The 57,671-nt window shown below is 47.5% G+C and carries 51 protein-coding genes and 1 pseudogene (1 of these 52 running past the window's edge); 29 read left to right on the top strand and 23 right to left on the bottom strand.

The window, feature by feature from the left end:
• Positions 1-1,776 carry the 3' end of a TonB-dependent receptor gene (locus KME12_15870; GenBank protein MBW4489267.1) on the top strand. Its footprint begins 2,172 nt before the window's first position, so 1,776 of the gene's 3,948 nt are visible here — the last part of the coding sequence; the start codon falls outside the window, past its left edge; it ends in the stop codon at positions 1,774-1,776.
• A 7-nt stretch (positions 1,777-1,783) separates the two neighbouring features.
• Positions 1,784-4,537: a DUF11 domain-containing protein gene (locus tag KME12_15865; protein ID MBW4489266.1), complete on the top strand. Its 2,754-nt coding sequence runs from the start codon at positions 1,784-1,786 to the stop codon at positions 4,535-4,537.
• Between the two features lie 53 nt (positions 4,538-4,590).
• Here the strand turns inward: KME12_15865 and KME12_15860 are convergent, their stop codons facing one another.
• Complete coding sequence (locus KME12_15860) at positions 4,591-6,252, bottom strand: PAS domain-containing protein (protein MBW4489265.1); 1,662 nt, start codon at positions 6,250-6,252, stop codon at positions 4,591-4,593.
• A gap of 297 nt (positions 6,253-6,549) precedes the next feature.
• On the opposite strand from KME12_15860, the gene KME12_15855 reads away from it, so the two are divergent.
• Positions 6,550-7,368 carry an SDR family oxidoreductase gene (locus KME12_15855; GenBank protein ID MBW4489264.1) on the top strand — a complete coding sequence of 273 codons (819 nt, stop codon included), beginning with the start codon at positions 6,550-6,552 and terminating at the stop codon, positions 7,366-7,368.
• A gap of 147 nt (positions 7,369-7,515) precedes the next feature.
• On the opposite strand, the gene KME12_15850 is transcribed toward KME12_15855, so the two are convergent.
• On the bottom strand, positions 7,516-7,746 hold the full coding sequence (locus KME12_15850) for a Nif11-like leader peptide family natural product precursor (GenBank protein ID MBW4489263.1): 231 nt from the start codon (positions 7,744-7,746) through the stop codon (positions 7,516-7,518).
• A gap of 483 nt (positions 7,747-8,229) precedes the next feature.
• On the opposite strand from KME12_15850, the gene KME12_15845 reads away from it, so the two are divergent.
• The 3 genes from KME12_15845 to KME12_15835 all read left to right on the top strand — a co-directional run bounded on the left by KME12_15845 (position 8,230) and on the right by KME12_15835 (position 11,215).
• On the top strand, positions 8,230-9,186 hold the full coding sequence (locus KME12_15845; protein ID MBW4489262.1) for a LysR family transcriptional regulator: 957 nt from the start codon (positions 8,230-8,232) through the stop codon (positions 9,184-9,186).
• Positions 9,187-9,296: 110 nt separating this feature from the next.
• Complete coding sequence (locus KME12_15840) at positions 9,297-10,487, top strand: transposase (protein MBW4489261.1); 1,191 nt, start codon at positions 9,297-9,299, stop codon at positions 10,485-10,487.
• Between the two features lie 296 nt (positions 10,488-10,783).
• Positions 10,784-11,215, top strand: a complete 432-nt coding sequence (locus KME12_15835; protein ID MBW4489260.1) for a DUF2809 domain-containing protein — start codon at positions 10,784-10,786, stop codon at positions 11,213-11,215.
• On the opposite strand, the gene KME12_15830 is transcribed toward KME12_15835, so the two are convergent.
• Both KME12_15830 and KME12_15825 read right to left on the bottom strand, forming a co-directional pair.
• Positions 11,176-11,811 (bottom strand): conjugal transfer protein TraX, encoded by a 636-nt coding sequence (locus KME12_15830; protein MBW4489259.1) that lies wholly within the window; start codon positions 11,809-11,811, stop codon positions 11,176-11,178. The two genes, KME12_15835 and KME12_15830, sit on opposite strands and share 40 nt — an antisense overlap.
• A gap of 45 nt (positions 11,812-11,856) precedes the next feature.
• Positions 11,857-13,242, bottom strand: a complete 1,386-nt coding sequence (locus KME12_15825) for a hypothetical protein (protein ID MBW4489258.1) — start codon at positions 13,240-13,242, stop codon at positions 11,857-11,859.
• 176 nt (positions 13,243-13,418) lie between these two features.
• Here KME12_15825 and KME12_15820 point away from each other — a divergent pair, with 176 nt between their 5' ends.
• On the top strand, positions 13,419-14,567 hold the full coding sequence (locus KME12_15820; GenBank protein MBW4489257.1) for an alanine--glyoxylate aminotransferase family protein: 1,149 nt from the start codon (positions 13,419-13,421) through the stop codon (positions 14,565-14,567).
• An 87-nt stretch (positions 14,568-14,654) separates the two neighbouring features.
• Here the strand turns inward: KME12_15820 and KME12_15815 are convergent, their stop codons facing one another.
• Positions 14,655-15,296: a Uma2 family endonuclease gene (locus KME12_15815; GenBank protein MBW4489256.1), complete on the bottom strand. Its 642-nt coding sequence runs from the start codon at positions 15,294-15,296 to the stop codon at positions 14,655-14,657.
• A gap of 57 nt (positions 15,297-15,353) precedes the next feature.
• Entirely contained in the window at positions 15,354-17,507 is a 2,154-nt protein-coding gene (locus KME12_15810) for an argonaute PAZ domain-containing protein (protein MBW4489255.1), read from the bottom strand.
• Between the two features lie 519 nt (positions 17,508-18,026).
• Between KME12_15810 and ubiG the strand changes: the two genes are divergently transcribed.
• Positions 18,027-18,785, top strand: coding sequence for a bifunctional 2-polyprenyl-6-hydroxyphenol methylase/3-demethylubiquinol 3-O-methyltransferase UbiG (gene ubiG / locus KME12_15805; protein MBW4489254.1), 759 nt, complete (start codon positions 18,027-18,029; stop codon positions 18,783-18,785).
• Between the two features lie 139 nt (positions 18,786-18,924).
• Positions 18,925-19,902: a D-glycerate dehydrogenase gene (locus KME12_15800; GenBank protein MBW4489253.1), complete on the top strand. Its 978-nt coding sequence runs from the start codon at positions 18,925-18,927 to the stop codon at positions 19,900-19,902.
• A 6-nt stretch (positions 19,903-19,908) separates the two neighbouring features.
• On the opposite strand, the gene KME12_15795 is transcribed toward KME12_15800, so the two are convergent.
• Entirely contained in the window at positions 19,909-20,406 is a 498-nt protein-coding gene (locus tag KME12_15795) for a pentapeptide repeat-containing protein (protein MBW4489252.1), read from the bottom strand.
• A gap of 128 nt (positions 20,407-20,534) precedes the next feature.
• On the opposite strand from KME12_15795, the gene KME12_15790 reads away from it, so the two are divergent.
• Positions 20,535-20,918 carry a Spx/MgsR family RNA polymerase-binding regulatory protein gene (locus KME12_15790; GenBank protein ID MBW4489251.1) on the top strand — a complete coding sequence of 128 codons (384 nt, stop codon included), beginning with the start codon at positions 20,535-20,537 and terminating at the stop codon, positions 20,916-20,918.
• An 84-nt stretch (positions 20,919-21,002) separates the two neighbouring features.
• On the opposite strand, the gene KME12_15785 is transcribed toward KME12_15790, so the two are convergent.
• A complete protein-coding gene (locus KME12_15785; GenBank protein ID MBW4489250.1) occupies positions 21,003-21,572 on the bottom strand; it encodes a DUF308 domain-containing protein in 570 nt (189 codons plus the stop codon).
• Positions 21,573-21,691: 119 nt separating this feature from the next.
• Positions 21,692-23,218, bottom strand: a complete 1,527-nt coding sequence (locus tag KME12_15780; protein MBW4489249.1) for a GAF domain-containing protein — start codon at positions 23,216-23,218, stop codon at positions 21,692-21,694.
• Positions 23,219-23,628: 410 nt separating this feature from the next.
• Between KME12_15780 and KME12_15775 the strand changes: the two genes are divergently transcribed.
• From KME12_15775 to KME12_15750, 6 genes are all read left to right on the top strand, one after another.
• On the top strand, positions 23,629-29,697 hold the full coding sequence (locus KME12_15775; protein ID MBW4489248.1) for an AAA family ATPase: 6,069 nt from the start codon (positions 23,629-23,631) through the stop codon (positions 29,695-29,697).
• A gap of 50 nt (positions 29,698-29,747) precedes the next feature.
• Positions 29,748-30,113 carry a DUF2237 domain-containing protein gene (locus tag KME12_15770; protein MBW4489247.1) on the top strand — a complete coding sequence of 122 codons (366 nt, stop codon included), beginning with the start codon at positions 29,748-29,750 and terminating at the stop codon, positions 30,111-30,113.
• An 86-nt stretch (positions 30,114-30,199) separates the two neighbouring features.
• Positions 30,200-30,379 (top strand): hypothetical protein, encoded by a 180-nt coding sequence (locus KME12_15765; protein MBW4489246.1) that lies wholly within the window; start codon positions 30,200-30,202, stop codon positions 30,377-30,379.
• A gap of 36 nt (positions 30,380-30,415) precedes the next feature.
• Complete coding sequence (locus tag KME12_15760) at positions 30,416-31,411, top strand: glycosyltransferase (GenBank protein ID MBW4489245.1); 996 nt, start codon at positions 30,416-30,418, stop codon at positions 31,409-31,411.
• A gap of 133 nt (positions 31,412-31,544) precedes the next feature.
• Positions 31,545-32,612, top strand: coding sequence for a glutathione S-transferase family protein (locus KME12_15755; GenBank protein MBW4489244.1), 1,068 nt, complete (start codon positions 31,545-31,547; stop codon positions 32,610-32,612).
• A 350-nt stretch (positions 32,613-32,962) separates the two neighbouring features.
• Complete coding sequence (locus KME12_15750) at positions 32,963-33,673, top strand: transaldolase (protein MBW4489243.1); 711 nt, start codon at positions 32,963-32,965, stop codon at positions 33,671-33,673.
• A 5-nt stretch (positions 33,674-33,678) separates the two neighbouring features.
• Here KME12_15750 and KME12_15745 read toward each other — a convergent pair whose 3' ends face one another.
• The 4 genes and pseudogenes from KME12_15745 to KME12_15730 all read right to left on the bottom strand — a co-directional run bounded on the left by KME12_15745 (position 33,679) and on the right by KME12_15730 (position 39,402).
• On the bottom strand, positions 33,679-34,590 hold the full coding sequence (locus tag KME12_15745; GenBank protein ID MBW4489242.1) for a U32 family peptidase: 912 nt from the start codon (positions 34,588-34,590) through the stop codon (positions 33,679-33,681).
• A pseudogene (locus tag KME12_15740) lies at positions 34,582-36,447 on the bottom strand (U32 family peptidase). The gene KME12_15745 and the pseudogene KME12_15740 overlap by 9 nt, the downstream one beginning before the upstream one ends.
• Before the next feature lie 177 nt (positions 36,448-36,624).
• Positions 36,625-38,133, bottom strand: coding sequence for a hypothetical protein (locus tag KME12_15735; GenBank protein MBW4489241.1), 1,509 nt, complete (start codon positions 38,131-38,133; stop codon positions 36,625-36,627).
• 183 nt (positions 38,134-38,316) lie between these two features.
• Positions 38,317-39,402, bottom strand: a complete 1,086-nt coding sequence (locus KME12_15730) for a hypothetical protein (protein MBW4489240.1) — start codon at positions 39,400-39,402, stop codon at positions 38,317-38,319.
• 416 nt (positions 39,403-39,818) lie between these two features.
• Between KME12_15730 and KME12_15725 the strand changes: the two genes are divergently transcribed.
• The gene (locus tag KME12_15725; protein MBW4489239.1) at positions 39,819-40,100 is read left to right on the top strand and encodes a hypothetical protein; all 282 of its coding nucleotides are present in this window, start codon (positions 39,819-39,821) and stop codon (positions 40,098-40,100) included.
• Positions 40,101-40,137: 37 nt separating this feature from the next.
• Here KME12_15725 and KME12_15720 read toward each other — a convergent pair whose 3' ends face one another.
• The 4 genes from KME12_15720 to trpD all read right to left on the bottom strand — a co-directional run bounded on the left by KME12_15720 (position 40,138) and on the right by trpD (position 43,184).
• Positions 40,138-40,818, bottom strand: coding sequence for a class I SAM-dependent methyltransferase (locus KME12_15720; protein ID MBW4489238.1), 681 nt, complete (start codon positions 40,816-40,818; stop codon positions 40,138-40,140).
• Positions 40,819-40,952: 134 nt separating this feature from the next.
• On the bottom strand, positions 40,953-41,324 hold the full coding sequence (locus tag KME12_15715; GenBank protein ID MBW4489237.1) for an antibiotic biosynthesis monooxygenase: 372 nt from the start codon (positions 41,322-41,324) through the stop codon (positions 40,953-40,955).
• Positions 41,325-41,444: 120 nt separating this feature from the next.
• Positions 41,445-41,963 (bottom strand): pentapeptide repeat-containing protein, encoded by a 519-nt coding sequence (locus KME12_15710; protein MBW4489236.1) that lies wholly within the window; start codon positions 41,961-41,963, stop codon positions 41,445-41,447.
• Between the two features lie 126 nt (positions 41,964-42,089).
• Positions 42,090-43,184 carry an anthranilate phosphoribosyltransferase gene (gene trpD / locus KME12_15705; GenBank protein ID MBW4489235.1) on the bottom strand — a complete coding sequence of 365 codons (1,095 nt, stop codon included), beginning with the start codon at positions 43,182-43,184 and terminating at the stop codon, positions 42,090-42,092.
• A 293-nt stretch (positions 43,185-43,477) separates the two neighbouring features.
• Between trpD and KME12_15700 the strand changes: the two genes are divergently transcribed.
• A complete protein-coding gene (locus tag KME12_15700; protein ID MBW4489234.1) occupies positions 43,478-43,846 on the top strand; it encodes a hypothetical protein in 369 nt (122 codons plus the stop codon).
• A gap of 48 nt (positions 43,847-43,894) precedes the next feature.
• On the opposite strand, the gene KME12_15695 is transcribed toward KME12_15700, so the two are convergent.
• A complete protein-coding gene (locus KME12_15695; protein ID MBW4489233.1) occupies positions 43,895-44,515 on the bottom strand; it encodes an SH3 domain-containing protein in 621 nt (206 codons plus the stop codon).
• A gap of 334 nt (positions 44,516-44,849) precedes the next feature.
• Here KME12_15695 and KME12_15690 point away from each other — a divergent pair, with 334 nt between their 5' ends.
• The 9 genes from KME12_15690 (at position 44,850) to KME12_15650 (ending at position 51,561) form a co-directional block, all read left to right on the top strand.
• Complete coding sequence (locus KME12_15690; GenBank protein MBW4489232.1) at positions 44,850-45,257, top strand: hypothetical protein; 408 nt, start codon at positions 44,850-44,852, stop codon at positions 45,255-45,257.
• 66 nt (positions 45,258-45,323) lie between these two features.
• Entirely contained in the window at positions 45,324-45,725 is a 402-nt protein-coding gene (locus tag KME12_15685) for a hypothetical protein (protein ID MBW4489231.1), read from the top strand.
• Between the two features lie 17 nt (positions 45,726-45,742).
• On the top strand, positions 45,743-46,126 hold the full coding sequence (locus tag KME12_15680; GenBank protein ID MBW4489230.1) for an HNH endonuclease: 384 nt from the start codon (positions 45,743-45,745) through the stop codon (positions 46,124-46,126).
• A gap of 260 nt (positions 46,127-46,386) precedes the next feature.
• A complete protein-coding gene (locus tag KME12_15675) occupies positions 46,387-47,910 on the top strand; it encodes an FAD-dependent oxidoreductase (GenBank protein ID MBW4489229.1) in 1,524 nt (507 codons plus the stop codon).
• A gap of 168 nt (positions 47,911-48,078) precedes the next feature.
• Positions 48,079-49,059: a pentapeptide repeat-containing protein gene (locus KME12_15670; GenBank protein MBW4489228.1), complete on the top strand. Its 981-nt coding sequence runs from the start codon at positions 48,079-48,081 to the stop codon at positions 49,057-49,059.
• A gap of 45 nt (positions 49,060-49,104) precedes the next feature.
• Entirely contained in the window at positions 49,105-49,245 is a 141-nt protein-coding gene (locus tag KME12_15665) for a hypothetical protein (GenBank protein ID MBW4489227.1), read from the top strand.
• 231 nt (positions 49,246-49,476) lie between these two features.
• Entirely contained in the window at positions 49,477-50,448 is a 972-nt protein-coding gene (locus KME12_15660; protein ID MBW4489226.1) for a sodium-dependent bicarbonate transport family permease, read from the top strand.
• Positions 50,449-50,452: 4 nt separating this feature from the next.
• A complete protein-coding gene (locus KME12_15655; protein ID MBW4489225.1) occupies positions 50,453-50,767 on the top strand; it encodes a P-II family nitrogen regulator in 315 nt (104 codons plus the stop codon).
• Positions 50,768-50,820: 53 nt separating this feature from the next.
• A complete protein-coding gene (locus tag KME12_15650; protein MBW4489224.1) occupies positions 50,821-51,561 on the top strand; it encodes a carbonic anhydrase in 741 nt (246 codons plus the stop codon).
• 165 nt (positions 51,562-51,726) lie between these two features.
• On the opposite strand, the gene KME12_15645 is transcribed toward KME12_15650, so the two are convergent.
• Both KME12_15645 and KME12_15640 read right to left on the bottom strand, forming a co-directional pair.
• On the bottom strand, positions 51,727-52,149 hold the full coding sequence (locus tag KME12_15645) for a hypothetical protein (GenBank protein ID MBW4489223.1): 423 nt from the start codon (positions 52,147-52,149) through the stop codon (positions 51,727-51,729).
• A 132-nt stretch (positions 52,150-52,281) separates the two neighbouring features.
• Positions 52,282-52,473 (bottom strand): hypothetical protein, encoded by a 192-nt coding sequence (locus KME12_15640; GenBank protein MBW4489222.1) that lies wholly within the window; start codon positions 52,471-52,473, stop codon positions 52,282-52,284.
• Between the two features lie 226 nt (positions 52,474-52,699).
• Between KME12_15640 and KME12_15635 the strand changes: the two genes are divergently transcribed.
• Positions 52,700-54,196, top strand: coding sequence for a glycosyl hydrolase family 57 (locus KME12_15635; GenBank protein ID MBW4489221.1), 1,497 nt, complete (start codon positions 52,700-52,702; stop codon positions 54,194-54,196).
• A 27-nt stretch (positions 54,197-54,223) separates the two neighbouring features.
• Here KME12_15635 and KME12_15630 read toward each other — a convergent pair whose 3' ends face one another.
• Positions 54,224-54,490, bottom strand: coding sequence for a hypothetical protein (locus KME12_15630; GenBank protein MBW4489220.1), 267 nt, complete (start codon positions 54,488-54,490; stop codon positions 54,224-54,226).
• A 726-nt stretch (positions 54,491-55,216) separates the two neighbouring features.
• Here KME12_15630 and KME12_15625 point away from each other — a divergent pair.
• Positions 55,217-55,969, top strand: a complete 753-nt coding sequence (locus KME12_15625; protein ID MBW4489219.1) for a Mut7-C ubiquitin/RNAse domain-containing protein — start codon at positions 55,217-55,219, stop codon at positions 55,967-55,969.
• A 389-nt stretch (positions 55,970-56,358) separates the two neighbouring features.
• Here KME12_15625 and KME12_15620 read toward each other — a convergent pair whose 3' ends face one another.
• Together KME12_15620 and KME12_15615 are read right to left on the bottom strand one after the other, a co-directional pair.
• On the bottom strand, positions 56,359-56,718 hold the full coding sequence (locus KME12_15620; GenBank protein ID MBW4489218.1) for a hypothetical protein: 360 nt from the start codon (positions 56,716-56,718) through the stop codon (positions 56,359-56,361).
• A 123-nt stretch (positions 56,719-56,841) separates the two neighbouring features.
• Positions 56,842-57,351: a DUF3122 domain-containing protein gene (locus KME12_15615; GenBank protein ID MBW4489217.1), complete on the bottom strand. Its 510-nt coding sequence runs from the start codon at positions 57,349-57,351 to the stop codon at positions 56,842-56,844.
• Positions 57,352-57,671: the final 320 nt, after the last annotated feature.

The raw sequence follows: 57,671 nt of genomic DNA, 5'->3' as shown, positions 1-57,671 counted from the left end.
AAGGTAAGCGGCTCTGCCTACCGTTTGGAAGCTCAGGGAGAAATCGCTAAAGGGATTCAAGGCCGAGCTTATTACCGTGTGGCTGACCCAGGATTTGCCAATGATGCCACGATTAGCTTTGTCCCTGGTCAAACTCGCTACGGCGCTCAAGTCACAGGTAAACTTTCCGATACTACCAACCTCCGAGCGCAGTACGACCATGAAGATAACTATGGTGTTGCGCCCCGTCCCCTTGACACCTTAGAAGATTTGTTCGCACCGCGCTCTACTGCAATCCCGGGTAGCCAAGTAGATAACTCTCTCACTACTATCTCAGCTGGAATCCAACAAAAAATTGGTAAAGCTGACCTGACCGTAGATTGGATTCATCGCGATCGCGAAGATCGTCTTTATTCTGACCTGAGCGGCACTTCTGATCAATTACGTTCTCGCGTCACGGTTCCTCTCGCTAGTAACCTCACCTTTCTAGCTCAAAATGAGATGACGCTTTCTAGCAAGGTAGATAGCATTTATAACGATCGCACCCTTGTCGGCCTAGATTGGAAGCCAATGCCTGGTATAGATGTGCGTCTGGCCCAGCAGTTTTTTACCCGTGGTCAATATGCTGGCAATTCCATCACCAGCTTGGATGTCAACGGCTCCTACAAGCTGGGTTCTGACACTACATTAACCGGACGGTATTCTCTGTTGGGTGGTGCTGACGGCATGCAGATGCAAGGTGCATTGGGCCTGAATCAGCGCTGGAATATTGCTCCGGGTCTCCGCATGGATTTAGCTTACGAGCATGTGTTTGGCAACTACTCTCGCCGCACAGCTGCGGGTTCTCAGTTTCTCCAACCCTTTGCAACAGGCCAAAGTGCTTCCTCCTTAGCCTTGGCTTCTGGAGATAGCTACAGTGTTGGCTTAGAATACACCGATAATCCTAAGTTTCAAGCGAGTGCCCGTTACGAGCACCGCTCCTCCTCAGAGGGCAGCAATACTGTGATCTCCGCTGCTGCTACAGGTAAGATTACTCCTTCTCTCACGGCTTTAGTCCGCTACCACCAAGCCAGTGCTGCCAATCAAAAACTGTCAGACTTAGGAGACACCAAAGATCTGAAAGTAGGATTGGCCTACCGTGACATTCATAGCGACAAGTTCAATGCTCTACTGCGTTATGAGTATCGGAAAAATCCTTCTACGATTCCTGATTCTCTTCTGTTAGGTAATGGCACTGGTTCTGAAGAGCATCTATTTGCGGCAGAAGCGATTTATGCTCCTAACTGGCGCTGGGAATTCTATGGTAAATACGCCTTCCGTCACAGTTCTACCTACCTAGCCAAAGATTTAGTCGGTACTAGCAGCGTCTCCCTTGCCCAACTCCGAGCTACCTATCGATTGGGCTACAGCTGGGATGTCGTCGGAGAAGCCCGCTGGATTAATCAACCCAATACAGGGTATAGCGAAACTGGGTTTAACATTGAGGCGGGCTACTATATGACTCCCAACCTCCGCCTAGCAGCTGGCTACGGATTTGGACATGCTAGCGATCGCGACTTTAGTGGTTCTCGCTCGATTGATGGTCCTTATCTTGGTTTAACAGTCAAGCTGAATGAATTGTTCGATGGCTTTGGTTTACAGAAAGCACCTCGACCTCAGCAAGAGCCCAAAACTAAGCCAGTTGCCTCACATTCTTCCAGTCATTTAGCGCATGCAACTGCAACCACGGAAGCAACATCTACAACATCCGAATTAGTTCCAACTGCATCTGCAACTGTTAGTGGTCGTGGGGAATGATAAAGCTATGAAACTTCAACGCTTTCCTAATCTCAAGCTCTTGGCTCCTGCTGCACTCACTCTCGCTGGTGCTACTTTAGGGATTACTACCCCAGCGATCGCCGCTCCCCAGCTTACTATCACTCCTATCACTTGGAACGTAATTGGTTTAGATAGTGTTGCCTCTCAAATGCTCGGTGGAGCAGGTCCTGATCAGTTTCTAGAAGGGGCTCGGGTTTGTAACGTGGGTGATACTACTGCAACTAACGTCACAGCTTCCTTTGTTAAAACTGGAGGCAGTAGCTATATCGGCTTATTCGGAGCTAGCACTCTTTCTATCCCTTCGCTGCCCGCAGGTACTACATCTCTACCTCCAGGGAATACAGGACCTACCCCCAGTAACTGCTCTGATTTCTACTTCAACGTGAAAATTGCTCGTGATAGATTAGCCTATTCTACCCTTGCTACCGCTAGCACTAGGCAGCAGTTTTATATTTCGGCCACTGCCACAGGGTTAGGGACTATCACAACACCTCAAAATCGAGAATTGTATGTTGAAAAATTGGTATCTCAATCGAGAAACGCAGTTGATAGCATTTCTGGACCCAGCACCGTCTTTGTAGGAGACATTGTTCAATATACAGTTAAGGGACACACTGCCCCTGGTGGATACGAACAGCTGTCATTCTTACCTGTTTTACCTGGTTTTTTCCAGCTCCTTTCTGTTTCTACAACCTATTCATCTCCGTCTGGCTCCACTAATAACGTTGTTTATGCTGATGCCTGCGGTTGGGAAAACAATCCCAGCAGTACCTACTATCACAACAACCTGACTTGTGATAACCCCTCCATTCCCAGCGGTTATGTTGGTGAAAAGGTTGGTGATAATGTCACAACCGTTTACACAATTAAAATTTTGTCAGCAGGTAGCGGCGCATTAACTAACATTATTTATGACTTCTCTGGAAGTAGCTACCACTACAACGCTGACGTTGGTACGGGAGCAAACTTATTTGCCGTAACTGCCTTTGCCCCTTCAGCTGGCATTGACCTCATGCTTCAGAAGACCCGAGTTAGCACTTTTGCTAATGGTATTAATGGGCAATATACACTGAATGTCTCAAACGCAGGGACGCTCTCCACTACTGGAACCATCACAGTTACAGATGTACTGCCTACATCCCTAGAATATGTTTCTGCTAGTGGCAGTGGTTGGACTTGTGGTTACAACGGAACCAATCGGACGGTAACTTGTACCAGCCCTGGTCCTTTAGCCTCTAAAGCGAATAGCAATATCACTTTAACAGTCAAGCCGAATACAACAGGCACAATTTCTAATACTGCTGAAGTAATAACTGCTAACGATATTGTTAGTGCTAACAATAAGTCCACTGACACAACAACCGTTAATGCTCCTGTTAACTTAGCTGTCACCAAAACAGTTGGATTAACGGGTAGTTCTGCTACCCCCATTACCAGTGCCAGTCCTAATAGCAATATTACCTACACCCTTAAAGTTGCAAACAACAGTGGTTTCGATATTACAGGAGCAAAACTAAGCGACATTGTTGACCCTGCCATTACTGTTTCGACTACTCCCACACCTACTTGCAACCCAAGTGGAGGTAGCACTTGTACACTGACTGTAGCGGGTAATGATATTAGCGCGCTTCTCAACTTAAAAAGCGGTGGTACTGCCATTATTACTATCACTGGAACTGTTGCACCCTCAGCAACTGGCACTATTCCTAATACAGCTCAAGTTGCTCCACCTACAGGATATGTGGATCAAAACCTTGCAGATAACACGGCATCCGCAGATGTTAATGTCAGTGCTCCAGATTTAACGATTACCAAAACTCATACTGACAAGTTCCTACTCGACCAAAATAGTAACTTTATATTGACTGTAAAAAATATTGGTTTTGCAGCTACATCAGGCACTATTACAGTTACTGATCAGCTCCCTACAGGTTTAACTTATCAATCAGCTACGGGCACAGGTTGGACTTGTTCCTTCAATGCGACTAACACGACAGTGACTTGCACGACTAGTAACGCCATTGCTGCTAGCAGTTCTGGCAACCCCATTACCATTACAGTTCGGCGAGATTCATCGGCAGCTGTTGTCAACACAGCTATGGTTGCTGGCGGTGGAGATAAAAACACCACCAATGATCTAGGTAGTGATGCGATCGCAGGTATTTCTCAAGTACGTTTGGTCAAGCGAATTACCGCCATCAATACCACGAGTAGAACAGGTTTTATAGATGGCCCAGGCAACGATGATATAGCTACCAACTGGCCTTCCCCCACGAGTACCTCTCTACAAGGCGTCGTCAATGGTGGTGCCGTACGATCTGGGGATGAAGTCGAATACACTATCTATTTCTTATCTGACGGGGGAGCAGATGCCCAAAGTGTCGTGTTGTGTGATCTCGTGCCCCTCAATCAAACCTTGGTGACGAATGCTTATAGCACTGTAACAGCAGGTTCAGGCGGAACAGCGGGAGCAACTCGTAGTATCGCGACTTCTGTTAATGGTGCTCAAGTGTCTTACACCGATTTGGTTGATAGAGATGCAGGTGGGTTCTATGCAGTTGGCGCATCAGTTCCCCTCCCAACGGGCGGCACTAGCCCTCAGCCCTGTCCTGCGACGAATACCAGCACCAATGGCAATGGGGCAGTTATGGTTAATCTGGGTACCCTCCCAAGAGCGACTGCTCCTGGAACGCCCGCAGGTTCTTACGGCTTCGTACGTTTCAGAGCCAAAGTGAATTAAGCCTAACTTGTTGCAGTGTCTTGGCTCAATGACAGAAAAGAGAATAAATCAAGTTAGGTTTGAGCTTGCTTATCAAGCATGAGATAGGTTTTCATCAACCCCTTGCCTTTGACCTCGATTAGACCTCGCTCTTCAAACAAGTACAAATTCTGCAATCGCTGATAGGTGGTTTCAGTTACCTGAATTCTACCGGGTAAGCCATGAGATTCCATGCGACTGGACAGGTTGACGGTATCTCCCCACAGATCATAGGAGAACTTTTTGGTGCCGATTACCCCTGCTACCACAGGCCCAGTGTTGATGCCAACACATAAGTTTAGCTTCGTTCCATGTTTGGTGTTGAATTGGACGATCGCCTTCAACATATCTAGTCCCATCTCCGCGATCGCTTCTACATGATGCTCGGAAGGGATAGGTAATCCTCCTGCCACCATATAAGCATCCCCGATGGTTTTGATTTTTTCTAACCCATGTTTCTCGGTGAGTTGATCAAAAACAGAGAAAATCTCATTTAAATAGCTAACTAGCGCAGTAGGGGTAATTTCACTGGCCCATTGAGTGAAATTGGTGAGATCGGCAAAGAGAATCGTGACTTCCTCAAAACTATCCGCGATCGTATCTTCTTGTAGCTTGAGGCGTTTGGCGATCGGGGCGGGCAATGTGTTTGAGAGGAGACGGTCTGCCTGCTCTTGCTGATAGCGCAAAGCTTCTTCCATCACCCGTCGCACTGTAATGTCATGGATAAAAGCAGATAGACCTTCATAGGAAGGAAACGCTCGCACTTCAATCCAACGGCCTAGGGGAGCGTAAAACTCCTCAAAATTAACGCTGATTTGTTGACTTACAGCTTTATGAAATTCCTGATCAAACTTTGAACCTGCTAAGTCACTCAAAACCTCCCAAATCGCTTTACCTAGCAATTCTTCTGGGGGTTTCTGTAAAATTTGGCCTGCTTTTTGGTTGACGAAGGTGAAACGCCACTGAGGATCTAAGGCCCAAAACCCATCGGTCATGCCCTCTAATAGGTCTACGACTTGCTGGTCGGAGGCTCGCAACTTGGTTTCTGCTTGTTGATAGCGAAAAATTTGGCGTTCTAGCTTCTCAATTTGCAAGCGCAGTTCCATTTGAGTAATCACCTGTCGCCCCAGCACTTGCAATGCCTCTCTTTGCTCAGGGGTGAGATTGCGAGGCATGCGATCGAGCACACAAAGCGTGCCTAAGGGAAAACCATCGGGTGTAACGAGAGGGGCTCCTGCATAAAAACGAATGCTGGGATCGCTGGTGACGAGGGGATTCTCAGCAAAGCGATCGTCTTCCAGCATATTTGGAACTACAAACAACTCATCTGGCTGAGCGATCGCATGGGCACAGAAGGCTTGCTCTCTTGGAACTTCTACGGCATCTATACCAAATTTAGATTTAAACCACTGGCGATGGGAATCCGTCAAGCTAACCAAGGAAATGGGGCTACCACAAATCTGAGCTGCTAGCTTCGTCAGCTCATCGAATGCTTCCTCTGGCATCGTATCCAGAATGTTGTATTCCTTTAAGGCTCCCAAACGCTCTGCTTCATTACTAGGGATGGGAGGGGCTACCACTGTAGGCTTAACAGATGTAGGCTTAACAGATGTAGGCTTAGCAGAGATAGGTTGAGGCGATCGCAGCCGACGTGGTTTGACTCGAACGCGGTTGGTTATGCGGATGAGCCATTTCACTAACCTAGTTAGTATCTGATTCACGGAACTCAGGTAATGCATTGGATGTCAATAGCTCCCAACCTTTGGTAAGCCCAAAACTCCAGGCTCAGCAGCGAAACTCAATAACTCAACCATCAACATCCATTAATCCCAAAATTGGCCGTAATAACGCTATTTCTGACCTGAAAGCTAGCAATAGTAGGGTCTGAATCAATCTATACCCGGTTTACAATGAACATCCAGCGAAAGTGAGAGGGTTTTTAACCTATTGTTACACAAGCTAGTAGGAGTAAAGCAATGTTTACTCGTTTAGGTATGGCTCCTACAGCATTAATTACAGGTGGTTCTGAAGGAATTGGTAAAGCAACCGCTCTACTTCTGGCCCACAAAGGTTACAACTTAGTTTTAGCCGCTCGGCATACTGATCGACTAGAAACAGCAGCCCAAGAGGTGCGATCGCTGGGACGAGATGTATTACCTGTGGTAACGGATATGAGAGACCCGGTGCAGGTAAATACATTAGTGGAAAAAGCCCTAGGGCATTACGGCCACTTGGACGTCTTAGTGAATAATGCTGGGATATATCTCTCTGGCCCTGTCGAAGCCTTTTCTTTAGATGACTGGCACCAAGCTATCGACCTTAACTTATGGGGATATATCCATGCTATTCATGCCTTGCTCCCTCACTTCCTCCAGCGTGGCACTGGCACCATCGTCAATGTGAGTTCCATTGGTGGTAAAGTTCCCGTTCCTTATTTGACTCCTTACTGCACAACCAAATTTGCTGTGACTGGCCTGACGGAGTCCTTGCACTCGGAGCTATCTCCCAAAGGGATTCATGTCGCAGGCATCTATCCCAACGTGGTCAAAAGTAACTTTATGCAGCGGGCGATCTTCCGGGGTAAAGATACTCAAGATCAGCAAGCTCGTCAATCACAACTGGAACAAGTCCTCCAGGTTCCTGTGGTAGAAAAACCAGAAGATGTGGCACAGGCCATTTGGAGTGCGATCGCCCAGAAAAAAGCCGAGGTCGTTGTCGGTTCTGCAAATATGTCAATTGCAGCGAATCGCGCTTTCCCCAGCCTAATGCAGTGGGTTTTCAGGAAAACATTCCAGTTAAAAGACCAAACGTAGGCGATCGCCAAGGAGAGCAAACACCAAGGAGAGCAAACACCAAGGAGAGCAAACGCGAGAGCTTAGGGATAGGGCGATCGCTTGAGCTGTCACACATGTTACTCAGGCTATTGAGTGAAGCTATTAACTAAAGCTAACTCCCAGGATTCACCTGGGTAATATGTGCTGACGCGGACCAATCCCAGGATTAATCATCGCCGCAATTTCAGCTTCCGAAAGTTGCTCAATGGCTGTACTAAGATCCTCCAAAGTAAATTCATAGCCACTTTGAGCCGCAATCTCAATGAAAGTTTGCGGATTGGAAGTCGCTTTTAGCTTGTTCTTTAAGGCTTCGTCCTGGGTGGCCGCTTTAAAGAATTGGGCTGCACCTTGTGTCATGATGTCATATCCTCTTACAACACAGATCAGCGCGATCGCTAAGAGAGCTAGCGCTGGGCAGCATCATGGTCAGCAGTTAGATAGCCAGTAGTCAAACAGAAAAAGTATCTGACGGTACCTGGTGAGAAAGGGTCTGAAGCAGTAGAAAAGTCGTTTGTGACTAGAAGTTCACCCAGGAGCGTCTTTACACAGGGGCTTCGAACAACGTGATAGTAACTGCTTACTCCGATACTGTCTTAGGAAACTTACCAATGGCAGCTTCTTACCTCTTAGCTTAAAAGAAGTAGCAAAAATAGGATCAATTTGACAGCAAAGTTTACTTCATCCCAGACGGTTTTCTATAACAGAGCTGTAGCGTTTGGCAAGAGATTGCAGAGGCTCTTGACTAAGATGATATGCTGATAAATGTATAAGTAAAAATTGACTTTGAAAATAATTATCATAGAATTCTATCTATGAATCATTCATTTCGGAGTAGCACCTGTGAGACAAATTACACTCCACCAGCTCCAAGTCTTTGAAGCGGCAGCTCGCCATTGCAGTTTCACTCGTGCTGCTGAAGAACTTTTTTTGACTCAGCCCACCATTTCCATGCAGGTGAAGCAACTCTCTCAAGCGATCGGCTTGCCTTTGTTCGAGCAAGTGGGTAAGCGGCTTTTCTTGACAGATGCTGGGCAAGAACTCCTTGTGACTTGCCGTGAGATTTTTGAGCGCCTCTCTTTGCTAGAAATGGCTGTGGCGAATATGAAGGGTCTTAAGCAGGGGCAACTACGTCTCGCAGTCATTACAACTGCAAAATATGTTGTACCTCGATTGCTGGGGCCGTTTTGCCAGCGCTATCCCGGTATTGATGTGTCGCTGAAAGTGACCAATCACGAACGGGTGCTAGAGCGGATGACAGGGAACATGGACGATCTCTATATTGTGAGCCAGCCACCAGAGCATCTGGATCTTCAATCCTATGCCTTTGTCGAAAATCCCTTAGTAGTCTTGGCTCCTCCCAATCATCCTTTAGCGCATGCCAAACATATCTCTCTCAAGCAATTAGCAGAAGAACCGTTTATTATGCGGGAGCCTGGTTCTGGAACCCGCAAAGTGGTACAGGAATTGTTCGATCGCTATGGGATTCCAATCAAGGTCAAGCTCGAAATTGGCAGCAATGAAGCGATTAAGCAAGCGATCGCCGGGGGTTTAGGCATCTCTGTGCTTTCGCTGCATAGCTTAAATTTGGAGGGGAACCACGGACAATTCAGTATTTTGAATGTTGAACATTTTCCCATCCTGCGACATTGGTATGTAGTCTATCCTACAGGCAAGCAGCTTTCTGTTGTCGCTCAAACTTTCTTCGACTATTTGCAAGAGGAAGGAAAGCAAATTGCAGATTTGAGAAATACTGTAGGATGGTCATCTGAATTGAAGAATTTGGTTAATTTGGTCTAAGGTACACCATTTTATAGAAATCGCCTTATATCCCACCGCTAAAGTATGTGGGATATAAGGCGGTGAGTCGTAGATGAATAATTTTATGTAGACTGTGATAATATAAGGGGATGATTGTACTTGAGTTTAAGGCTTACGGAAAATCAACGCAGTTCAGCGCCATTAATGAGGCTCTGAGAACCGTTCAATTCATTCGTAACAAGGCTTTGCGCTTTTGGATGGATGGGTTGGGTAAGACTCAATACGACCTCAATAAATACTGCGCTGTCCTCGCCAAAGAGTTTTCCTTTGCCAATGAACTCAACTCAATGGCGCGTCAAGCTGCGGCTGAACGCGCTTGGTCTGCAATCAGTCGCTTTTACGACAACTGCAAGAAGCAACTCCCTGGCAAGAAAGGATTTCCCCAGTTTCAGAAGGACAATCGCTCGGTTGAATACAAATCATCCGGGTGGAAGCTGGCTGAAAACCGGAAATCTATCACTTTCACCGACAAAAAGGGAATCGGCACCCTGAAGCTAAAAGGCACCCGCGATCTCCACTTCTACCAGAGCGACCAAATCAAGCGAGTGCGACTGGTAAAGCGGGCTGATGGGTACTACGTTCAGTTCTGTGTGTCGGTCGATCGTTCTGAGTCGGTTGAAGCATCAGGCAGTGCCATCGGACTCGATGTAGGACTCAAAGAGTTTTACACCGACTCCAATGGCGTGATGGTTGAGAATCCGCGTTTTCTCCGTAAGAGTGAACGCAGATTAAAACAGGCTCAAAGGCGCGTGTCAAAGCGGGTCAAAGGGTCAAACAACAGACGCAAAGCAAGGCAGATTTTAGGTAAGCGCCATCTCAAAATAAGTCGGCAACGTAAAGACCACGCTGTGAAGTTAGCGCGGTGCGTCGTTCAGTCTAACGACTTGATCGCCTATGAAGATTTGAGCATCAAAAACATGGTGCGGAATCATTGTCTTGCCAAGTCGATTAACGACGCATCTTGGTATCAGTTCCGGGTGTGGCTGGAATATTTTGGCAAGGTGTTCAAGAAGATCACCATTGCTGTACCGCCGCATGGGACGAGCCAAGAATGCTCTAGCTGTGGAGTGGTGGTCAAGAAGTCACTCAGCACGAGAACCCATGCTTGCCAGTGTGGGACTGTGCTAGACCGTGACCACAATGCGGCTAGAAACATCCTGAGTCGAGGATTGAGTACGGTAGGGCATACCGGAACTTTTGCACGAGATGCAAGCAACGCTTGGGGAGAAGACACCGCTACTCTGGCTGGAGCAATCCTGTCTGAGCAAGTGACTTCGTAGAGCCAAGAATCCCACGTGCTTTAGCCCTGGGAGTGTCAATCTTCAGAATAGATAAGCCTCAAGAACTAATGGTATCCACTCCACTTCTAGACTGTCTACTCAACCTCGCGTCGTGCAAGCACTGACTGATGAGCTATTTTTAGACTGGCAAAAACTATTGCAACCGCTTGGCGTTGAGTCATTCACGATTCAATCAACTTTTGCTGAGCTTGTTGCCTCCTTACATGCAGGCCAAATTAGAACTTTTAGCCCGTGACAACCTTAGCCGAGAGCAGACTCTCTCAGCACCCTAGCGCATGGCTACTCCATCTCACCGTGACTGGCTGAAATATCGAATTGCCTTATTTCTGAGTATTTTGGCGATCGCACCTCTCGGTTATGGGGTTCGCTTCTCTAAGTTTGGCCCTGCTTGGTTCAATGATGGGGCGGGCAGTGTCGCCTACGAAATCTTTTGGATCTTTTTAGTGGCGCTATTCTGGCCAAATACATCTCCTTTTAGGATTGCAGCAGGTGTCTGCCTTGCTACCTGTGGTTTAGAATTTTTGCAACTTTGGCAACCTCCGTGGCTACAAGCTTTGCGCGCAACCTTACCAGGCCGACTCATACTAGGAAATACATTTACTTGGTCAGATTTTTCTAGCTATTTTATTGGCAGCTTTATCGGTTGGCTGGGGCTGCGATCGCTCCGTCACTGGCTACGAACCACAGCCCAAATCAACAGTAGATGAGCCGGGTAAAAGGTATAAAACCAGCGCATCGTCGGCCCCTTCTGCTGGTTTGTTATTAGCAACAATAATGGAGCCAATGCAGCAGGGAGTTGAAATAAGCCAAATTCACTGGAAGCGATCGCTAAAAAGAGATGTAATCCTAGCCAGATCCCCCACCAGTAATAGGTGGAGCGAAACTGAGATAACAGCCCAATGATTGCAATCCCATAAGCGCCATATTCAAACTTCAGCAGTTCTGCCGCAATCATACTCGCCGCCAAAATTCCATAGCGTAGTTCTGGCCAGTGGCGGCTCAACCGCAACATCGTCACTCCTAACGTCAGCGTAAATAGAATATTGAGGAATTCGCCCTGCAAGGCCAGCACATACAGTGGCTGACTGACAATGCCTAACACCAGCAGCCTGAGTAGATAGCGCTCTACGTTACGAGTATGTTGTTCTCCCTGCGCCAGCAGCCACGCAAATAAAGGAAAGCTGAGACGACCTACCATACGGAATGCTAGGACATTGGGAAAGAAAACTACCCCCACATGGTCAATCACCATAAGGATTGCAGCCAAAAGCTTGATGTGGAAGTTATTCAGCTGCAACGGCATGGGTGGGGGCTTGAATAGAACACTATTTGCAGTCTAACTGTTTAGTTACTTGGCAGAACGGGGTTGCCAGCCGTACCAGTGACGGAGGGTGAGCCAAACGACCGAGAGTAGCCCTGCCAAACTCAGCGTCAGCCCTGTAAACGGCACCAGCAAGCCAAACACAGGTAGGATTGCACCACTGATAGTCGCGATCGCCGCAGCAATTGAGGCGCGTTGATTTCTTCCCAAACCCCAAGCCAGAAACAATATCACGGGAGCCAGGATAGCCCAAGCAAAAGGAGCAGGGATAATGCGGCTGAGGTAGGTGAGAGTCAAGAGACTGGCGAAGAAAATTCCAGAGGCGATCGCCACATCTCGCAGCCGCAAAGGCACCGAAAGATACAGAACCAACAGCCACCAGAGCAGCAGCGCCGGAGCCAAAAGCAGCAACCGAGGCAACACCCCTGTATTGCGGACTGGAGCCGTAGCTGTAAAAACACCAAAGGGATTCAACACCGAAACATTATCGGCAAACTCCCAAGTGAAGCGAGTCCCCCGCCCTTCCGGTTGCATTTTTGTGGGCACAATACCACTGGCAAATTGTGCACCGGGAAAACTGGCGAGTGCCGTTAAGCGAAATTTTGAAAGCAACTGCGACCCTGCACTGTAAACCCAGCGCGGACCACCTACAGCTTGGTAGGTAATCCGGAACTGAGCCGACTCACCTGCACCCAAACGGAGAGGAAAGCTATAGTTACTTTGCTGAGAAGGCTGTAGACGCTGGCCATTCCGTTCTACCCGATAGTCTTGCAATAAGGTATAGCCCACGGGTGGCGGAGTTTCAAAGAAAAAATCATCAGTGGTATCTAAAGTATTAACCACTTCATAATTGCTATCAAAGCCAACCTGATAGAGCAAGCGGTTGGTGGCGGGGTCTGTGGTTTGTCGTAGCGTCACATCTACCTGGGTACGGTTGGGGGTAAGAAAGCGGCTGACCTCCTGAGTGCGTTTCTCCTCCACAACTTGCCCATTCACAACCGTGGTAGTTGTATAGGGTTCCTCCACCGTGTATCGCAGTTGTGGAGCGGTATGTTCTAGGCGTTCTCCCGCGACATTGCTAGCGATCGCGGCAATCCGGGATTGCTCCCAATGGTGATAACGGTTGGCCAGCGTGGAGCAGAGAAAAAAGCCACTGACCACAATCAACAGGATTAAGGTGGTATGTTGTACGGTTCGCAGTAGCAGGCTGTACTGCGGCATCCAAGTTTCTGTCCAGAGAACTTTGGTGCGGCGACCCAAGGAGAGATTGAGGAGCGCGATCGCACCTCCCAGGAGACCTGTCAGCACGACAAATAGCAGAAACAACTTCATCCCCTGCTCCCCAAATTGGATCAACTCCTGGGGATGGGTGAGGTCAGGGAGAGAGGGGATTCCCTGAGGTGGTGTATTCATAGTGATTAAAACTGAAGAGAGAGCTAGCCCCCTAGACTACAAACTGCTGAATTTAGATTCCGCGATCGCCAAGCTCTTCAAATAATGAAATCTAACGCAGTTTGGTTCGAGTCCAACCAGCCTTTAGACTTGAGAGTATGCCTTGCTTGATGCGCTGAACAACTTTAGAACCGACCATGACATTAACACTTTCCATCAACGACGCTCAGCGATTGCAACTCGCACCTCTAGCCGCGCCTACCCGCTTGCTCTTGGGGCCTGGTCCCTCCAATGCTCACCCGGATGTGCTAGCCGCCATGAGCCAAACGCCAGTGGGCCACCTTGATCCAGCTTTTCTGCAATTAATGGACGAGATTCAAGCCCAGTTGCGCTACGTCTGGCAAACCGAAAACCCCCTGACGATCGCGGTTAGCGGCACGGGCACAGCAGCTATGGAAGCGACCCTCGCCAATACCGTCGAGCCAGGGGATGTGGTGCTGGTGGGTGTCGCAGGTTACTTTGGCAATCGCTTGGTGGACATGGCAGGACGCTACGGCGCAAATATGCAGACTATTACCAAGCCTTGGGGCCAAGTTTTCTCGCTAGAAGAACTCCGCACCGCTTTAGAAACTCACCGTCCGGCGATTTTGGCTCTGGTCCATGCCGAAACTTCCACCGGAGCCCGCCAACCGATAGAAGGCGTGGGTGATCTGTGTCGTGAGTTTGACTGTTTGTTGCTGCTCGATACCGTTACTAGTCTGGGTGGTGTGCCCATCTTCCTAGATGAGTGGAAAGTGGACTTGGCCTACAGTTGCAGCCAAAAAGGTCTAGGTTGTTCTCCTGGCGCTTCTCCCTTCACGATGGGACCACGGGCGATCGCCAAAATGCAGCAACGCCAAACTAAGGTGGCGAACTGGTATCTGGATATGAACCTGCTGGGCAAATATTGGGGGAATGAGCGGGTTTATCACCACACGGCTCCCATCAACCTCTACTATGGCCTGCGAGAAGCCCTGCGTCTGATTGGTGAAGAAGGATTAGCGAACTGCTGGCAGCGCCACCAAAAGAACGTGGAATACCTCTGGCAAAGTCTGGAAGAGATTGGCCTGACTCCCCACGTCGATCGTGAGTTCCGCCTTCCCACCCTAACTACGGTGCGAATTCCAGAAGGTGTGGATGGCAAAGCGATCGCCCGTCAACTCCTGAACGAGCACAATATTGAAGTCGGTGGAGGTTTAGGCGAACTAGCAGGCAAAGTTTGGCGCGTGGGCTTGATGGGCTACAACAGCCGCCCCGAAAGTGTCGATCGCCTGATCGCAGCGCTGAAGCAAGTGCTACCGCAGTAATCGATTCAGGTTGAAATTGTTTTTGTAATAGTAAGTTCTTGGGGCATCTCTGGCAGGTGCCCTATTTATTGAGGGAGCGATCGCCAACTAAGCTTGAAACTGTTGTAGTAACCAAGCTCCTACCTGAGATTGGTCTGTCTCACGGCTGCGTTGGAGGGCTGATTCTAGAGTGGCGATCGCTAACCCTGAAAACACTTGGGATTCCTGAATCCGTCTGCTGCCTTGGTCGGCAATGGCGTAAGCCAGAATTTGAGTGTTCTGCACATCTACCACCCAATATTCGCGCACGCCCAACTCTTCATACAGTGCACGTTTGGTGCCCAAGTCATCAAGCAGTGAGCTTCTGGCTATCTCAATTACTAAATCAGGTGCAGGATATTGGTTGAGATTGACAATTCCGGTGCCATTGGGGATTGCTTGAGCCTGAGGGCCGACATAATAAGCAACATCGGGTTGGCATTCTTGCAATCCAGTTTTACGAAAGGTGGTGGTGTCTAAACCTGTCGCTGAAATTCCTCTGAGGGCCACAAAAAGATTGACCGCAAAGATGATCACGACATGATCTTTGCCATGATCAAAGCTGACTGGCGACATCTCAATCCTCATGTGGCCTTTGTAATAATATCCCTTCGCCTGCTGAGTCACGGAAGCATCAAGCACCTGGAAATATTCATCCCAAGATGCCGCTAGCCAAGTATCAGTGGGTATTTGGGTCTGTAGATCACTCACGGCTAGCTCCCCACCAATCAGGAACGTCTCTGTACCTTAATAGCAATTCTCCATCTTTTATGCAGCAAAGATTTTCTTTCGATCCACTCCATGAAGAATTCCAAGTTGTCCTAATCGCTGCACTTCTTTAATCATTTTATCTGCATAATGAAGAGGCATAGGTAAACGGCTAGCAAACAAACCGCTTGCTGGATGAAATTGGCTAAGGCGGAAAACTTGCTCTGCTAGAAGAGCTAAAGAAGTATCACCATGAACTTTAACAACTTCTAATGGACGGGCACTACCCCCAGCCTTTGCCTGAGAGGTAATTAACCGAAAGATTTTGCCTTGTTGGATAGAGACACCCACACCTAGAGGAGCATCTACATAGCCTGACTCGTTACTTAGGTCTGCAATTCTCCCGGCTCCAGATTTATGAACTTCCAGTAGATCGACAGCGATTCCTTCCGATTCTAGCTCTCTAATCGTCAAATCAAACTCATTATCTCGAACTAAACCATCTCGGAGCAGCAAAATTCTACGTGGGTGCCTCTGAGCTTCGTCTCTAAATCGCTCAATGATGTTGAGAGTTGCTTGCCAAATTGCTTCTCCAGAAAAACGCTCTCCAACTTGAGCCTCTGGTATTTCCCAACCTAAACTTTGACCATCACCAAGCACAGCAAATGCACTTGTGCCATAAAATAACTTTCGATTTGTACCAGCATCAAAACCAATAGCAATATCAGCAACTTGGTCGCGGTCTGGCATCTTTACTCCTACAGGTTGCCAGCCTGCCTTTACCAACAATCCAAGAGTAATATTAGTCGCTCTATACTTTTCATTACTCTTTTCAGGACGAGGCATAGGAAGCATAAATTGGAGAGCGATTCCTGCCTGCAAAGCTTCTCGCCGGAGACGAATTTTTACCCCATCAGTTAGCCAAGGACTTACTACTAGAACAGTTAGAATTCCTCTAGCAGCAAAATCTGACCAAAACCGTCTTCGCGCTAAATCCGTGTCTGGATATTCTTCTCTACACTGAGGTTCCTCCAAGTAGAGCGCGTTGAAGTGGCTAGCATTAGCGGTAGATATAAGCTGTGTGCGGATGAGGCTTGGCCAGGATCGTGAACCACTTAGGTCAAGACATCCAAACTTACTTTCACCTGTACGCAAACATCCCCTTTTGATTACTTCTTGAGGCTTCGATACAGTACCTGTTCGTGTAATGAGCGGTTCAGCTTCAAAACGAAAGCCTGACAACTTTTGAGGCGAAGGTTGAGAATCATCAATTCGATAAAGCTTCTGAATAATCCACTTTGCGACCTTACCACCTTGCTCCAGTCGCTCAGCGATCGGCTTGCGAATATTCCTAAATACTTCTTTTGCTTCTGGTTGATCCTGTTCAACAAGATAGCTCAAAATTTCCATTGAGATACTAGGCCTAAGCCGACGCGAAAGGTGAGCAATCTCCTGATCAGACTGTCTTGCGTTAGCTCTTTTCACGTATATCACTAAGGAACTATCAACTTCCTCCGTACTTGCGCCTTTTTGCCTATGATACTCACCAACACTGATATTTAGATTAGGAATCAAGACTGAGTTTGGTTGCTCCTGGCTAACCCGTTGGAATAACCATGAATTATCGTCATAAGTGTTGCGTACATAATCAATAGGAACATCACGATATTGCTCTAACCACTCATGCAGTAGCCAGGGCGTATAAAAGCGATGGTGGTTATCTATTTCGAGATAAAGGCAACCTTCATGGCTAATAGCAACATCTAGCTGAACACCACTGTGAACCTCCCATCCTCTTCCACAGTTCTCAGCCTTTTTCTCATTCCACCAAATAAAACCCCCACCAGGAGCTTTGTCAAGCCTATGGCCTGGAGCCTTACGTAGTTCTCTCTCCAACCAACGTCGTGAGAGTTGTTCTAAGGCTAAGCGCTCTTGATAATTCCCAGGGTTTAATTTTTCTTGTCCAATTATCTCTAGACTCCAGCCATCCCCCTTTAAGCGTTCGGGAGCAATTTCTTCAGAAGTAACTATCCTACTCTCTAGCCTTGCACCAGGTACTCGAATATTCCACAAAATTCTGCTTGTCGCCTTATAAATCTCTTCCGGTTCAGGGGACTGTTCGAATCTATAGTTATAAGACCAAACGTCTCGATCAGCGTGGCTTAGTTCCCGAACAAGAAAACGATTAATACAAACATCTGCTGGCTGCGGCATAAGAGGTTAAGAGAACTGAACAAGTATTAAGTTGATTGAAATTACTTAAACTAGCTTAAAACCCTACATATGGGGTCTGCTTGTTTTGTTTTACACTATATATCATCATTCTCAAAAACGGCAATGTAATCTCAATTAAACCTCTAATGAGCTAGATCGCACCTTCTAAATAGAGCGATCGCCCATCGTCTAATAACCCTTTAATAACGAGGTAAATTCATCTGTTACATCCCTCCGTTGTTCTCCCCTTACAAGGCAAACGCATTTTGATCACTGCCCCGCGTAGTTATGCGGCTCGGTTATCACAAGCTTTGATTGCTGAAGGGGCATTGCCGATTTTGATGCCTGCGATCGCGACTGGCCATCTGGAGAACTTCACAGAGCTAGGCAACAGACTTTAGCTCCTTTGCTGAGTTTGCTGAAGCGATCGCCAAATTTTTTACTGACCAAGCGTCAGAAAAGTGCAGTAACGGCGACCTGCCATTCATGTAGGCGGTTAAGAATTCAGTTGACAGAGCCATGCAAAAACCTAATGATTTGGCATTTTATGACCTGAGCGCAGACCAGTGGTGGAGCGAAACAGCTAAGATCTATGCGCTTCACCATCTGAACGCCCCTCGCTTTGAGTATTTCGATCGCCATATTGATAATTGGCAAGGCTTAAGCGTGTTGGATGTGGGGTGTGGAGGTGGCTTTTCTTGTGAGTTTCTAGCTCGACGAGGCGCGATCGCCTCAGGAATTGACCAATCTCGTAACTGCATTGCTAAAGCTCAGGAACATGCCCTTAGCAACCAACTGGCGATCGCTTATCAACACGGTTACGCCGAAGCGCTACCTTATCTGGATAATGCTTTTGATGTGGTCGTCTGTGTGGATGTATTGGAGCATGTGGATGATTTGAAGCAAACCATTGCAGAGATTCATCGGGTACTGAAACCCGGTGGCACCTTCTGTTTCGACACCATCAACCGCACATTGAAGTCAAAGCTGATCATGATTTGGCTGCTAGAAAACATTTTGCGAGAAATCCCAGCAGGCATTCATGATTGGCAAAAATTTATCCAACCCCCAGAACTGATTGCTTTGATGCGATCGCACGGGTTTGAGGAGATGGAGATCAAAGGATTCAATATTTTTGGAGCAACAGTGCTAAATAATTTAGCCGCCTATTGGCACTACCGCCAAACCAAAGGCTTCCAGATCAGCATTAATGAGGATACATCGGTGATGTACATTGGCAAAGCCAAAAAGGCGATCGCTACTTACTTTAACTCATGAGTTGCAATCGCCCTCTGCCTAAGGATCTCTATACTTATTTGTCAATTCCAATCGATCCGAAAAAGAGACGCGAAGATAGATATAGGCAGTTGCCAATCTTGCATGATTGAGCCTGCACATAGTATGGAAGGGCTAAATTATGTCTCAATTTAAAGTTTTTATTACTCGTCGTCTCCCTACAACCCTAGAAAAGCTAGAAGCGATCGCTGAGATTGAGGTTTGGCCAGAGCGACAGCCACCCGCTTATGAAGTGTTGCGAGAGAAAGTACAGGCGATCGATGGGCTACTATGTCTCCTAACCGATCAAATTGATCAAGCTTTAATCGCAGCCAATCCTGAGTTAAAAGTAATTAGCCAGATGGCGGTAGGTTTCGACAACATTGATATTACTGCTGCCACCGCTCGCAAAATCCCCGTGGGCCATACCCCAGGAGTGCTGACTGATGCCACCGCAGATCTCACCTGGGCCTTGTTAATGGCAGCAGCCCGACGAGTGGTGGAGGGCGATCGCTTTACTCGCCAAGGAAAATGGCAAACTTGGGAACCAGATTTACTGTTGGGGCCCAATGTTTCCGGTGCAACGTTAGGAATTGTGGGGTTTGGCCGCATTGGGCAAGCAATGGCCCGACGAGCCAAAGGGTTTGAGATGCGGATTCTCTACACAGATCTCCATCGGACTACGCCTGAGCTAGAGCAGGATCTAGGAGCAGAATTTGTCTCCTTTGAACAACTCTTACAGCAATCGGATTTCATCACAATTCATACGGTACTTTCTGCCGAAACTCATCATCTGTTTAGCGATCGCCAATTTGAGCAAATGCAACGATCAGCGATTTTAATTAATACTGCCCGTGGGCCAATTGTAGACCCAGCAGCATTGTACCGGGCGCTGAGTGGAAGGCAGATTGCGGGGGCAGCGCTGGATGTCACCGACCCAGAACCGATCTCCGCCGATAGTCCTTTACTTAACCTAGACAACCTCATCATCACGCCGCACATTGGCAGCGCTAGCGTACAAACTCGGAAGCAAATGGCAGATATCGCGATCGCTAACTTGGTAGCAGGTCTCAAGGGCGATCGCCTGAGTCACTGTGTTAATCCTGAAGTGTACCGTTAGAAGTGTTTAAGAACACTCCAAAGACTCGCGAGTGTCTACTCCGGTAACTGGGTTAGTGCCACTAGCAGACTTGCAGAGTTCCAAGAGTTGGTCGCGATCGAGGACGGCAAAGCTAAAGTCAGCACCCGTGATCTTGGCACCCCGGAAGCTGGTTTTGAGCAGCATTGCCGAAGTAAGCACCGCATCGCTCAGGTCAACGCCAGAGAAATTGCTGAGATAAGCAATACCATTGCTAAAGTCAACTCCATGAAAGTTGGCATCTTTCACAACCGAGCCATTGAAAACCGCACCTTCCAAGTTAGCATTGCTAAAATTGGCTTCTATCAACTTGGTATTGCTAAATTCTGCCTTCGCTAAATCTTGGCCCGAAAAGTCTTTAACAGCCGCATTTACATCGTCGTAAGCTCGGATGGCGGCGGAGCTAGCAGCTTGGGCAGGTCGCGGCACCGTCACGAGGAGCAGTAGACAAATCAAAATTCCTAGGAGAGGCCGAAGTACACGCATGTCAGTCAAAGGGTTCAGTCGCTTACCGTTAATAAACTTAACATTTGATCTGCGACCCGCGATCGCTTAAATAAGTTTTTAGGCAGAAGCCTCAATGAGTTTTTAGGGCAGAAACTAAATCAAGCAGCATGATTAAAGTCTACGGAATTCCCACTTGTACCACTTGCAAAAAGGCTTTTAAGTGGCTCAATGACAACGGAGCTGACTACGAGTTCATCAACACCAAAGACTATCCTCCAACTCGTGCCACTATTCAGGAGTGGGTAGCTCGTCTAGGAGCCAAACCCCTACGTAATACCTCTGGTCAATCGTACCGGGCTCTGGGTGAGGAGAAGAGCAACTGGAGTGATGAGCAATGGATTGAGGCGTTTGCTCAAGATGCCATGCTACTAAAACGCCCTCTTTTCATCAAAGATGGTACAGCAGTCTTAGTAGGCTTCAAAGATAAAGAAGAGGCAATTCGAGAAAAATTATCCCTTCAAACCTATCCCCCAGACATTCTTCCCCAATAGAGAAAGGAAGCAAAAGTTAAAGCCCCTCGCCGCGTCGGAGAGGGGTTGGGGAGAGGTCTACAAAGACTTCAAAGGAGACAGATGTTAAGCAGAGGCAGCTTGGTCAGTATGATCTGGGGCAGAGCGTGCATTTAGAGACAGCATGACACGAGAAGCGCCTGTGAAGAGAACGCTAACTCCCACCAAAGTGCCGATTAACCAAGGGGCATTTAAGGGCCACTGGAAGAAGATCATGGCACCCAAAAGTAGGGTAACGATGCCATTAGTCAGTGCCCAAGTCCAGTTCTGTTGGGGACGCAGACGGAACGCCAAAATTAGCTCAAATGAACCTTCAGCGAGTAAGAAGCTGCCCAACAACAGGGTTAGAGTCAAGACACCCGTTAAAGGGTTGACAAACAGCATTACGCCTGTGGCGATGTAAAGGGCACTCAGCAAGAGTTTCCAAACGAAACCGCCTTGGTCACGACTTTGAAAGGCGTAAGCCACTTTAGTAGCACCCGCAGAAACCAGGATTAGCGCAATCCAAGTTTCAGCCACAACAGTAGAAATCCGAGGTAAAGCGATCGCGGCAATTCCTAAAACAATCAGAAAGATACCAGTCCAGAGAGAGCCATTAATCTCTTTCTTAACTTCAGGAGAAACATTGGTTGTCATATAAATTTTTTCCCTAAGCTTGAATGGGTTCTATGCCAAGGCTAGGGAATTTACAGACAAGTTTACACAGCCTTAAGATAGACCCTGGTTTTCGGCCTCAAAACTCAGTAACCCAAGTGCTACACCACGCCCGATTTCTGGCTTCTCGCTCCTATCTCCCTCCGAATATGTAGGTTAGGTTTTATCTGATCTATCTCCTTGTGGGGAATCTCAATCCAAAACTCTGTACCCTTTCCAGGCTCCGAAAAACACTCCAGTTGCCCCCCATGTTTTTCCACAACCACGTGATAGCTAATTGACAACCCTAGACCCACACCTTTCCCTGTAGGTTTTGTCGTAAAAAAGGGATTAAAGATTTGGTCAATTACATCTTTAGGAATGCCCAAGCCGTTATCAGCAATTTTGATCCGAATGGCAGTTTCTCCGCCACGCTTCCAATCAACGACTTCAGTCCGAATGGTGATTGTGGGGGGCTGCTTCGCTAAATCTACCGTTGAGCGGTCTTGACTGGCCTGCTCCAAGGCATGAACGGCATTTGTAAGCACATTCATAAAGACTTGGTTCAGTGGTCCGCCATAGCATTCCACAATCGGCAAGTCACCGTATTCTTTCACGACTCGGATCGAGGCAGATTGGGTTTGGAGGCGATGCTGCAAAATCAGGAGGGTGTCGTCTAGCCCTTGATGAATATTAACCAGCTCCTTCTGATTGCGGTCTTTACCCGAAAAGTTTTGGAGCGATCGCACAATTTGATGAATCCGACTTGTGCCAACTTCAATCGAGCCCAGCACTTTTTTCAAATCTTTCACAATGAAGTCAGCATCCAGCGCTTCAATGCGGCTTTGGCCCTCTGGGTCTAGTTGTGGAAAACGCTCTTGGTAGATTGACACTAGCTCTAGCAAATCTGTAGCGTAGCGGCGGACATGAGGCAGATTGCAATGAATAAACGTCACAGGGTTATTAATTTCATGGGCAACGCCTGCAACTAACTGCCCCAAACCCGACATTTTTTCCGCCTGAACCAGTTGGGTTTGGGTTTGGCGCAATTCCTGCAACGTTTGATTTAAGTGCTGGTTGCTACGATGCAAAGCCTTAACAGTGCTCTCTAGCTCCATAGAAGTTTGCTGCACTTTGGCTAGATTAATGCGCAGCTCTAGTTGATTAATGACTTGTCGTCCCAAAGCTTTCAGAGCCTGCATTTGCTCTTCGCTCAGGTAGCGAGGCACGCGATCGATCACACACAAAGTACCTAAGGCATGACCATCCGGTGAAACTAACGGGGTTCCTGCATAAAACCGAATTTGCGGATCAGCCGTGACCAGAGGATTGGTTGCAAAGCGTTCATCCTCTAGCGCATTGGGTACCACAAACAATTGGTCAGGTTGCAGAATGGTATGGGTGCAAAACGCAACTTCTCTAGGAGTCTCAGTAGCCGTCACACCCAATTTAGACTTAAACCACTGACGATGGGCATCGACCAGGCTCACCAAAGCTATCGGGGTACCACAAATATAAGCAGCCAGAGCCGTTAAATCGTCAAATGCCTCTTCTGGAGGGGTATCGAGAATCTGATAACGGTGCAGCGCGTCCAACCGATCGCTCTCGTTAATTGGTAAAGGGTAGGACTCTATGTTCAGCTCTGACATGCGTCATGTTACGAATTGTGTAGATGCTAATGTATCTTAAGGAACATCAATTTGGCATCTGCCTTTAGATAGTACCTAGACAGTAATTCAACCCTCTCAAGTAACCATTTAAATAATTTAGACAACCAATCAGAGGCGATCGCACCTCATTTCAGCTTCACTCATGACTGTAGCGACTTGAGGTGGTGATTAAACTCAGCCATCTTAAGCAAAAAACTCACCTTCCTGCCCAGAATTCTTAAGAAGTTTGGCGGCTCTACCAAATCATTCTCTTCCCAGCGTCCCTTGCGTCATTATTGATCTTATCCAGACCTTTTGCTGATTAATCCGGATAGGAGTAAAGACCCTGCCTAAACTCGTCAAGAGCTCTAATTTGCAAGAAGTCTATTGCAGGTGCAGGTGAAGCAACTATGACTATTGCGGGCTACAAAATTCTAGAAGTGATTTATGAGGGGACTAACACCATCATTTATCGCGCTGCTAAGCCGTTAGATCCAGACTCAGTGATTATCAAGGCTTTGAAAGCTGAGTATCCTTCTGTAGAGGAGTTGACCCAGCTCAGGCATGAGTTTCAAATCCTACAATCTTTAGAGATCAACGGCATTATTAAGCCAATCGCGCTGGAGAACTACCACAACGGCTTAGCTTTGGTTTTGCCAGATTTCGCTGGCACGTCCCTAACAGAATTTTTTGCTGGCCAACCTCTAGAGTTGAGTCAGTTTTTACGGATTGGCGTGCAACTAGCCGAAATTTTAGCTCAACTGCACCAACACCATATTTTGCACAAAGACATTAAGCCGCAAAATATCTTGGTTCGTCCCGACACGGGGCAAATCAAAATCATTGACTTTAGCATTGCCTCTCGTCTCTCTAGAGAGAATCAAACGATCAGCCATCCCAACTTGCTAGAGGGCAGCCTTGCCTATATGTCACCAGAGCAGACGGGAAGAATGAATCGCGCGATCGACTACCGAGCAGACTTCTATTCTTTGGGAGTTACCTTCTACGAACTGCTGACAGGGCAACTGCCTTACCAAACGACAGACCCGCTAGAGCTGATTCACTGCCATCTCGCCAAAACTCCTCCATCTCCTACCCAAATCAATTCAGCCATTCCAGCTACCCTCTCCCACATAGTGATGAAGTTGCTGGCAAAGACGGCGGAGGAGCGTTACCAAAGTGCTTTGGGACTTAAGGCAGATTTAGAAACTTGTCAGCAGATGTGGCAATCTGGTGAAATTATCTCTTTCCAGGTCGGAAAACTCGACTCCTTTAGCCAATTCACTATTCGCCAGAAGCTGTATGGGCGCGAATCGGAAGTGCGTTTACTCATGGATGCTTTTGGTCGGGTAGCTGGTACCTCAGGCGATCGCGCCAGCCTGGGTAGAACAGAGATGATCTTAGTCAGCGGATACTCCGGGATTGGCAAATCTTCTTTGATCAACGAAGTGCATAAACCGATCGCGGAACAGCGGGGATACTTTATCTCCGGGAAGTTTGATCAATTCAAGCGCAATATTCCCTATGCTTCTTTAATTCAGGCATTTCAAGACCTGATCCAGCAAATTCTGACAGAGAGTGTTGAGAAAATAGAGGTTTGGCAAACTAAGCTTTTGGAAGCTCTTGGCACGAACGGCCAGGTGATTATTGACGTAATCCCAGATGTCAAGCGGCTGATCGGCCCACAGCCTGTCGTTGCCCAACTTAACTCCTCGGAATTCCAAAATCGTTTCAATCGGGTGTTTAAACAATTCATCCGAGTTTTCAGTCAGGTGGAACATCCACTCGTTCTTTTTCTCGATGACTTGCAGTGGGCAGATCTCTCATCTTTGAAACTAATTGAACTGTTGGTCAGCGATCCAGAGAGCCAGCATCTATTGCTAATAGGTGCGTATCGAGATAATGAGATCAGCGCCGCGCATCCTTTGACAGATACCTTAAAGCAAATTCAACAAGCTGGAGCCATTGTTCACCACATTACCCTCCAGCCCCTGAGTCTGTTACAGGTCAATCAATTAGTGGCTGATACGTTACGAGCTGACTCTGCCCAAGTGACACCGCTAGCAGAGTTAATTTGGCAAAAAACTCAAGGGAATCCTTTTTTCTTAACTCAACTCTTGAAGTCATTACATCAAGAAGAGCTTCTGAACTTTAATTTCCAGCAAAATTGTTGGCAATGGGACATTAATGTTTTGCAAAAAGTTGAAATTACAGAAAATGTCGTTGAGCTGATGATCGCTCAAATCCAGAAGCTATCAGAAAAGACTCAGCAAGTTTTGAAGTTAGCTGCCTGTATCGGTGATAAATTCTCCTTGGATATTTTAGCGATCGCCAACCAAAAATCTGAGATAGAAACAGCACAAGACTTATGGCCAGCTCTAGAAGCAAACTTAGTCTTTCCGCTCAACGAATTTTATAAATTTCCTTTGGTTTACGGTTTTGACACTCCAAATCTTTTGGATGCCCCAGATTCAATTGTCTATAAATTTTTACATGACCGAGTACAGCAAGCTGCTTATTCTCTAATTCCAAGTTCTCAAAAAAAGCAAACTCACTTCAAAATCGGTCAATCACTACTACAAAAAACACCCCCTAAAAAGCGAGAAGAAAACATCTTTGCTTTAGTGAATCAACTTAACTATGGTGCTAATTTACTTAGTTCAGAGGTAGAAAAATATGAACTCGCAGAACTAAATCTTATAGCAGGGCAAAAAGCGAAAATATCAACTGCTTACGGCGCGGCTGTCCGTTACATCAAAGTTGGTTTAATTCTTTTAACAGATTCTAGCTGGAAAGATCAATACAATCTAACTTTAGCGTTGCATCAAGAAGCTGTAGAAGTCTCATTTCTGAGTGGTGACTTTGAGCAGATGGAGCAACTAGCTGCTGTCGTACTTCAGCAAGCGCAAACACAACTAGATAAAATAAAAATCTATGAGCTACGCATCAAGTCTTGTGAAATCCAACGAAAATTGCTTGAAGCAGTCAAATTAGGTTTACAAGCTTTAGCCATACTAGGGGTTAACCTGCTAGAATCGCCTAGCTCTCTAGATGTGCAGCAAGCGATCGCTCAGGTAAACGACGATTTAGCAGCAATAGACGTAGAAGATTTAATTCATCTGTCGCCCATGATAGACACGAATAAACTAGCGGCGTTGCGGCTCATTAGTAGTTTAATTCCTGCGGCCTATCAATCTTCACCCGCTCTGTTTATTCTAATGGCTTGCCAAGAAGTCCAACTATCCATTCAGCATGGAAATACACTTTTTTCGGCGGCTGGATTCGCAGATTATGGAATCGTTTTTAGTGGATTACTCCAAGATATTGATACCGCGTACAAATTTGGACAACTCGCTTTAAATCTGTTGGAATCTCTCGATGCTCGTGAGGTAAGGGGGCAAACTTTATTTAAGGTTTCGACCTTCATTACTCATTGGAAGCATCATATTAGAGAAACCTTACCCCTATTAGAGAATGCTTACTTCAGTAGTCTAGAAAGTGGGGATTTAGCACATGCGGGTTATTCAGCTAGCCATAAGTGCCAGTATCTTTATTGGAGTGGTTTGGAGCTAAAAAACTTAGAGCCAGAAATGGCGAGATACAGTGAGGCGATCGCTCAGATCAATCAAGAAACCGCCCTAAAGTGGCAACAGGTATTTCATCAGACTGTTCTAAACTTAATGGGATTTGCTGAGCGCCCTTGTTACCTAGTAGGAGATGCCTACAACGAAGAGCAGTGTTTATCGTTTCATATTCAACTGAATGAACGCACCACAGTTCACTACGTATTTCTCAACAAATTGATTTTGTGTTACCTCTTTGAAGAGTTCTCTCAAGCTGTCGAGTATGCTGCGGAAGCAAAACAATATTTAGATGGAGTGAGAGGCTGGTTTTCTATGCCAGTCTTCTACTTTTATGATTCTTTAGCCCACCTATCTATCTATCTCTCCACTCCACAGACACAACAAGAACTCATCTTAAACCAAGTTCGGCAGAATCAAGAGAAACTTCGATACTGGGCCGATCATGCCCCAACGAACTTTCAGCACAAATATGAGCTAGTAGAGGCAGAGCGATCGCGAGTTCTAGGGCAGATCGCTGAGGCTAGGGAATTCTATGATCAGGCGATTATCGGTGCTAAAGCTCAAGGATATTTGCAAGAAGAAGCTCTAGCGAACGAACGAGCCGCAGAATTCTATTTTTCATTAGGTAGGAACAAGTTCGCTCAGGCATACTTAAGCGAGGCTTACTATGGCTATGTGCGCTGGGGAGCGATCGCCAAAGTTAAACATCTAGAAGCAAAATATCCAGAGATTTTCTCTCGGAGCCAGCAACGAGAAAGCTTTAATCGTGGCAAACCAACTCATCGATCCACCACGGGCAGTCATGCTCAAACGCTAGATTTAGCGACTATCTTCAAAGCCTCTCAAATCTTATCAAGCGAGATTGTCTTAACTCGGCTGCTAGAGAAGCTGATGCAGATTGTGATGGAAAATGCTGGGGCAGAAATAGGATTGCTGCTGCTAGGGCAGGTAGGAAAGCTAGAAGTTGCCGCCTTTAGTAGCACTATCAGGGATGTCCTAGCGTGGCAGTCTGAGCTTACAACAGCGATCGAAGATCGAACCACCCAGTATCCCTATCCCACCTCACTGATCAATTATGTGGCTAGAACCCATGAACCTCTCGTCTTGAACGATGCAGGCCATGAGGGATCTTTTACATTAGATGCGTACATCAGAAAATATCGACCGAAGTCGGTTCTATGCACACCAATTTTGCACCAAGGTAAGCTGACCGGAATCCTCTATTTAGAAAACAACCTAACAATTGGAGCTTTTACTTCAGAACGCTTAGAAGTTCTGCAATTACTTTCTGCTCAAGCCGCAATTTCTATTGAAAATGCTTGCCTTTATGCTGACTTAGAAGAAGTGAATCGCACCTTGGAAGCGAAGGTAGAAGAACGAACACTCAACTTGCAGCAAGAGATCCAAGAAAGGCAACGGGCCGAAGAAAGCGCTGAAGCTGCCAGTCGAGCCAAAAGTGAGTTTTTAGCCAACATGAGTCATGAACTCCGTACTCCTCTCAATGGTATTTTGGGATACACTCAAATCCTCAAAAAGGATAAAACTTTAACCGACCCTCAAAGGAACGGTTTAAATGTAGTTCATCAGTGTGGCGAGCATCTTCTGATGTTGATTAGTGATGTGCTTGACCTCTCTAAAATCGAAGCTCAAAAAATGGAGCTTCAGTTGAATCACATTCAGTTTCCAGAGTTTCTGGAGGGAATTGTCAAAATCTGTCGTGTCCGAGCTGAGCAAAAAGGCATTTCACTGACTTACAAGACCCTTTCCTCTCTACCCCAACTAGTGCTAGTCGATGAGAAGCGATTGCGACAGGTGCTACTCAACTTATTAGGAAATGCGGTCAAATTCACCGGAAAGGGTGGGGTAACTTTCACAGTTGGCTATCCCCCCAACTTTCCATCCTCATCTCTGAGCCATGATCCAAAAGACACAAATATCAATCAGTTTCGGTTTCAAGTAGAGGATACAGGGATTGGCGTTACCCAAGAACATCTCCAAGAGATTTTTCTGCCCTTTCGGCAGGTCAGTGAGCAGCATCGACAGATAGAAGGTACGGGTCTAGGGCTTTCAATTAGTCGTCAACTGATGCAACTGATGGGAAGTGACATCCAGGTGCAGAGTAGACCCGGACAAGGAAGTACTTTCTGGTTTGATCTCGCTCTGGATGAAGCTGATTGCGGCCCTGAAGCCAGCTATAAAGATCGCCGGATTTGTGGCTTCAATGGCGATCGCCGGAAAATCATGGTCATAGATGACAAGGAAGATAATCGCTCAGTTTTGCTCAACCTGCTCCAGCCTCTAGGATTTGAAGTAGTAGCAGCGATCAACGGTCGAGAGGGATTGCAACAAGCGCTACAATTTCAGCCAGATGTGATTTTTATGGATTTAGTGATGCCTGGAATGGATGGATTTGAGGCTACTCGTCGCATCCGCCAAATTCCTGCCCTACAACAAACCATAATCATTGCGACCTCCGCTAGTATCTTTGAGATGGATCGCCAGCAGAGCCAGGAAGTTGGCTGCAACGATTTTTTACCCAAGCCGATCCGTGAGACAGAGCTATTAGAGTGCTTGAGCCATCATCTCCAACTAGAATGGATTTATGAACAAACGGAGAGTGCCCCTCACCTCCGGGAAGCTCCATCAACACCGCTATCCTCTTTTGAAACAGCCAACATCCCCTCAACTTTGATAGCGCCTCCGCCCGATGAAATTGCGGTTTTATTGCACTTAGCCATGATGGGCGATCTCAAAAAACTGACCGAGAGGATTGCTGAACTAGAAATGCTAGATGCACGATGGTTGCCTTTTGCCAGCCATCTGCATCAATTGGCGAAAGGATTTAGAATGCGACAAATTATCGAGTTCATTAAGCAATTTCAGCCGCCTGAATGAACCTTGCGAAATCAGCGTAGACTTAGAACCTATTGTGAGAGGATAACGTAATGACTGAAGCCCGCAATGTAGTAAATGGCCCCCTCGAAACCTGCTGTACTTCACCGATGACAGGGTTTTATCGAGATGGCAAATGTAATACGGGTGGGGGTGACTTTGGTGCCCATGTTGTTTGCGCTCAGATGACAGAAGAGTTTTTGGCATTCACGAAAGCTCAGGGCAATGATTTGAGCACCCCTGTTCCTGCCTTTGAGTTTCCTGGTTTGAAACCAGGCGATCGCTGGTGTTTATGTGCATCCCGCTGGAAGGAAGCACTGGATCAGGGTGCCGCTCCCCCAGTTGTTTTAGCCGCAACTCATGCCTCAGCTTTGGAATACGCCTCGCTAGACGAACTCAAGCAGCATGCAATTAGCTAAAGACTCACTGGGAGAGAAAGCCAACAAACAATAAAGGCAAAAGAATTAAAGCGGCCATAATCAACGCTAGAGTTCCGGGTTCAATTTTGATCGTGTTTTTCTCTGGGTTAGGCATTTTGCAAACTTCCTCAGCGATCGCTATATATGCCAGCCTAATCGATTCTTGTCTCCTGATTAAGGGCCGTGGGGGAGAAAAGAATGAAACGACATCAGGCGATCGCTCAACCTCAAATCAGGTAGGCTTATCTACGGGCGATTTTGTGTGAGTCAGCCAGGCTAATGCGTAGAGGAGCGTTGAGTTTATGAGGAAGCTTTACTTCTTAGTTCCAGGAACAGGGGGCAAATTCGCCTGTGGGGGGTTGTGGGCTGAACTCAAGACGCTCAATTTAGCGCAGCAGATTTGTCCGTCTGAAGTCGTCACTTATCGCCAACGGGAAGCCAACGTCCTTTTCTTAGAAGATTTACTACAACAGAAAAACCTCAAAGACAGCATTTTTGTCATTAGTTGGGGGTTTGATGTGGGCAAACTAGCCGCTCAGTTAAAACCCCACCCTGTTATTTATCATGCTCATAGCTCAGGCTATCCATTTAACCTCCCTGCCGATGTTCCCATTATTACCGTGAGCCGTAACACAATGGGTTATTGGGGGCAGCGATCGCCGAATTCCTTAATTTATTACTTGCCCAACCAAATCTCTGAGCAATTTCAGAATCTCCATCTCGAACGTGATATTGATGTGTTGGTTCAGGCACGAAAATCTTCAGAGTATCTGCTGCAAGCCCTAATTCCAGCTTTACAAAAAGAGTGCCGTGTTTGTGTCGTTGATTCCTATGTTGCAGATCTCGATAAGCTTTTTAATCGCGCTAAAGTCTATCTCTACGACTCGGCAGAATATTGGGCACAGCAGGGAGTGAGCGAGGGCTTTGGCTTACAGCCGATGGAGGCAATGGCTTGTGGATGCCAAGTTTTCTCTAGTGTCAATGGTGGCTTATCAGATTACTTAGACCCTGGATTTAACTGTCACAAGATTGCGGGTTACTCCTTAGAGTACGATGTGCAACGCATCCTCAAAACGGTTAGTACGGCAACGCCTACGAGTCTGTCGGAGCAGTTCTTTTCGGAGTATCGCACTGAGAATATCATTCAGCGCTTAACAGTAATCTTGCAAGAAGTTAATGAGTTTTTCGATCACAAACAAAATTATGTTTCTAACATCCCTAGCCTGACAAAAGCACGGGTCAGAACACTGCAAATACAACGAATCTGGAGCAAACTAAAGCAGAAGTATTTTCGATAGTTCTTAGCGAACTTATATAAAACATATGAGCGGTTGCCACCGTCTCAGCCTTAATTCTTCGAGTTCGGAGGCTTCGCGTTAAGTTAGAGATATTGCCAGCCCCACCCAACTCCATCCTTTAATCTTTGGTGCCATGTCTCAGCCAACTCCTACTCCAACTCCATCCAGCGAGAGCAAGCCTGCATCCTCTAACACCACAAAGAAAAAGCGTAGAGCCCTCCCGCCCAAACTGATTATTCAGCTTGGCAAGTTTACTTGGAGCACAATGTGGCACCTGATGATGTCTCAACTGGCTCCGCGTAACCAATCGGGAGCCTATGTGCGGCCTAGCAGCCAATTTCGTCACGTTATTGGTACGGCAGCAGATAATCCTTACCAACCTGCAACGGGACGCTACAAGCTGTATGTCGGGCTAGGGTGCCCTTGGGCGCATCGAACTCTAGTCGTACGAACCCTCAAGCAACTCGAAGATGCGATCGCGATCACCATTGTTTCTCCTTCCCCGACTGAGGGAGGTTGGGTACTCAACCAATCAGAATTAGGATGTCGCAGCTTAGCGGATCTGTATGAACTCGCGCAACCCGGTTATAGCGGACGTTGTACGGTTCCGGTTCTCTGGGATACGGAGACAAACACTATTGTGAACAACGAAAGTGCCGAGATCATTGTGATATTGAACTCGGAATTGAATCAATTTACTCAACAAGCCACTCTGGATCTCTATCCGTCAGATCTCCAAGAAAAGATTAACATTTGGGATGAGAAGACCTACGACGCTGTAAATAATGGTGTCTATCGCTGTGGTTTTGCTCAAACTCAGGCTGCTTACCAACAAGCTTGTGAGGAGCTATTTGCGGCTTTAGATGAGATAGATGCGGCTCTAGAAATAAACCGTTATCTCTGTGGCGATCGCCTGACCCTAGCAGATATACGCTTGTTCACCACCTTATTCCGCTTTGATGTGGTGTACTACGGTCTATTCAAGTGCAATCAGCGCCGAATTCAAGACTATAAAAATTTAGGGCCGTATCTACGCGACCTGTACCAGCTCCCAGGCGTAGCAGATACCTGTAATCTGGAGGCTGTAAAGCAGGATTACTACGGCAATTTGTTTCCGCTCAATCCTGGTGGCATCATTCCTTTAGGGCCTGATATTACCAATCTCTTAGAGCCGCATGACCGCGATCGCCTCTCTAAGTAAATCTTTAACTTAAAGACAAAGCCCTAATACTTGGAGCAGCCAATAATAGCTACCTAAACTAAGTAGAATGGTGAGTCCAGGTGGCGCAAGTAAGAAGTCTACAAAATCCAATACAACTAACAGTGACTTTAGCAGCCCTAAAGACAGTTCCATCGCATTTCCTAGCAAGTTAGCGCCTCAAGTGAGTGAGAGAGATAAGTATTAAAAATTTATCTAAAAGTAACTCCCTTCAAGATGACAAGTATTCCCCTGCTCTCGCAGTACCCTCAAGGGTGATTTTTCGCTCAGCATAACCTGAGTGCCGCTCTACCAAGGGGATGAAATGTTACAATCCTGATTTTTGAAACTGCATGATAGATCGCGATCGCCTTATCCCAGTCAATTCCACTTCCCGCCAGATTCGTTTGTGCCTCGATACTGCTGATCTAAAGCAGTGGCAGGCTTGGTTGCCCACAGGTTTGTTCTATGGCGTTACCACCAATCCACTCCTGCTAGAACGGGCTCAGGTGCCTTGCACAGTTGAGCAATTGCAGTGGTTAGCTCAGCAGGCGTTGGCGTTGGGAGCCCAGGAAATTCAATTGCAAACATGGGGCAATACCGTAGAGGCATTGGTGAGTACAGGCAAGCGCTTGGCGGTCATTGATGAGCGAGTCGTGGTCAAGGTTCCAATCACCCAAACTGGAACGACAGCGGCAGCACAGTTAATAGCGGCAGGCATTCCCATCACTTTGACTGCTGTTTATGCAGTCCACCAAGTTCTGATTGCTGCGGCGTTAGGAGGTGCCTATGCGGCTCCATATTTGGGTCGGATCAACGATTTGGGCCGCAACGGACGAGAAGATTTGGTGGCAATGCAGCGATCGCTGGCTGGGGTGAATAGTACTACCCGTCTCTTAGTCGCTAGCATTCGCAGTGTTGATGACATTACTTTTCTCGCTAGTCACGGCTTAGATACGTTTACTTTCTCTCCAGCGATCGCCGCTGCCTTTTTTGAGGTCGCTGCCACTGAGAAAGCTGCCACAGATTTCGAGCAAGCAGCCCTCCGAATGGGAGCAGGTTAGTTGCATTACGATCGCGTTTCCAAAGGCCCTCGCGTGACTCCTAGCTGATTTTGGAGCCGTAATTCTCGCCAAAGTTGAGCACCTGTGATCTCTCCTTGCAGCAGTTGTTGATAGCGCTGAATGGTTTGTGCTACCTGCTCTGGTGCTTCGTTAACAAACTCCATCCGGAAGTGCCGCACTCCCAACTTCAGTAAATGTTGCACATATTCGGCCCCAGTTTGTGCTGTGCCATTAAACACAGTGTTGCGACAGCCCGCATCGGCTTGGAGGATATGTTCTGTGCCCACGCGATCGCGTAGTGTTACTTCATGTTCTTCACAAGGTCGGCCACAGTTGGTATAGTCCGTCCCTTCGGAGAGAAACGCACAAAACACACAATGCTCCATATGGAACATTGGCATATGTTGATGCACAGTCACCTCAAACCAATCGGGGGGGCAGCTAGTTAGCAACGCTTCTAACTGAGCCATGTTCAAGTCATAAGAAGCCGTGAGACGCTCCAACCCGTAGCGTTGCTTGAAATAGCCTGCGCTCAAGGGATTGGCAACGTTGAGGGAGAAGTCACCAATACAGCGATCGGCTCCAAAAAACTGCAACTGGTCATAGTTCCGCACCAGATAGCCATCCGCATCGCAAGCTTTTACCTGCTGCAAAATCCAGTTCTCCCCGGATTTGGTAATGCGCGGTGGTGCAACATAGATGGAAGGAAAGGATGAGGGATGTATGCCTTTGGCATTCCCGTAGGGTGGGATGAGGGATGAGGGATGAGGGATGATAGAGGAAAAGCTTCCTTCCTCTCCTTCAAAACGCTTCGCGAACAAATTTCTTACTTCATCCTTTCCTTCAGAACGCTTCGCGAACATCCCTCCTACTTCATCCTTCATCCTTCCTCCTTCATCCTTCCCCCCCCTCACCATCTGGACTGCATCCCTATAGCCTCGTGGGTCTTCAAATTCGCAGTAAAGGGTTTGAATTCCTGCTGCCAAAGCTGCTTGTAATTGTTTCAGGTTGCGTACTAGAACCACAAGTTCGGGTGTTTGCACCTGTGAAGTAACATGAGTTTTGAGAGTAGAGAGGGGTTGAGATAATAGCTCTTGCCAAGAAGCTGGCGATCGCAGTTGCCAACTTTTGGGTTGCGCTCTCAATTCCTCTAACTGAACGACCATCTCCCGCCGCAGGCGATTCAACTCACTGACGGGCAGCATCACATTTCCAGCCAGGTGGTTAGTCAGCCCTCCTAGCTCGAAAGGAGTGTTGCCCAGCCGCCCTAATTGTTCTTGCAAGCGCTCTGTAGTTAGAGGTTTGTTGTGGGCTTCTACCAACGGCATGGTTGATTCCACCTGAACCACATGTCCCAAACCATCACGAGCGATCGCAACTAGGGGTTGACCCACTTCACCATGAACTTCTACCTGAATCGGACGCTGAAATTGGGGATGCTCGCCGGAATAGGTTTGGCGGATCTCCCGATCGAGTTCAGGATCATTGGTTTTCCAAACGCGATCGCCCACGTGAATGCGGCGGAGGTTCAGCGCCTCGCGACCAAACGTCAATATGGCTTCTGCCCCCCGCAAATCAACCGTATAGATGCGGCCTCCTTCTTCTTTCGCTTCCGGATGACCACTGTCAAACACAATGCCATCGCCTGGCTTAACCGGAGCTTCCAGCCGCACTGTAATCTGCTCATGACGGATACGAGTGATTTCGCCCAAATACACTCCCCGCTTCTTGCCAAAACGAGCATGTACCAATTCTTGATTGTTAATCCCTTGGAACCACCCCGTCGAAAGCCCCCGCGAAAACGCCATCTCTAAGTTGTAATGATCCTGATCGTCTTGCTCACCTTTGCGGGAAACAATCTTGTTTCCCCCTTCCCTCTCAGGGAAGGGGGCTAGGGGGTTAGGTTCCAAATCTGCCATGACGCGATCGAGCGCTTCCCGGTAGACCCGCGTGACATTAGCCACATATTCCGGGGCCTTCAAGCGACCTTCAATTTTGAGGCTAGTGACTCCCGTTTTGACGAGTTCTGGTAGTACGTCTAAGCCTGCCAAGTCTTGAGGACTGAGTAAGTATTTGCGATCGCCCAAATCTACAGGTTGGCCATCGGCAATCAGTTCGTAGGTCATGCGGCAAGCTTGAGCACATTCACCCCGGTTAGCCGAGCGTCCCCCTAGCGACTCACTGGTTAAGCACTGACCCGAATAAGCTACACAAAGCGCCCCATGCACAAACACTTCCAGCGGCAGTGCTACTTGCTGCTCAGCAATCTGAGCTTGAATTTTGTTGATTTCTTTCAAGGAGCATTCCCGCGCCAACACCACCAAATGGCAGCCGAGATCTTTGGCAAATTCTACGCCAGCGGCGCTGGTGACGGTCATCTGGGTAGAGGCGTGAATCGGAAAATTGGGCGACAGATGCCGAATTAGGCGACAGATGCCCACATCCTGCACGATCACCGCATCTACGCCAGCGGCAATGATGGTGCGGAGATACTGCTCAGCTTCGGTGAGTTCGTTGGGAAAGATCAGGGTGTTGAGCGTGACGTACCCTTTCACACCGCGCCGGTGCAGAAACTCCATTAATTTGGGCAAGTCAGCTTCAGTGAAGTTCTGGGCTCGCATCCGGGCGTTGAAGCGATCTAAGCCAAAATAAATCGCATCGGCTCCGTTTTCTACGGCAGCTTTGGCACAGTCCCAATTTCCCGCCGGAGCCAGCAGTTCGGGGCGCTGAAAGGTAGATGAGTTGGGTCCAGTGGCTGGGTGAGCAATATTCATGGGAACAGGCACGAATTAGATGGCGATCGCCAACCGTGAGGGAGTCTTTAGCCATCATATCGTTGTTAGTTTTGAGTCAGGGGCGATCGCTGAGGATTGTTGATTTGAGATGGCGCGATCGCCCTCTGACTAATGCTGATTAATTTGGTTAAGCTGCACCCTGATTGCATAGTGGAATTACAGGCTGGTGACAACGCCTGCAAACTTCAGTAGGTCTACCATCGTGAACTTCCCATCACGGCCCAGGGTTGGCTGCCATTCTGGGTCTTGCCGTAAGTAAGACTGACGGTCTCCTTCAAGCAGACCAATAAACACCTCAGCGACAATGCGACCGCCTACTGGCCCCAAGCGCTTGCCATCATCACCGAGCACATCCGCCTCTCGCAAAATGTAGAACCAGAGGGGAGTCTGAGCCTCCAATTGATAGGGCTTGAGGTCAGCCAAATCCCCTGGAGAGAGGATATCTTCCTTCATAGCTTTGGCCACCCGTTGTCCTGATGGCATACTGAAAGTGAGTTGCCGTAGCAAGTTACGCTGTGCCAGAGATTGGGGTTCTGTGCCTGGAAGCCCAGGGAGATCGAAGAGTACCGAGGACAGCTGAGTATCAATTTTTTTGTTAGAACGAACTCGCTTATCCCCAAAGTCAAAGAAAGTTTGCCAGTCGATAAACCGACGAGCTGCCCGTTTACCGCCTCGCAGGTCATTAGGGTCAGAGGCATATGGCTGGGGCGAGCCTGGTCTACCTTTATCAAAAATCAAGGCAATAAATTGGCCGCTATCGTCTGGCTTGGGGCCAAAGTTGGCGCGGTAGCTGGGGCGCACCTGAGAATGCCCAAACCGATAAGCTGCAACCGCAAACTCAACTGGGATAAATGGCAAATTGCGCCAATTGTAGAATTTCCGTCCTTTCTCCAGTACCTTGTCTACCATTTTTTGGCCGACTGTAGCAGGCAGAAACTCATGCACAATAATCCACTGATAATGCCATCGAACTAAGCGCTGCGCCTCGGCAAAGACTTCCAGCGGGTTCGTCCAGCCTGTCTTAACTTTCACATGATCCACCACTGCATTATGAAACTTGAGAACAGCCAGGTGGAGTTGCGAGACAATCAAATTCTCGTCGTTGCGAGGATCGCCAATTAAAGCCACATTCTGGCTATTGCGCGGCAAATCAAATTTCTGTTTGCCATCACGGGCGATCGCCTCAGAGCCAGGAATCGCTTCCAGCAAGAATTTAATCCCCCCACCATTGCTGGACTGGTCATATAGGTGAGGTGAAGCATTCGGTCCAGAAGCGTATAAGCTATCTAGTTCTAGAAATGGAGCCCGGAAGTTGGCGATCGCTTCAGGGTCTTGTTGCCGCTCCAGGCTAGAAGTGGTATCAAAGGTCATATCGTGATCCAGGAATTGACCCAAGAAGGTAATCCCAGCCGTTAGATTTGGATTATTAGGATTCTCGACATTTTTATCCGGGTTAATGATGAGACCGATGGGATCATCTAGATCGTCCTTAGGGTCCATAATTCCACCCTTTTTACCAATCTCCTTCAGCGCCTCTCGAAGCTGAGGGCTGTCCATCGCGAAAGGGGGAAGTGTGGGAAAAAGTCGTCCGAACTTACCTTGGTCATAATAAGTGGAGCGAGGAGGATTCTCGCCGCCTAGGGGCATCTGTCCATGACGAGTCATAATTTATTCTCCTAACGTTAGATCTCTATTCAAAATGTGCTGTTAGCGAGTCGCCTCACCCGAATCAGCGAAAAGTGTATCGAATCTAACTATTTGCCACCAGGAAAAACAAAATTATGACAAGTCTGCATAGTTTTTAAAGCTACGCAAAGTCTCTGGATCTGCCACTCACCCGCCGCAAAGTTATATTAAGTCTGTTAGCTCAGCGGCGATCGCTTCAGGAGTGCACTTTCCTCTCAGCAGATAAGTGTTCATCTCTCCTTTTCCCTTGATAGAGACACTGCCTCGCTCTTCAAAAACATATTGCTGTTTCAAACACTCATAGGTAGTCTGGCTGACTTGAATTTCTCCTGGCAAGCCTTGGGATTCCATGCGACTGGCGGTGTTGACGGTATCGCCCCATAGGTCGTAGGCAAACTTCTTCAGGCCAATGATTCCCGCTACCACAGGCCCCGTATGAATGCCAGTGCGAATCTCTAAGGTATGGCCTGTCTGAGTGTTGAGCTGCTTCAGCGCCTGGTGCATTGCCAAAGCCATCTGGGCGATCGCGGAGGCATGATCGATGCGATGTTGGGGCAGCCCAGCCACCACCATATAGGAATCGCCAATAGTCTTAATTTTTTCCAGCCCATGATATTCGGCTAACTCATCGAAGCGGGAGAAGACTTGGTTGAGTAAGTCCACCACCTCAGGGGCCGACATCTGAGTTGAGAGTCGAGTAAAACCCACAATATCGGCAAACAGCACCGTTACCTCAGCAAAACTATCAGCGATCGTTTGTTGTTTTTTGAGCAGGCGTTCGGCAATAGAGGGAGGCAGGATATTGAGCAACAATTGTTCCGATCGCTGCTGTTCTTGCCTGAGCCTGTAGCGAGTTTGGAACTCAGCTTTAGACAGGCGTTCGTAGAGATACACCACCAAAGTTGACATGAGGCAAATCCATCCCATGTCGAACAGAAGGCCAGTGGGTGGAATGTTTGCGGGCAAAAACCGCTGAGTTAAAATCCAACTGGTGGAAAAGAAAAAGGCATAAGCGCCCAATTGCGAGAGCAGATGTAGCCGCCAGCGAAATGGCACAATAGTAGCTTGGGCAAAGAAAGTGATTGTCCAGCCCTTCAGATCTGGGATGATGACTGGATCGATCGCCAAAGGGACATTGGTGAGCATGGTGATAGACCACGAAAGTCCCAGGAAGGCGATCGCTTGCTGGCGTTTACCCACAGGCAATTGCAGCCAGATCAGCCAACCTGCCATACTCAACGCGGTCATCAGGTTCTTGACTATAAACGCATTCAGGGAGCGATCGCCCAGCATCATCTGGATTAGGTACAGCCCTGTCAACCCTGAAAAGTAGAGTAGCCCCAATCCCAAACCTAAACTTAAACGCTTGTAGAGAAAGCGCCGTCGCCACGCCCAGTAGTTGTTAAACTCCACCTCGCCAGGGGCTTCCAGTAGGGTCGGCAACCATTGCCTGAACTGGTGAATGAATTTTCCTATGGGCTTCTTCACACTCTCTGACTCTCCAATTGGATGGGTCCGCTACCGCCCTAAATACTGGCAGTATTCCCAACTCAAAACCCAATGGATTCATTTCCGGGGCCATCCTCGGAGATACTAAAGAAATACTAGTGTCTCACCTCGTTAATTTTGTTGCTTAGAGTTGTATTTCTAAAGGATCGAGTCCCGTGTCACTGATCGCTACAATCGAAACTGTTTTTCAAAATCCTCCTATTCCCTTTGAACCAGCCAAACACTCACTGAAAGCTTGGGCAACTTACTGCCTTAGAGAGCGGGGCTTCAAGGTCGTGTATGCTCAAAATGCTGACTTCGCGATCGAACCTCGCACAGGTGACAAGCTCTACTTTAAAGTCAGCCAGAGCGAACCCGAAACAGGCGGCTCTTGTGGTTGGATTGTGTGGAATAGCTCTACCAGCCAAGCAAGTGTGATTCCTCCTGCCTCAGCTTGAGGAGAGTGTAATAAAAGGCGATCGCTGACTAGATCAACTAAGCAACTTTGCGAAAAATCATCAGATGTTGTTGCGGTAATAAGTTCTTGGTTTCTTGCCAAACTAAGCCTACCGCTTGCATCTCTTTTTTAACTTGCCGCTGGGTCATTTTGTGGAGACCTTTGATCAGAATCAGCGGATTCTCACCTCGGTATTCTACGAGCACTACCCTTCCTCCAGGCTTGAGCGCTTGCACCAGCGCCGTCATCATCTCTTGGGGATACTCAAATTCGTGATAAGCATCTACCATTAATGCAAGATCCACACTCACAGTAGGGAGATGCGGGTCTTGCACGGTACTAAGAACGGGTTCGACGTTAGTTGCTTGGTTTTCCTGCTTGAGAAAGTTGAGGATGTCAATCATCTCTGGCTGTACATCGACCGCCAAAACTTTCCCATCTGGTACCAATCGACTCAGCCGAAAACTAAAGTAACCTGTGCCCGCTCCAATATCCGCCACCACATCAGCAGGTTGCAGATCGAGTGCTTCTACAACTCGTTGCGGTTGTTCTTCCCAACTCCGACTCGATCGCTCTAGCCAAGCGGCTCCCTGATGGCCCATCACCTGAGCAATCTCTCGGCCCATATAGATTTTGCCGATTCCGTCAGAGTTATGGCGATCGCGCTGCTGATACACGCCTGCCACGTCCGCAAGGACAACAGGAGTCATTGGCCCCATACCAGTGAGCAACAACCCCAAGCAAGTCGTGATCAACAACGCGATCGCTCGTTTAACCAGGGCTTTTGCCAGGGCTTTTGCCAGAGCTTTTGCCAGAGCTTTTGATAGAAGGCGATCGCTAATGCCATTCACGCTCATACTTTGGATGCTTCAGCTCTGGATGCTTCAGGTCTAGATGCTTCAACCTCAGAAGCCCGCACTTCACTCACGACCTCATAGGTTCTCAAACTGGGGGGGCTGACAAATAGGGGTAGCAGTTTTTTGAGGATCGATTTATAAGCATCGTTGACGTTGGCTTTCATGCTGTCTTCGCTATCCCAAAGAATCACCGAGATCCCTTTATCGGTCCCTTGTTCTTGGAGTAAATAAGCTTCCTTAAACCCTTCGCCGTAGGTTGAAACTGCTTCGTCATAGAGGCGTTTCGCTTCGGCAAAGGTGCCCGCGTGGAACTCGCCGATCGCAACTTGGGCAATGCGGTGGTTTAAACAGTCGTTGAAATCTGTCATGGTAACTTTCGCAGTGAAATCAAAATTTAGATTTGGACAGGGTAAAAATAGATGCTGGCCCAGCCTTCTAGCGCAACCTTCTGGCTCAGCGCAACCCCACCAGTCTAATGGGGTGTAGTACTAGCAATCATCATTCCTGAGACTGCCATCTGGCATGATGGTGTTACAGAACTTAGCGTCACTCAAGTCTGCACCCTCTAGCTGAGCTTGGTGCAAATTGACCTTGCGGAGGTTGGCCCAACATAAACGAGCGTGGCTCAAATTAGCTTTTCTCAGGTCTGCTCCGCTGAGTTGAGCGTGATTTAACACCGCTTTGCTCAGGTTGGCGGCACAAAGATCCGCTTGAATTAAACTAGCGCGGTAGAGATTGGCTTCGCTCAGATTGGCCTCTCCCAAAATCGCCTTGTTGAGGTTGACCCGCTGCAAACGAGATTTGCTTAAGTTAGCCCGATACAGGTTGACGCCATCCAGGTTGGCATCCTCTAAGTTCACTTTCTGCAAATTGCTCTTAACCAAACTGGCGCGGCTGAGGTCTACTGCCCCTAATTTCAGCCGTTGCAGGTTGGTTTGGTTTAAGTGAGTCTGGCTAAAATTACGTTCTCCAGATTGATAGCGCTGCTTCAGTTCTTCAGTATTCATAGCGATCGCTCTCACCCAGTTAAAGATCTTGCTTCTATGGTGGCAACCCAAGGGGTAATCCACTACGACCTTCCAGCATTAGCTGTTGATTTCTAGCGTACTGCGAAGTTCACTGGGTGGAGACGGTTATTGCAAAAACTCTACTAACTGTTCCAATTTGGCCCAAGCTGCTCCGCTTTGGAGAATGTCCTGGGCGATCGCGGCTCCTTTGGCATAAGCTTCCAGGGGGTTAACGGTTTCAGGTAGTTGCTCTCCCACTTGCAAAGCTAAGGCTGCATTCAAGGCGACAGCATTCTGTTGAGCAGTCGTGCCTTTTCCTTGTAGCACTGCTTTCAAAATTGCGGCGTTTTCTGCTAAGTCTCCGCCTTGCAACGCACTCGTTGGCGCAAACTCTAGCCCTAAATCTTGGGGATTTAGCGTCACTCGCTGCACTGTTTTGTTAGTTAGCACCGCCAAATCTGTCACATCTGCCAAGCCCGCTTCATCTAGCCTTTCTCGCCCATGTAGCACAATGGCTCGCTGGATACCGAGTTGATTTAATGCTTCAGCGATCGCATCTACCAGATGAGGATCGCACACGCCGATTACTTGCCCGGTGGGTCTGAGGGGATTCACTAAAGGCCCCAACAAGTTAAAAATTGTGCGGATTTTCAGAGTTCTACGCAGTGGAGCCACTCCTTTCAGCGCTGGATGCCAGCCCACAGCAAACAAAAAGGTAATTCCCACCGTTTGCAAGGCCGCTTGCACCTGCTCTGGACTCGCGCTGAGGTTAACGCCTAAAGCTTCCAAGACATCGGCAGAACCGACTTTGCTAGAAGCAGAACGGTTGCCATGCTTGGCGACAGACACCCCTGCTGCCGCCGCGACAAATGCCACCGCTGTTGAGATGTTGAAGGTAGAAGCGCCATCTCCCCCCGTACCGCAAGTATCGATCAAAGGGGTCGAAAATTTTGGCAACGTCATGCCACTGGCCGCAGACTGGGATTGCAATACCTGAGCCATCCCTGCCAGTTCCGTTGCAGATACTCCTTTGGCTTGAATTGCCGCCAAGATCGCGCCTGACAATACGGGTGGAATTGTCTCACTCAGCCAGCCGCGCATCAGAGTTGCAGCTTCCTCTGTTGCTAGAGATTGACGGTCTAGCAGTTGTTGGAGCAATTGAGGCCACAGTGGCGAGTCAGCGGTTAACAAGCTGGAGTCAGCAGCTGAGGTGACAGACATAGGAGAAGACAATTAAGGCGATCAGTTCCTTCCGTATAGTACAGGTTGACCGAGCAGGTTGATAGAGCACAGGTTAACTGGGTCGCTTCGAGCGATCGCGGGTGACAAAAGCCTAGTTCACTAATTCTTTAATTCCTCCCACAAAAAATTTTGCAAAAGTTTAGCTCTCAGACTCAAGCGGGATGGTAATTTCAGAGTAATCAACTAAGCTCGGCACAGCGATATTCTCTAAGTTCACAGATTTTTATTCGATAAACGATTAAACAATCATCCTTAAGCAACGTGAGTTCGCGATGAATCGATTTCTGACCCTGGGCGTTGGCAGTTGGATCGCTTGGAACTGCTGTCTTTCCTTAGCCCAAGCTCAATCCATTTCTTATTTGCCTTGTCAACCCATTGTGACTGGCTTCAATACGACTCAGCAAGATGATGTGATCGTCCTGGGGCAACGCAACGACTATCCTTATATGGTCGCAGTACCTTCCCAAAGCCGAGGCACATTAGATGCGGTGCGGCAATGTGTCCCCGATGCTTTCATTACTCGCTCTCGCCTAGGGCCTTATGTTCATGCTGGTTCTTTTCCAACTCGCGCTGGGGCAGAGAGCTTGGCTTGGTTTTTGCGATCGCGCGGTTTAGATTCACGAGTGGTTTACACCCGATAACCACACCCAACTCTGAAAATTAGCCAGCATCGATAAAGTTATAGATCTTCATCGAACACCAACGGTTAGCTTAAAGCCGCCTGCCCCATCGCGTCTTGCCTCTGCCCGCACTAGCCCTACTCGTACCAAATAATCTCCGCTGCTGGGCAAGCTCCCTGTCCAGTTTGTCCCCACATATAGGGTTTCTCCCTGGGGGCTGAGTACGGCAACCTGCATAAAGGTGCTATTGCTGCGTAGATCAACAGTCATCCGCTGGCCTGCTCGCGCATTCAAAATATAGTCTCGCGTTTCATATCCTCGAACACTACCGTTAACGGTGGCAGCAGAAGTTCCTGGCGCAAAAGAAACTCGCTGAGCAGGGTTGCCATTGCCACTGTCGAGCATCAGCAAGTCATTCCGCACCCATCCCCTAACTTTAGATTGAGAGAACTCTACATAGTGCCAAGCATAACCATCTGTACCGCGAGCTGATCTCAAAATTTGGACGCGATCGCCTGGTATGCCATAACTAGGGGCAGGCGCACTGGTAGAGGGTTGCGATCGCACGTTGATTTGGCTTCCTGGGTTGCCTCGCAGGGTTCCCATTTCGGTTTGTGCCAATGCTGGCAACGTCAAACACAGAGACAACATTAGGCCACCCGCCATTGATGAAACCGATTTCAACTTCATAGCTATTCTGTTTGAACTGTACTCCACCTATGGAATCAGCAACGTGCAGTAACTTTTCGGGAATGGCTGGCGTTTTTAACTAAAATAGCTGTCATGAAATTTATCTGCTGTGCATTCAGTCAACTTTGCCCAGGTACAAGCTCAAATGTTAATTGCACCAATTTGGTCAAGATTTACCAGTTCCTAGAATCCTCGAATCAAGACGGCTATTCTTCAAACTTCAGTCTTTCTTCAAGGCTAGTTCATCTAAGCTTCTAAAAGACCTTAAATTTTCCTGGTAGGACTGGGATAACTTAAGTGTATCTGCATACAACAAGCTCAGGCTGAGACTAAAATGCCCACAAAGCAGCAAGCCGTTGATTTTGCCAAACAATTTAAGTGGACAGGAAAAGACGCAGAGCGAGCTTTTGCCAACGTAGATCTACAAAATGCTGATGAGAAAGCTCTACTACTGGCTCTTGTAGAATTTTCTGGCCCTCAATTAGCAGAACGACAACGATTACAAGGTGCCCAAAAAGCCCAGGTCACTAAAAAAACTAAGTACATTAAAGAAATTGAAATTGAATTTTCTCAAAAAACAAAAGAATACGAAAAAACTCTCAATCAAGAGCGTAGTAATTTCGTTGAAATAATTCGTAGATTTTACAATGTTGCGAATAAATTTGGCTTCAAAGATCCTTGGATAGAAACTCTACTATCACACTATGAAGATTATCAGGTTAATGCTTCGGAAGCCAGCTGAGAGGCTTTAAGCAACAAGATACAAGTATTTAAATTACTTTGGATAAGCAAGAGAAAGTATAGCACTATGAACTCCCATAAAATTACTACTCGAAAGCAGCTAAAAGGGTATGGTGCTACCACTTATCAAGCGAGAGTTTTAACCCAATCTTTATCACCAGTCACTACACAAGGTAAAACTTATACTTACGAAATTACTGATGTGATAGCTTCGGTTCGAGAATACCTACGACGTCCTCGGATTAAACTCATTACGTGCCAAAAGCTCGAATCTGTTTTAGAGGCTTTGCTAAACCGACTGGGGAATGTCATTGCAATTCCTTTTGGAAAATCCAGCGATTTAGAAATTAGCAGACTAGCCAAAAACTTAATGCAAAGCATGGCTAAAACAGATCAAGCTATTGCTGAGTTAAAGGCTACTGCTGCAACAATTGAAGGAAAATACAAGGTTGAATCAAGTCCAGAGTAAGTCATTGGAATAGGCAAATGTCAGATCCTTCGCTTCAAGAACTCGTTCAAACCTTATTTAAGTCAACTAAGCAAACCGATAAAATTCTTGCTTCACTCAACAAGATTACTGAAAGAATTGATACTTGGTATGCACCACGTGCTGAATTTGAACGTTGGCGTGACTCTGTTGAGGGAAAAGCTTGGAAACACCAAAAATTTAAGGCCCAGAAAAGGCTGTGTGCTATCTGCAAAGAAGCTATTGAATTAAAAGGATCGCATATCGATCACATAAAACCGATTTCTTTACATCCTAAGTTAGCGTTGAGTCTTGAAAATCTTCAGATTGCTTGTCCTGGCTGCAATACCTCTAAAGGTAATGGAACAAATAATGGTAAACATAACGATCGCCTCACCTATTAAACTTGCGATCGCAATACTCTACAAGGTGGCATTAGTTGTATCCCTACCACCAAAAACCACAACTTCCGGAGCAGAAGTGGCTATGGTGTGGTTAGCTCTGTTTAGCAAATTCATTTCTTCTGTAGCCTGCAACCTCTATCCATAGCAGTAGTCCTAGCGAAATCACTTTAGCCAGTTAAGTTGAGGGCAACTGTCCCGAAAACATGGCATCCTGAACAAAGGATGTTGGGAAGAAAGCTAAGAATATTGGAAAGAACGCAATGGTGACGGACAGGCGATCGCCCCAGGATGTACCAAAAGTTGTAGTCGTGGGAGCAGGTTGGGCTGGCCTCGGCGCAACTTACCATCTAGCAAAACAAGGCTACGACGTGACGCTCCTAGAGGCAGGCGCTCATCCAGGTGGCTTGGTGGCAGGCTGGAAAACACCAGGAGGTCGCTCCATCGAAGCGGGGATTCATGGGTTTTGGTATCCCTACCGCAATATTTTTTCTCTAGTAGACCAACTGGGACTGAAGCCTTTTACGCCTTGGACTCGGTCTTCTCAATATTCCCCCGTGGGGCTAGAGGTAGAGTCACCCATCTTTCAAGATTTGCCGCGTTTGCCCACACCGCTCGGCACGTTTCTCTATACCCAGTTCAAACGGCTACCTCTGCGCGATCGCCTCTCTGCCCTGCCATTACTATATGCACTCATAGATTTTGACAACTCCGATGCGGCATGGCGACGCTACGACTCTGTAACAGCACGTGAACTCTTCAAAGATTTTGGGGTTTCCGCTCGGCTCTACCGCGAATCCTTTGAACCGATGCTCTTGGTCGGTCTGTTTGCCCCAGGAGAACAATGTTCCGCAGCAGCAGCCTTAGGCATGCTCTACTACTTCATTCTGGCCCATCAACCTGATTTTGATGTGGTCTGGTGTCGGGGCACTGTGGGTGAAATGATTTTCCGACCTTGGGTGGAGCGGATTGAGCAAGCAGGTGGCAAACTGCTGACCCAACGCCGAGTTAGCGATGTACGCCTAGATAGTCGAGGCCAAGCCACAGGCGTAGTTTGCGGGGATGAAGTCTTTAATGCCGATGCGGTGATCTTTGCCGTGGGGGTGACGGGGATGCAGAAAATCGTCAGTGGTAGTCCCACGCTCCGCAACCGTCGTGAGTTCCGCGACTTGATGAACCTAAGCGCCATTGATGTCATGGCAACGCGCTTATGGTTCGATCGCAAAATTGAGATTCCTCGACCCTCCAATGCTTGCTTTGGCTTCCAAGCCACTACAGGTTGGACGTTCTTTGACCTCAATGCACTCCATGACGAGTTCCGAGACGAACCCGGAACCGTGGTGGAAGCAGATTTCTACCATGCCAACCAATTCTTGCCCTTGAATGACACAGAAATCGTGCCTTTGGTGCAACGAGACTTAGCCACCTGTATTCCTGCCTTTCACGAAGCCAAAGTGATTGATAGTGGTGTGGTGCGGTTGCCTAGAGCAGTCACTCACTTTGCCCCTGGCAGCTACCGCTACCTGTTACCTACAGAAACCAGTATTAGCAACGTATTTATGAGCGGTGACTGGGTGGTAACGCGCCACGGCTCTTGGTCTCAGGAGAAAGCCTATGTGACGGGTCTAGAAGCGGCCAACCGAGCGATCGCCCAACTCGGACGAGGCACCCCTGCCCCAATTCTGCCCGTGGAGCCAGACGAACCGCATATTCAAACGATGCGATCGCTGAATCAGTCCCTCCGAAATTGGGGGCAAACGCTCCTGCCTAACTTCTGGCTACCTTAAGTAACGGGGGCTACCCAAACGCCCCACATTGTTAAATCACCCTCTCTAGGGCAGGGAGTGGGGAATTCCTCCGCGATAGAATGGACAGACAAAATCGTGCAGCCTGCCACAGTCTGAAGATCAATGCCCGTTTGGGTAGGCAGCACAATTGGTCGCCTGAGGTAGTGGATGGTACGGATCAACGAACTCAATCGATGCTATAGAGTCCTGGGACTGAAACCAGGCGCATCTCTAGATGAAATCAACCAAGCCTACAAAGACTTGGCTAGATTGTGGCATCCCGATCGCGTGCCTCAAGATGACGTTGAACGCCAGCACGAAGCCCACGAAAAGCTCAAAGAAATTAATGAGGCGCGAGACCTATTGCGGTCTTGCTATGCCAAAATCGGAGCCAAACGAAGTCCAACCACCAGCAAAAGTACTGCTAGTAAAAGTACTACTAACAAAAGTACTCCTCCCACTCCACCACCTGCCCCACCTCCACCCCCAAAGCCCACCCCACCTAAGGCTACTTATCACCCCCCCAGGGCTGCTCACCAACCTCCTAAGGCTGCTCAACCTCCCAAGCCTCCTACTGCTGAGCCGCCTAAGCCTGCTGCTTATCCTCTGCACCCTTACTTGCAATCGTCCTACTACGCGGTTTATCAAACTCAAACTTCTCCGGCACCAGAACCAAAATCTCCCCCACCCCAACCTCAAGCGTCTGACTATCCTGCCTACCCAACCCAAACACCCGTACCTCAAGTCCCCAAATATCAAACGCCTCAAGTTCCCAAGTACCAAGGGCCTGACCTGAGCGGCAGCGATTTTCAAGGTGCAGATCTCAAAGAAAAAGACTATGCCAATCGCAACTTAAGCAACGCCAATCTGAGTCATGCCAACCTCAGCGATGCTTTTCTCCACAACGTCAATCTCAACCGCGCCAACTTGTACCGCGCCAACTTGTACCGCGCCAACTTGCTACAGGCCAATCTGAGCTATGCCGATCTGAGAGAAGCTAATTTAATCGGAGCCGATTTCAGTGGTGCTGATCTAAGCGGTGCTGACCTTAGTGGTGCCCGCGTTGGGATGAACAATCGCTTGATGATTAAGCTAACTGGAGCTAATTTATCCGGGACTATTATGCCCGATGGCACCATTCACTCATAGCTTGATCAGCGATCGCGTCAGTATTTCCTCAATTGACTAGATTTTATGAAAACCGCTACTGATCAATTAATCGCAGCTAGTCATCGATTCGGTTTCAAACTTTTTGCGAAACCAGTCAAGCAACAGCCTAACCCGCTAGAGGAATCGACTGATGTGCAAGTGATGTGCAAGTGGCGATCGCTCTAAGTTATGTACTTTTGTAAAAATTAGCTTAACCCTACTGATGGCTTAAACCTTTGTCCATCAGGTTTTAAGGTTTCATGCAGAAGTAACAGCGGATTAAATAGAAATGTAACTTTCCTAGATTGCCATACAGTATTTCCACAAGACTATTGATGACTGAGTACTGAATATTTCACGGCCTAGCATGAAGCAAACTGTATTAGATTGCTATTTAAGCAATGTGGAGGGGTGGATATGGACGTAAGCCTGATTATGTCTAACATCTTGAATCCACCAGTGCTGTTTTTCTTTTTGGGGATGACAGCGGTTTTTGTGAAATCAGACTTGGAGATTCCTCCACCCATTCCGAAGCTGTTTTCACTGTACCTGCTGTTTGCCATTGGCTTTAAGGGGGGGGTAGAACTTGCCAAAAGCGGCCTGAATCAGGAAGTTTTCCTGACGATGCTGGTAGCAATCGTGATGGCGTGCTTAGTACCTATCTACACGTTCTTTATTCTGAAGATCAAGCTTGATGCCTATAATGCTGCCGCGATCGCTGCAACTTATGGCTCAATTAGTGCCGTCACCTTTATTACAGCTAGCTCTTTCCTACAACAGTTGGGCATTGACTTTGATGGCTACATGGTAGCTGCCCTAGCCTTAATGGAGTCTCCAGCGATTATTGTGGGATTGATCTTGGTCAACCTCTTTACTCAAGATCAGAACGAGCGTGAGTTTTCCTGGCCAGAAGTTTTGCAAGAAGCATTTCTGAATGGTTCGGTTTTCTTGCTAGTTGGTAGCCTCATTATTGGCTTTTTGACAGGAGAGCATGGCTGGAAAGTTCTATCTCCCTTTACACAAGATATGTTTTATGGCGTCCTTACCTTCTTCTTGCTAGATATGGGTTTAGTAGCCGCTAAAAGAATTAAAGATTTGGAGAAAACTGGTCCATTTCTGATCTCATTTGCCATACTGATCCCAATAGTCAATGCAGGAATTGGGCTGCTAATTGGCAAGTTTATTGGGATGCCTCCAGGAAACGCCCTCTTGTTTTCTGTGTTGTGCGCCAGTGCCTCCTACATTGCTGTGCCAGCCGCCATGAGGTTAACGGTTCCAGAAGCTAATCCGAGTTTGTATATCTCTACGGCTTTGGCTGTGACATTCCCCTTTAACATCATCTTCGGCATTCCTTTGTATCTGTACGGGATTGATTTGCTATGGAGATAAGATCATGCATGTGGTAAAAAAAATTGAAATTTTTTCGGATTCTGTAGAGCTAGCAAAAATTATCAGCGCTTTGGAACGGGGCGGGGTTTCCAGCTATACCGTGATTCGGAATGTGGCAGGCAAAGGAGTGCGAGGCGGCGTGTTTGATGACTCTGCCGTAACGATGCTAGACAACGCTTATGTCATCGCCTTTTGTTCACCTGACATCCTTAAATCCGTTGTGGAAATTGTGCGCCCTATTCTCAATAAGTTTGGGGGATCTTGCTTTATTTCCGATGTCATGGAGATTCGCTCGATGAAATGTGTGTCTTCTCTATAGCAGAGCGATCGCCCAAAAGAACGAGTTGTTAGTGAGGAAAGGTGAGGAACATAATGAAACAAATGAGTCAGTGGACTGGTCGCAGAGAGTTATTAAAGCTATTTGGAGTCGGCGGAGTTGGCTTGGTCGCTGCGACCGCTACTAGCTTTAAGTACGCTGAACCTGCCTATGCCGATCAGCCAACTCCTGGTACTCAAAATTTTGAGGCGGTGAGTTCAGAGGCTGCATTACAAAGACTACTGGATGGCAATCAACGGTTTATGCGGCAAAAACGGCAGTACCCGCATGAAACATCCAAAGATTTACAGGCAGTTGCAACATCACAGCACCCTTTTGCAACTTTACTGACTTGTGCCGACTCACGAGTGCCCGGAGAAATTATTTTTGATCAAGGCATTGGCGATTTGTTTGATGTGCGTGTCGCTGGCAATGTCGTGACGCCTGAAGTCTTGGGCAGCCTAGAATATGCGGCGGCTCTCTTAGGGACTCGCCTGATTATGGTAGTCGGGCACGAACGCTGCGGTGCTGTGACAGCGGCGATTCAAGGAGAAGCGCTTCCAGGTCATATCGGTACGTTTGTCAAAGCGATTAAACCCGCGATCGCCAGCATCAAAACTAAATCGGCTGATGTCGCTCAGCAGATTGATCAGGCTGTAACTGCGAATGTGCAATATCAAGTAGAGCAGTTAAAGCAAAATTCTAGTGTGTTGGCACAACTGGTTTTAGAACGCAAGCTAACGATTGTCGGCGGGCGCTATGACCTCGATACGGGAGCTGTTACCCTTGTCACCTAGAAATCTGGACAATAAGTCGCACTGATTGATCTACCTAGCGTAGGCGATCGCCCTTCTTGGATCTAGGCTTCTTGGATCTAGGAAGGATGTATCACCTACGCTCTCTTGTGGGTAGCAATGTGTAAACAGCTAATATGTACGCAGCCAGCCCCTTGCCAACCCAAACTACTTAGACTGAGGTTGCGTTGCCAGTAGTTGTGACACATCTGCGTGCAGTAAAGCGATCTCTGGCTCTTGTTGAATCGCACGGTAGTATCGTTTTTCTAGCGTGGTTCCATCCTGGGCAGGCCGCAGCATTTGGCGAGCTTGATTGAGCAACTCATTCGCGGCACCGACCGTAATTGGCTCTTTTGCGCTCAACGCTTCATCAATTTGCACAATGAATTGAGAAATGGGACGCAGCCAACTAAACCAGTCATGGTTGACAACGAGCTGAAAATACTCACCTTTAGTCTGAATGCGACCAAAAAACTGCTCATAATTCACCCGCTCAAACTCTAAAAGAGCTTTGTGTAAACGGAGTAAAGCAGCCCGGACTTCACGCAGTTTTTCAATGCTGTTTTCTAGCGGCAAAGGGTACACAGACATTGGCTAGTGACTCGGATAAACACTTCTTTGATCTTTGCACATCCTCACTATCCTAGGGTGAGGTTTTCCCTACCTAAGCTCTAACAGCCAAATCCAACCAAGTAGGGCAAAATCGTTTTTTGTCTAATCAGTCTAATGGCTCAGCTGCTGCATTAGAGACATCGCAGCTAATGGCTTTGGCATAGCAGTAGCCTCTAGTAACACTTGCAAGCAACTACCCTTAAGATTCACCTTGACAGCAATTCCGTGTTTCTCAAAGGCTCGATTTAATAAGATTGCGATCGCCCTACCGTCACCCTGCTTGGCTAATTGCACGAGTTCCAAGGCTGACTCCTAGTGTGACTAGTGAAATCAATAACTGAGCGTGTTAATTACACTACCAGTATTGCTATGAAATGTAGAATTCCCAGTTTGAGTCGATTTTGTACGTCGGTTTTGTGTTAGCAGACTATGCGAACAAATCAACCCCGAACAGACGATTGTTACTAGAATGAGTCACAATTGAAAGCGATCGCAAAATCAGCATGAAGGAAGTTCTGTGTCTACACAAATTTCGGCTTCCCCTCTCCCTACCCTGACAGAAATCAGATCAGGTCTGCCCAACATCTGTGGCTGGGAGGCAGAGATCAATACAGTGGTGAACCACAATCAACCTGTTTTCTTACCTCAGACAAATCTTCAGCTATCAGACATTACAGCAGGCTTTGCTTGTGCTCTGCATATGCACCAACCCACGATTCCAGCAGGAGCAAATGGTGCCCTAATCAGCAACCTGCAATATATGTTTGAGCATCCTGGGGAAGGAGACAACCATAATGCTGATCCTTTTACTTGGTGCTACAGCCGTATGGGAGAGTTTATCCCTCAACTCGTGGCAGAGGGATGTAATCCGCGCATGATGCTCGACTATTCGGGTAATTTGTTGTGGGGGTTACGCCAACTCGGACGTGAGGATGTTTTGAATAATCTAAAACGCCTGGCTTGTGATCCTCAATATCAGCCTTATGTTGAATGGCTAGGAACCATGTGGGGTCATGCCGTGATTCCCTCGACTCCCATTCCAGACATCAAGCTACACATTCAAGCTTGGCAACAGCACTTTGCAGCCATCTTTGGCTACGAAGCTCTACGTCGGGTGAAGGGTTTCTCACCACCAGAAATGCATTTACCCAATCATCCAGATACGCTGTATGAATACATCAAAGCGCTCAAAGAATGTGGCTACCGTTGGCTAATGGTGCAAGAACATTCGGTCGAAAACCCAGATGGTTCTGGGCTACAGCACGATCAGAAGTATATCCCTAATCGCTTGGTCGCCCGAAATTGTCATGGAGAAACAATCAGCATTACTGCCCTAATTAAAACGCAAGGCTCGGATACCAAGCTAGTGGGCCAAATGCAGCCTTATTATGAGGCTAAAGGACGCAGCAAACAACAAATTGGTGATGTCCCAGTTCCTTCCCTCGTCACGCAAATTGCTGATGGAGAAAATGGCGGCGTGATGATGAATGAGTTCCCGCAAGCTTTCATTAAAGCCTGCCATGAGGTACGAGAGCAGAGTGGAGGGAGATCTGGTGTGGTCGCCTTAAATGGAACTGAATACTTAGAACTAATTGAAGCCGCAGGTGCTAATCCCGAAGACTATCCTGTTTGCCAAGCTGTCAGCCAACACAAAATTTGGCAACGAGTTGATCCAGATAAAGCCACACCTGAAGCAGTAGAAAACGCGATCGCCGAGATCAAAGCGACTGATCACCAATTCCACATGGACGGAGCTTCATGGACTAATCACTTAAGTTGGGTCAACGGATACGAAAACGTTTTAGACCCAATGAGAAAACTCAGTGCGTTATTTCACGAAAAATATGATCGCCTAGTAGAGCAAGATAGTTCAGTGACGCAGCGCTCAGACTATCAAGAAGCGTTACTTTACAATTTGCTGTTACAAACTAGCTGCTTCCGTTACTGGGGCCAAGGCACTTGGACAGATTACGCTCGCGAGTTATATCGGCGAGGCGAAGCATCGTTGCTAGCTCAAACTTCATAGAGGATTCAGTTCGATATCGACAGCTTGCTAAACGGAGACAACAAACTGAACAAGTGAATCTTCCATAAATGAGTATTCTTGGCAAGTAATTAAGCTGTCGCTACTCCAATCATCAATGACTTCTAACAAAGCTCGAACTGCAAGATCTCGTTGAACCAGCTCTATAGCAGTATCCCAAGCAGCATTAGCGGTTGGAAAAGTTCCGATTTGAATCGTACAAATATGGTGGTGCCACACGCTCACCCAACCACCATCTTTTTGCGTTAGCTCAATAGTTTGCCCTAGGTATTTCATGATACGAAACCAATTTACAGGAGGGATGAGAGGACGATTAATAATTTCTTAGTGTAGCGATCGCCCCTATCTCTCCTCTTCTGCCAAAGGGAAAATTAAGTCTCTCCGAGCCTCCCTCTTGAGGAACGGCTCAAACTTTAGCAGTCCAACCTCCTTCGTCTCGGTCCAGTTTTTGTATCTTCTTGCTTAGTCCTGCAGCAGGATGTAGTTTTTTGAGGGCACAGACACCATGACTAAATAAATTAGTTTAAGTGGTGTCAATCATGAACGCTGGAAAAAAACCTGCTTTTCAATTCGGTCTTAGTATCATTTTCGGAGTTCTAACCATTATTGCCATTTCCTCGGCTTCTTATTTAGGACTCATGAACTTCTAATCGCTCTCTACCAAATCAACTGAAGCAGCGATCGCAGCGATATTTTCAGCTCCGATCGCTGTTTTTAGTTTGAAGCTCTGTTAAAGGTCATCAGTAGAGTGGAACAGTTCGCGACCAAGCCCCAGCTCTGCCATGATCAGCAAGGAGTGAGTCCGAGGTCTAGCCTATGAACAGCGATCTAATCATTTTTCTCGCTAGTATTGGTGTTTTAGCGTTGTACTTAGTTTTTTCTGCGTACACAGAAATGGGAACCAAGCTCCCTTGGAAGAAGTAGCGGGCAAGTATCCATCCCATCGACCGAGTTTTAGCCCCTTTTAGTCCACTATCCACTAGTGGGAATGATTCCATTGCAATGGAGCGAGCTTACTTTCGATTTTATGCAGAACTCAACGACTTCTTACCTCCTCACAGAAGGCAAACTAATTTTGTTCATGCTTTAAAAGAGACTGCTGCCATCAAGGATTCGATTGAAGCGTTAGGCGTGACTCATCCAGAAGTAGCTCTCATTCTAGCCAATGGAGAATCAGTAGACTTTTCTTATTTCGTACAAGATGGCGATCGCATCAGTGTCTACCCCAAGTTCAAAACCCTCGATATTAACTTGCTCTCCCAGGTTCAACCCCAACCCCTAACTCACGTTCGCTTTATTCTCGATGTTCACCTGGGTAAACTCGCTACCTACCTACGCTTGCTGGGATTTGATGCTCTCTATCAAAATGATTACCGAGATCAAGAGCTGGCTGACCTCGCCAGTCAAACCAAGCGGGTTTTACTAACTAAAGATCGAGGGGTGCTAAAGCGTAGCATCGTTACCTACGGCTACTGTGTCCGTGAGTCAAACCCAGAGCCACAGGTGCTAGAAGTGCTACAACACTTTGACCTATTTGGTGAGATTACCCCACTACAGCGCTGTTTACATTGTAATGGTTCACTTCAGCCTGTTTCTAAAGCAAGCGTTTGCGATCGCTTACCGTCTCAGACTCGCCAACACTATAAGGAATTTTCCATTTGCCAAGCTTGTGGCCAGATCTACTGGAAAGGGGCACACCACCGACGTATACAGCAATTCATCGATCGCGTGCTGCACTACAAGCATCATCAATAAAAATTAACCGGAGGACTTTAAGCTTTATCGATCAATCGGTGAAAACACGAGGTTGGCATCCCTCCAATGTTTTCAACTCCGTGTCTTATCGATAGTCAGAACAAACATTTTGCGTCACGCTTACCAATATTGTTGATGCAGGATGAGATTATGGCTAATGTACCTGACGCTATCAGCCCCAGAACATTGTTTTGGTTGTGGTATGACCGGGTACCCTTGGAACAAAAAGCCAAGGCTGCTAGTGACTTCAATCATTTTGTGAAGCGCGCAGAGTTGGAAGCCAGTTTACATTTGCCCTCCTCTCAAAGGGTAAAGTCTCACACTCGTGACTAGCAACCTTGATGTCCAAAACTACGCAATAGTTTCAAGCAGGTCGCGATCGGACTCGCCTAAAATCTAAGTCCAACTTGCCCGTTTACTCCTCGAACCGAGTTATACCCTACCCCAACAAACAAGTTATCAGACGCATCGACTTGTACTCCGCCGGAATAAGCAACGCCTTTATCTTCGGAATACAACCCCAGACCTACGTAGGGCGAGACAACAGGCAAGTTCACAAACTTCAGCACATCTACACCAGTGGCACCATCTGGCCCTGCCCCTAATTCAACGCCTAGCCCAATCACCTTAGCACCGACCGAAAAAGTTGGGTCATCATCTTTAACACCCACCGAAACCCAGGGTCGAGGAACTAGTTGGCTAGCTGCTGGTTTAGGGACAAATAAAACCACCAGCACCAACGATGTCATTAAAGTTTTACCAATTAGTCTTAATTTCACTAGGGACACTCCTAACAACAACAGACCGCCTACAAAAGCAGGGTGGAGAGCTTCTGAGTATGACGCAAGCACTCGAAGCTGCAGATCATTAGCCTACGAAGCTTTCAAAAGTTGATGCCATTCCCGAACCACAAACGGTGGAACAAGCAAATCTACAACACGCCCACCTCTAAGAGGTAACGACAACCGTAAAGGTGGATCTTGTTCCAGTCGGCTCATGACTTCGAGAAAATCGTACTCGCCCACATTCACCAGCTCAGGCGCTTCGTCAGACACATCTGGTGCTATAAAAACCTCTCCATCTCCAGTCGTCATCCGTAAGGCTTTAGGGTGATTTAACTCTACCCGCCCTGGAAATCCAACCAATCGCAGGTGAAGCGAATCCACTACATCTTGTTTCGTGCGCTTAAACAAAACTGCTTGCCACGCTTGGTCTTGGGCATCTCGCAAACTTTGCTGGGAGCGGTACATCACCTGAGTTGAGGACTCAGGATAAGTATGCACCAAAGCGATCGCTCCTTTTCCACTCAAGAAGCTCAAGCCAAGACAAAAGCAAAACAGCGCGATCGCTCGACCCCAAAACTTGAAGCTAACACAATTCATATGCAAGGGTTGTCAGCATTGCCACTCCAGCATACAAAAGGCGATAGTGCAGTGGCAGAGCAGTGAAACTGAGCTTAAAAATTGCCGTCATGAACAGCTCAAGGCTGGGAGAAACGAGGTAAAGCCTTGTGGGGCGAGCATTTTAGCCATTCTCAAAAAACTTTTCCCAACCCATTGACAATCCTGTGTGGAGTTCGTTATATTGGCTAAGCGGTCGAGGGAAACGGGACGCGAAAGCGCACCGAATCAGTCGGCCCCCGCACCTAGAAAAAAGAATAGTTTGAAAGCCAAGATAGCACCCAATCCTCGTCAAAGTAAAT

Source organism: Trichocoleus desertorum ATA4-8-CV12 (assembly GCA_019358975.1).
GTDB classification, from domain to species: domain Bacteria; phylum Cyanobacteriota; class Cyanobacteriia; order FACHB-46; family FACHB-46; genus Trichocoleus; species Trichocoleus desertorum_A.
Note: the sequence above shows the minus strand (reverse complement) of the source record. Positions and strands in the feature narration are given on the sequence as shown.

Excerpts from the sequence above, each read along its gene's own strand:
- KME12_15865 (MBW4489266.1), top strand. The coding sequence starts at position 1,784 with ATGAAACTTCAACGCTTTCCTAATCTCAAGCTCTTGGCTCCTGCTGCA.
- KME12_15855 (MBW4489264.1), top strand. The coding sequence starts at position 6,550 with ATGGCTCCTACAGCATTAATTACAGGTGGTTCTGAAGGAATTGGTAAA.
- KME12_15850 (MBW4489263.1), bottom strand. The coding sequence starts at position 7,746 with ATGACACAAGGTGCAGCCCAATTCTTTAAAGCGGCCACCCAGGACGAA.
- KME12_15840 (MBW4489261.1), top strand. The coding sequence starts at position 9,297 with ATGATTGTACTTGAGTTTAAGGCTTACGGAAAATCAACGCAGTTCAGC.
- KME12_15835 (MBW4489260.1), top strand. The coding sequence starts at position 10,784 with ATGGCTACTCCATCTCACCGTGACTGGCTGAAATATCGAATTGCCTTA.
- KME12_15830 (MBW4489259.1), bottom strand. The coding sequence starts at position 11,811 with ATGCCGTTGCAGCTGAATAACTTCCACATCAAGCTTTTGGCTGCAATC.
- KME12_15825 (MBW4489258.1), bottom strand. The coding sequence starts at position 13,242 with ATGAATACACCACCTCAGGGAATCCCCTCTCTCCCTGACCTCACCCAT.
- KME12_15820 (MBW4489257.1), top strand. The coding sequence starts at position 13,419 with ATGACATTAACACTTTCCATCAACGACGCTCAGCGATTGCAACTCGCA.
- KME12_15810 (MBW4489255.1), bottom strand. The coding sequence starts at position 17,507 with ATGCCGCAGCCAGCAGATGTTTGTATTAATCGTTTTCTTGTTCGGGAA.
- ubiG (MBW4489254.1), top strand. The coding sequence starts at position 18,027 with ATGCAAAAACCTAATGATTTGGCATTTTATGACCTGAGCGCAGACCAG.
- KME12_15800 (MBW4489253.1), top strand. The coding sequence starts at position 18,925 with ATGTCTCAATTTAAAGTTTTTATTACTCGTCGTCTCCCTACAACCCTA.
- KME12_15795 (MBW4489252.1), bottom strand. The coding sequence starts at position 20,406 with ATGCGTGTACTTCGGCCTCTCCTAGGAATTTTGATTTGTCTACTGCTC.
- KME12_15790 (MBW4489251.1), top strand. The coding sequence starts at position 20,535 with ATGATTAAAGTCTACGGAATTCCCACTTGTACCACTTGCAAAAAGGCT.
- KME12_15785 (MBW4489250.1), bottom strand. The coding sequence starts at position 21,572 with ATGACAACCAATGTTTCTCCTGAAGTTAAGAAAGAGATTAATGGCTCT.
- KME12_15780 (MBW4489249.1), bottom strand. The coding sequence starts at position 23,218 with ATGTCAGAGCTGAACATAGAGTCCTACCCTTTACCAATTAACGAGAGC.
- KME12_15775 (MBW4489248.1), top strand. The coding sequence starts at position 23,629 with ATGACTATTGCGGGCTACAAAATTCTAGAAGTGATTTATGAGGGGACT.
- KME12_15770 (MBW4489247.1), top strand. The coding sequence starts at position 29,748 with ATGACTGAAGCCCGCAATGTAGTAAATGGCCCCCTCGAAACCTGCTGT.
- KME12_15760 (MBW4489245.1), top strand. The coding sequence starts at position 30,416 with ATGAGGAAGCTTTACTTCTTAGTTCCAGGAACAGGGGGCAAATTCGCC.
- KME12_15755 (MBW4489244.1), top strand. The coding sequence starts at position 31,545 with ATGTCTCAGCCAACTCCTACTCCAACTCCATCCAGCGAGAGCAAGCCT.
- KME12_15750 (MBW4489243.1), top strand. The coding sequence starts at position 32,963 with ATGATAGATCGCGATCGCCTTATCCCAGTCAATTCCACTTCCCGCCAG.
- KME12_15745 (MBW4489242.1), bottom strand. The coding sequence starts at position 34,590 with ATGGTGAGGGGGGGGAAGGATGAAGGAGGAAGGATGAAGGATGAAGTA.
- KME12_15735 (MBW4489241.1), bottom strand. The coding sequence starts at position 38,133 with ATGACTCGTCATGGACAGATGCCCCTAGGCGGCGAGAATCCTCCTCGC.
- KME12_15730 (MBW4489240.1), bottom strand. The coding sequence starts at position 39,402 with ATGACCGCGTTGAGTATGGCAGGTTGGCTGATCTGGCTGCAATTGCCT.
- KME12_15720 (MBW4489238.1), bottom strand. The coding sequence starts at position 40,818 with ATGGGGCCAATGACTCCTGTTGTCCTTGCGGACGTGGCAGGCGTGTAT.
- KME12_15715 (MBW4489237.1), bottom strand. The coding sequence starts at position 41,324 with ATGACAGATTTCAACGACTGTTTAAACCACCGCATTGCCCAAGTTGCG.
- KME12_15710 (MBW4489236.1), bottom strand. The coding sequence starts at position 41,963 with ATGAATACTGAAGAACTGAAGCAGCGCTATCAATCTGGAGAACGTAAT.
- trpD (MBW4489235.1), bottom strand. The coding sequence starts at position 43,184 with ATGTCTGTCACCTCAGCTGCTGACTCCAGCTTGTTAACCGCTGACTCG.
- KME12_15700 (MBW4489234.1), top strand. The coding sequence starts at position 43,478 with ATGAATCGATTTCTGACCCTGGGCGTTGGCAGTTGGATCGCTTGGAAC.
- KME12_15695 (MBW4489233.1), bottom strand. The coding sequence starts at position 44,515 with ATGAAGTTGAAATCGGTTTCATCAATGGCGGGTGGCCTAATGTTGTCT.
- KME12_15690 (MBW4489232.1), top strand. The coding sequence starts at position 44,850 with ATGCCCACAAAGCAGCAAGCCGTTGATTTTGCCAAACAATTTAAGTGG.
- KME12_15685 (MBW4489231.1), top strand. The coding sequence starts at position 45,324 with ATGAACTCCCATAAAATTACTACTCGAAAGCAGCTAAAAGGGTATGGT.
- KME12_15680 (MBW4489230.1), top strand. The coding sequence starts at position 45,743 with ATGTCAGATCCTTCGCTTCAAGAACTCGTTCAAACCTTATTTAAGTCA.
- KME12_15675 (MBW4489229.1), top strand. The coding sequence starts at position 46,387 with ATGGTGACGGACAGGCGATCGCCCCAGGATGTACCAAAAGTTGTAGTC.
- KME12_15670 (MBW4489228.1), top strand. The coding sequence starts at position 48,079 with ATGGTACGGATCAACGAACTCAATCGATGCTATAGAGTCCTGGGACTG.
- KME12_15665 (MBW4489227.1), top strand. The coding sequence starts at position 49,105 with ATGAAAACCGCTACTGATCAATTAATCGCAGCTAGTCATCGATTCGGT.
- KME12_15660 (MBW4489226.1), top strand. The coding sequence starts at position 49,477 with ATGGACGTAAGCCTGATTATGTCTAACATCTTGAATCCACCAGTGCTG.
- KME12_15655 (MBW4489225.1), top strand. The coding sequence starts at position 50,453 with ATGCATGTGGTAAAAAAAATTGAAATTTTTTCGGATTCTGTAGAGCTA.
- KME12_15650 (MBW4489224.1), top strand. The coding sequence starts at position 50,821 with ATGAAACAAATGAGTCAGTGGACTGGTCGCAGAGAGTTATTAAAGCTA.
- KME12_15645 (MBW4489223.1), bottom strand. The coding sequence starts at position 52,149 with ATGTCTGTGTACCCTTTGCCGCTAGAAAACAGCATTGAAAAACTGCGT.
- KME12_15630 (MBW4489220.1), bottom strand. The coding sequence starts at position 54,490 with ATGAAATACCTAGGGCAAACTATTGAGCTAACGCAAAAAGATGGTGGT.
- KME12_15625 (MBW4489219.1), top strand. The coding sequence starts at position 55,217 with ATGGAGCGAGCTTACTTTCGATTTTATGCAGAACTCAACGACTTCTTA.
- KME12_15620 (MBW4489218.1), bottom strand. The coding sequence starts at position 56,718 with ATGACATCGTTGGTGCTGGTGGTTTTATTTGTCCCTAAACCAGCAGCT.
- KME12_15615 (MBW4489217.1), bottom strand. The coding sequence starts at position 57,351 with ATGAATTGTGTTAGCTTCAAGTTTTGGGGTCGAGCGATCGCGCTGTTT.